Source organism: Mycolicibacterium llatzerense, assembly GCF_000878195.1.
In the GTDB taxonomy this organism is placed as follows: Bacteria; Actinomycetota; Actinomycetes; order Mycobacteriales; family Mycobacteriaceae; genus Mycobacterium; species Mycobacterium llatzerense.
On sequence record NZ_JXST01000016.1, the window covers coordinates 1 to 55995 of the forward strand.

60 protein-coding genes and 1 pseudogene (1 of these 61 only partly in view) are annotated in these 55995 nt (G+C 66.9%); 20 read left to right on the forward strand and 41 right to left on the reverse strand.

The features are described 5' to 3' along the window. Nucleotides 1-240 (reverse strand): YchJ family metal-binding protein (locus TL10_RS32085; RefSeq protein ID WP_423136065.1); only part of this gene is annotated, 240 nt, incomplete at its 3' end. Here TL10_RS32085 and TL10_RS12655 point away from each other — a divergent pair. Continuing rightward, nucleotides 198-1187, forward strand: a complete 990-nt coding sequence (locus TL10_RS12655; protein ID WP_043392928.1) for a diacylglycerol/lipid kinase family protein — start codon at nt 198-200, stop codon at nt 1185-1187. The genes TL10_RS32085 and TL10_RS12655 overlap by 43 nt on opposite strands. A 251-nt stretch (nt 1188-1438) precedes the next feature. Further along, nucleotides 1439-1693, forward strand: coding sequence for a transcriptional regulator WhiB1 (gene whiB1, locus TL10_RS12660; protein WP_043392449.1), 255 nt, complete (start codon nt 1439-1441; stop codon nt 1691-1693). A gap of 186 nt (nt 1694-1879) precedes the next feature. On the opposite strand, the gene TL10_RS12665 is transcribed toward whiB1, so the two are convergent. Together TL10_RS12665 and TL10_RS12670 are read right to left on the reverse strand one after the other, a co-directional pair. Beyond that, the gene (locus tag TL10_RS12665) at nt 1880-3373 is read right to left on the reverse strand and encodes a two-component system sensor histidine kinase PdtaS (RefSeq protein WP_043392447.1); all 1494 of its coding nucleotides are present in this window, start codon (nt 3371-3373) and stop codon (nt 1880-1882) included. A 25-nt stretch (nt 3374-3398) separates the two neighbouring features. Continuing rightward, nucleotides 3399-3614, reverse strand: a complete 216-nt coding sequence (locus TL10_RS12670; RefSeq protein ID WP_043392924.1) for a biotin/lipoyl-binding carrier protein — start codon at nt 3612-3614, stop codon at nt 3399-3401. 137 nt (nt 3615-3751) lie between these two features. On the opposite strand from TL10_RS12670, the gene TL10_RS32090 reads away from it, so the two are divergent. Continuing rightward, nucleotides 3752-3826, forward strand: coding sequence for a 50S ribosomal protein bL37 (locus TL10_RS32090; protein WP_085976028.1), 75 nt, complete (start codon nt 3752-3754; stop codon nt 3824-3826). A 79-nt stretch (nt 3827-3905) separates the two neighbouring features. Here TL10_RS32090 and rsrA read toward each other — a convergent pair whose 3' ends face one another. Both rsrA and TL10_RS12680 read right to left on the reverse strand, forming a co-directional pair. After that, nucleotides 3906-4217: a mycothiol system anti-sigma-R factor gene (gene rsrA / locus TL10_RS12675; protein ID WP_043392444.1), complete on the reverse strand. Its 312-nt coding sequence runs from the start codon at nt 4215-4217 to the stop codon at nt 3906-3908. Then, the gene (locus TL10_RS12680; protein WP_192830225.1) at nt 4217-4873 is read right to left on the reverse strand and encodes a sigma-70 family RNA polymerase sigma factor; all 657 of its coding nucleotides are present in this window, start codon (nt 4871-4873) and stop codon (nt 4217-4219) included. Before TL10_RS12680 ends, rsrA begins: the two co-directional genes overlap by 1 nt. Before the next feature lie 210 nt (nt 4874-5083). Between TL10_RS12680 and TL10_RS12685 the strand changes: the two genes are divergently transcribed. Together TL10_RS12685 and TL10_RS12690 are read left to right on the forward strand one after the other, a co-directional pair. After that, entirely contained in the window at nt 5084-5575 is a 492-nt protein-coding gene (locus TL10_RS12685; protein WP_043392440.1) for an aminoacyl-tRNA deacylase, read from the forward strand. Between the two features lie 23 nt (nt 5576-5598). Next, nucleotides 5599-6447 (forward strand): SDR family oxidoreductase, encoded by an 849-nt coding sequence (locus tag TL10_RS12690; RefSeq protein WP_043392437.1) that lies wholly within the window; start codon nt 5599-5601, stop codon nt 6445-6447. A gap of 24 nt (nt 6448-6471) precedes the next feature. On the opposite strand, the gene TL10_RS12695 is transcribed toward TL10_RS12690, so the two are convergent. From TL10_RS12695 to TL10_RS12705, 3 genes are read right to left on the reverse strand one after another with little or no spacing between them, the layout of a single operon-like run. Then, complete coding sequence (locus TL10_RS12695; RefSeq protein ID WP_043392435.1) at nt 6472-6717, reverse strand: hypothetical protein; 246 nt, start codon at nt 6715-6717, stop codon at nt 6472-6474. Beyond that, a complete protein-coding gene (locus tag TL10_RS12700) occupies nt 6717-7601 on the reverse strand; it encodes an oxygenase MpaB family protein (RefSeq protein ID WP_043985934.1) in 885 nt (294 codons plus the stop codon). The genes TL10_RS12695 and TL10_RS12700 overlap by 1 nt, the downstream gene beginning before the upstream one ends. Next, on the reverse strand, nt 7598-7831 hold the full coding sequence (locus TL10_RS12705; RefSeq protein WP_043392432.1) for a hypothetical protein: 234 nt from the start codon (nt 7829-7831) through the stop codon (nt 7598-7600). The genes TL10_RS12700 and TL10_RS12705 overlap by 4 nt, the downstream gene beginning before the upstream one ends. 66 nt (nt 7832-7897) lie before the next feature. Here TL10_RS12705 and TL10_RS12710 point away from each other — a divergent pair, with 66 nt between their 5' ends. Next, nucleotides 7898-8656, forward strand: coding sequence for a class I SAM-dependent methyltransferase (locus TL10_RS12710; RefSeq protein WP_043392918.1), 759 nt, complete (start codon nt 7898-7900; stop codon nt 8654-8656). A 15-nt stretch (nt 8657-8671) separates the two neighbouring features. Here the strand turns inward: TL10_RS12710 and TL10_RS12715 are convergent, their stop codons facing one another. Together TL10_RS12715 and TL10_RS12720 are read right to left on the reverse strand one after the other, a co-directional pair. Next, on the reverse strand, nt 8672-10141 hold the full coding sequence (locus TL10_RS12715) for a DUF7059 domain-containing protein (RefSeq protein ID WP_043392430.1): 1470 nt from the start codon (nt 10139-10141) through the stop codon (nt 8672-8674). Next, nucleotides 10138-10968 (reverse strand): SOS response-associated peptidase, encoded by an 831-nt coding sequence (locus TL10_RS12720; protein ID WP_043392428.1) that lies wholly within the window; start codon nt 10966-10968, stop codon nt 10138-10140. Before TL10_RS12720 ends, TL10_RS12715 begins: the two co-directional genes overlap by 4 nt. An 18-nt stretch (nt 10969-10986) precedes the next feature. On the opposite strand from TL10_RS12720, the gene aroA reads away from it, so the two are divergent. After that, complete coding sequence (aroA, locus tag TL10_RS12725) at nt 10987-12261, forward strand: 3-phosphoshikimate 1-carboxyvinyltransferase (RefSeq protein WP_043985935.1); 1275 nt, start codon at nt 10987-10989, stop codon at nt 12259-12261. A gap of 1 nt (nt 12262) precedes the next feature. After that, the gene (gene rsgA, locus TL10_RS12730; protein WP_043392423.1) at nt 12263-13243 is read left to right on the forward strand and encodes a ribosome small subunit-dependent GTPase A; all 981 of its coding nucleotides are present in this window, start codon (nt 12263-12265) and stop codon (nt 13241-13243) included. A 1-nt stretch (nt 13244) separates the two neighbouring features. Here the strand turns inward: rsgA and TL10_RS12735 are convergent, their stop codons facing one another. The 6 genes from TL10_RS12735 to TL10_RS12760 all read right to left on the reverse strand — a co-directional run bounded on the left by TL10_RS12735 (nt 13245) and on the right by TL10_RS12760 (nt 19150). Continuing rightward, nucleotides 13245-13655, reverse strand: a complete 411-nt coding sequence (locus TL10_RS12735) for a hypothetical protein (RefSeq protein ID WP_234711442.1) — start codon at nt 13653-13655, stop codon at nt 13245-13247. A 56-nt stretch (nt 13656-13711) separates the two neighbouring features. Further along, entirely contained in the window at nt 13712-14971 is a 1260-nt protein-coding gene (locus tag TL10_RS12740) for a fatty acid desaturase family protein (protein ID WP_043392420.1), read from the reverse strand. Nucleotides 14972-15066: 95 nt separating this feature from the next. After that, the gene (locus TL10_RS12745; protein ID WP_043985977.1) at nt 15067-16209 is read right to left on the reverse strand and encodes a ferredoxin reductase; all 1143 of its coding nucleotides are present in this window, start codon (nt 16207-16209) and stop codon (nt 15067-15069) included. 111 nt (nt 16210-16320) lie between these two features. Next, a complete protein-coding gene (locus TL10_RS12750) occupies nt 16321-16857 on the reverse strand; it encodes a DUF6912 family protein (RefSeq protein WP_192830226.1) in 537 nt (178 codons plus the stop codon). A 6-nt stretch (nt 16858-16863) separates the two neighbouring features. After that, nucleotides 16864-17718: a polyphosphate kinase 2 gene (gene ppk2, locus TL10_RS12755; protein WP_043985937.1), complete on the reverse strand. Its 855-nt coding sequence runs from the start codon at nt 17716-17718 to the stop codon at nt 16864-16866. 19 nt (nt 17719-17737) lie between these two features. Then, complete coding sequence (locus TL10_RS12760; RefSeq protein WP_043392412.1) at nt 17738-19150, reverse strand: WS/DGAT/MGAT family O-acyltransferase; 1413 nt, start codon at nt 19148-19150, stop codon at nt 17738-17740. Between the two features lie 184 nt (nt 19151-19334). Here TL10_RS12760 and TL10_RS12765 point away from each other — a divergent pair, with 184 nt between their 5' ends. Then, entirely contained in the window at nt 19335-19835 is a 501-nt protein-coding gene (locus TL10_RS12765) for an Rv3235 family protein (RefSeq protein WP_043985938.1), read from the forward strand. An 8-nt stretch (nt 19836-19843) separates the two neighbouring features. Here the strand turns inward: TL10_RS12765 and secA are convergent, their stop codons facing one another. The 3 genes from secA to hpf form a co-directional block, all read right to left on the reverse strand. After that, the gene (gene secA / locus TL10_RS12770) at nt 19844-22612 is read right to left on the reverse strand and encodes a preprotein translocase subunit SecA (protein ID WP_043392407.1); all 2769 of its coding nucleotides are present in this window, start codon (nt 22610-22612) and stop codon (nt 19844-19846) included. Between the two features lie 121 nt (nt 22613-22733). Continuing rightward, entirely contained in the window at nt 22734-23060 is a 327-nt protein-coding gene (locus TL10_RS12775) for a DUF2834 domain-containing protein (protein WP_234711443.1), read from the reverse strand. 102 nt (nt 23061-23162) lie between these two features. Then, nucleotides 23163-23798, reverse strand: coding sequence for a ribosome hibernation-promoting factor, HPF/YfiA family (hpf, locus tag TL10_RS12780; RefSeq protein WP_166651322.1), 636 nt, complete (start codon nt 23796-23798; stop codon nt 23163-23165). 451 nt (nt 23799-24249) lie between these two features. Here hpf and TL10_RS29620 point away from each other — a divergent pair, with 451 nt between their 5' ends. Beyond that, on the forward strand, nt 24250-24939 hold the full coding sequence (locus tag TL10_RS29620; protein WP_131630737.1) for a hypothetical protein: 690 nt from the start codon (nt 24250-24252) through the stop codon (nt 24937-24939). Next, a complete protein-coding gene (locus TL10_RS12790) occupies nt 24930-25889 on the forward strand; it encodes a hypothetical protein (RefSeq protein ID WP_043985940.1) in 960 nt (319 codons plus the stop codon). The genes TL10_RS29620 and TL10_RS12790 overlap by 10 nt, the downstream gene beginning before the upstream one ends. 50 nt (nt 25890-25939) lie before the next feature. On the opposite strand, the gene TL10_RS12795 is transcribed toward TL10_RS12790, so the two are convergent. The 6 genes from TL10_RS12795 to TL10_RS12820 form a co-directional block, all read right to left on the reverse strand. Continuing rightward, nucleotides 25940-26569, reverse strand: a complete 630-nt coding sequence (locus tag TL10_RS12795) for a ComF family protein (protein ID WP_043985941.1) — start codon at nt 26567-26569, stop codon at nt 25940-25942. A gap of 35 nt (nt 26570-26604) precedes the next feature. Then, a complete protein-coding gene (lpqB, locus tag TL10_RS12800; protein ID WP_043392397.1) occupies nt 26605-28365 on the reverse strand; it encodes an MtrAB system accessory lipoprotein LpqB in 1761 nt (586 codons plus the stop codon). After that, complete coding sequence (gene mtrB, locus TL10_RS12805) at nt 28362-30014, reverse strand: MtrAB system histidine kinase MtrB (protein ID WP_043985942.1); 1653 nt, start codon at nt 30012-30014, stop codon at nt 28362-28364. Before mtrB ends, lpqB begins: the two co-directional genes overlap by 4 nt. Before the next feature lie 43 nt (nt 30015-30057). Further along, nucleotides 30058-30744 (reverse strand): two-component system response regulator MtrA, encoded by a 687-nt coding sequence (gene mtrA / locus TL10_RS12810; protein ID WP_020102929.1) that lies wholly within the window; start codon nt 30742-30744, stop codon nt 30058-30060. An 87-nt stretch (nt 30745-30831) separates the two neighbouring features. Next, entirely contained in the window at nt 30832-31461 is a 630-nt protein-coding gene (locus TL10_RS12815) for a dTMP kinase (RefSeq protein WP_043985943.1), read from the reverse strand. A 46-nt stretch (nt 31462-31507) separates the two neighbouring features. Beyond that, nucleotides 31508-32557 (reverse strand): hypothetical protein, encoded by a 1050-nt coding sequence (locus TL10_RS12820; protein WP_043985944.1) that lies wholly within the window; start codon nt 32555-32557, stop codon nt 31508-31510. 196 nt (nt 32558-32753) lie between these two features. Here TL10_RS12820 and TL10_RS12825 point away from each other — a divergent pair, with 196 nt between their 5' ends. Continuing rightward, nucleotides 32754-34088: an HNH endonuclease gene (locus TL10_RS12825; protein ID WP_052506404.1), complete on the forward strand. Its 1335-nt coding sequence runs from the start codon at nt 32754-32756 to the stop codon at nt 34086-34088. Between the two features lie 33 nt (nt 34089-34121). Next, nucleotides 34122-34775, forward strand: coding sequence for a TetR/AcrR family transcriptional regulator (locus TL10_RS12830; protein ID WP_043985945.1), 654 nt, complete (start codon nt 34122-34124; stop codon nt 34773-34775). Here TL10_RS12830 and TL10_RS12835 read toward each other — a convergent pair. Beyond that, nucleotides 34738-35148 (reverse strand): hypothetical protein, encoded by a 411-nt coding sequence (locus TL10_RS12835; RefSeq protein WP_043985946.1) that lies wholly within the window; start codon nt 35146-35148, stop codon nt 34738-34740. The two genes, TL10_RS12830 and TL10_RS12835, sit on opposite strands and share 38 nt — an antisense overlap. Further along, nucleotides 35145-36077, reverse strand: a complete 933-nt coding sequence (locus TL10_RS12840) for a carbon-nitrogen hydrolase family protein (protein ID WP_043985947.1) — start codon at nt 36075-36077, stop codon at nt 35145-35147. Before TL10_RS12840 ends, TL10_RS12835 begins: the two co-directional genes overlap by 4 nt. Before the next feature lie 125 nt (nt 36078-36202). Here TL10_RS12840 and TL10_RS12845 point away from each other — a divergent pair, with 125 nt between their 5' ends. Next, on the forward strand, nt 36203-36502 hold the full coding sequence (locus TL10_RS12845; protein WP_043985948.1) for a hypothetical protein: 300 nt from the start codon (nt 36203-36205) through the stop codon (nt 36500-36502). An 11-nt stretch (nt 36503-36513) separates the two neighbouring features. Here the strand turns inward: TL10_RS12845 and TL10_RS12850 are convergent, their stop codons facing one another. The 12 genes from TL10_RS12850 to TL10_RS12900 form a co-directional block, all read right to left on the reverse strand. Further along, nucleotides 36514-38334 carry a CocE/NonD family hydrolase gene (locus tag TL10_RS12850; RefSeq protein ID WP_043985980.1) on the reverse strand — a complete coding sequence of 607 codons (1821 nt, stop codon included), beginning with the start codon at nt 38332-38334 and terminating at the stop codon, nt 36514-36516. Between the two features lie 68 nt (nt 38335-38402). Further along, entirely contained in the window at nt 38403-38924 is a 522-nt protein-coding gene (locus tag TL10_RS12855; protein WP_051954651.1) for a hypothetical protein, read from the reverse strand. 274 nt (nt 38925-39198) lie between these two features. Further along, a complete protein-coding gene (gene ahcY / locus TL10_RS12860; RefSeq protein WP_043392376.1) occupies nt 39199-40659 on the reverse strand; it encodes an adenosylhomocysteinase in 1461 nt (486 codons plus the stop codon). 123 nt (nt 40660-40782) lie between these two features. Continuing rightward, nucleotides 40783-41439, reverse strand: coding sequence for a TetR family transcriptional regulator AlkX (gene alkX / locus TL10_RS12865; protein WP_043985949.1), 657 nt, complete (start codon nt 41437-41439; stop codon nt 40783-40785). Further along, nucleotides 41436-41621, reverse strand: coding sequence for a rubredoxin (locus TL10_RS12870; protein WP_043392374.1), 186 nt, complete (start codon nt 41619-41621; stop codon nt 41436-41438). The genes alkX and TL10_RS12870 overlap by 4 nt, the downstream gene beginning before the upstream one ends. Beyond that, nucleotides 41618-41791 (reverse strand): rubredoxin, encoded by a 174-nt coding sequence (locus TL10_RS30150; protein WP_081936571.1) that lies wholly within the window; start codon nt 41789-41791, stop codon nt 41618-41620. Before TL10_RS30150 ends, TL10_RS12870 begins: the two co-directional genes overlap by 4 nt. A gap of 2 nt (nt 41792-41793) precedes the next feature. After that, on the reverse strand, nt 41794-43071 hold the full coding sequence (locus tag TL10_RS12875; RefSeq protein WP_043985950.1) for an alkane 1-monooxygenase: 1278 nt from the start codon (nt 43069-43071) through the stop codon (nt 41794-41796). 89 nt (nt 43072-43160) lie between these two features. After that, entirely contained in the window at nt 43161-44072 is a 912-nt protein-coding gene (locus tag TL10_RS12880) for a cation diffusion facilitator family transporter (protein WP_043392371.1), read from the reverse strand. A gap of 22 nt (nt 44073-44094) precedes the next feature. Beyond that, the gene (manA, locus tag TL10_RS12885) at nt 44095-45333 is read right to left on the reverse strand and encodes a mannose-6-phosphate isomerase, class I (RefSeq protein WP_043985951.1); all 1239 of its coding nucleotides are present in this window, start codon (nt 45331-45333) and stop codon (nt 44095-44097) included. Nucleotides 45334-45338: 5 nt separating this feature from the next. Then, complete coding sequence (locus TL10_RS12890) at nt 45339-46430, reverse strand: hypothetical protein (protein WP_043392366.1); 1092 nt, start codon at nt 46428-46430, stop codon at nt 45339-45341. After that, nucleotides 46427-47827, reverse strand: a complete 1401-nt coding sequence (locus TL10_RS12895) for a phosphomannomutase/phosphoglucomutase (RefSeq protein WP_043985952.1) — start codon at nt 47825-47827, stop codon at nt 46427-46429. The genes TL10_RS12890 and TL10_RS12895 overlap by 4 nt, the downstream gene beginning before the upstream one ends. A 99-nt stretch (nt 47828-47926) precedes the next feature. Continuing rightward, the gene (locus TL10_RS12900) at nt 47927-50989 is read right to left on the reverse strand and encodes an ATP-binding protein (RefSeq protein ID WP_043985953.1); all 3063 of its coding nucleotides are present in this window, start codon (nt 50987-50989) and stop codon (nt 47927-47929) included. A gap of 126 nt (nt 50990-51115) precedes the next feature. Between TL10_RS12900 and TL10_RS31255 the strand changes: the two genes are divergently transcribed. The 3 genes and pseudogenes from TL10_RS31255 to TL10_RS12910 all read left to right on the forward strand — a co-directional run. Beyond that, nucleotides 51116-51256: a hypothetical protein gene (locus TL10_RS31255; protein WP_157850373.1), complete on the forward strand. Its 141-nt coding sequence runs from the start codon at nt 51116-51118 to the stop codon at nt 51254-51256. Between the two features lie 222 nt (nt 51257-51478). Next, a complete protein-coding gene (locus TL10_RS12905; protein ID WP_043392354.1) occupies nt 51479-51883 on the forward strand; it encodes a hypothetical protein in 405 nt (134 codons plus the stop codon). Between the two features lie 74 nt (nt 51884-51957). Beyond that, a pseudogene (locus tag TL10_RS12910) lies at nt 51958-52506 on the forward strand (RDD family protein); the annotation flags it as partial. Between the two features lie 63 nt (nt 52507-52569). On the opposite strand, the gene TL10_RS12915 reads toward TL10_RS12910, so the two are convergent. Further along, nucleotides 52570-53010, reverse strand: a complete 441-nt coding sequence (locus TL10_RS12915) for a DUF3499 domain-containing protein (protein ID WP_071285842.1) — start codon at nt 53008-53010, stop codon at nt 52570-52572. Nucleotides 53011-53129: 119 nt separating this feature from the next. On the opposite strand from TL10_RS12915, the gene TL10_RS12920 reads away from it, so the two are divergent. After that, a complete protein-coding gene (locus TL10_RS12920; RefSeq protein ID WP_043392897.1) occupies nt 53130-53552 on the forward strand; it encodes a metallopeptidase family protein in 423 nt (140 codons plus the stop codon). A 33-nt stretch (nt 53553-53585) separates the two neighbouring features. On the opposite strand, the gene TL10_RS12925 is transcribed toward TL10_RS12920, so the two are convergent. After that, nucleotides 53586-53849: a WhiB family transcriptional regulator gene (locus TL10_RS12925; RefSeq protein ID WP_192830227.1), complete on the reverse strand. Its 264-nt coding sequence runs from the start codon at nt 53847-53849 to the stop codon at nt 53586-53588. 537 nt (nt 53850-54386) lie between these two features. Between TL10_RS12925 and cofD the strand changes: the two genes are divergently transcribed. Both cofD and TL10_RS12935 read left to right on the forward strand, forming a co-directional pair. Then, nucleotides 54387-55388 (forward strand): 2-phospho-L-lactate transferase, encoded by a 1002-nt coding sequence (cofD, locus tag TL10_RS12930; protein WP_043392347.1) that lies wholly within the window; start codon nt 54387-54389, stop codon nt 55386-55388. 14 nt (nt 55389-55402) lie between these two features. After that, nucleotides 55403-55995, forward strand: partial view of a coenzyme F420-0:L-glutamate ligase gene (locus TL10_RS12935; protein WP_081936595.1) — the 5' end (the start) only. The gene runs 757 nt beyond the window's last position; only the first 593 of its 1350 coding nucleotides appear in the window; the start codon lies at nt 55403-55405; its stop codon lies beyond the right edge, outside the window.

Here is a 55995-nt window from a genome sequence, read left to right on the forward strand (position 1 = left end):
GTACAGCCATCGGCCGTCGCGGTCGCGGGTGAAGCGGCTGCGCTCGTGCAGGATGTGCCGGCCGCCGTCGTGCACGTACTGGGCGCGGAACTGCACCACGCCGGTCGGGTCGTGTTCGCCACCGGCCCGCCGCCCCCGATCCCGGCCGGCGGGTGATCGAGTTGCCGACGGTCGTGGCGCAGATAGGCTCGGGACCCGTGCGTGCCGTGCTGATCGTGAATCCGAACGCGACCTCGACAACCCCGGCAGGCCGGGACCTACTGGCCCATGCGCTGGAAAGCCGCGTCGACCTGACCGTCGCCCATACCGACCACCGGGGCCACGCCATCGAGATCGGGCACCAGGCCGCCGCTGACGGCACCGATGTGGTGATCGTGCACGGCGGCGATGGCACGGTGAACGAGGTGGTCAACGGCATCTTGGGGCATGCCAACGGCGTGCCGGGAGCGTCCAGCACCGCGGTCGGCGTGGTGCCCGGCGGCTCGGCGAACGTCTTCGCCAGGGCCCTCGGCATCAGCCCGGACCCGTTGCAGGCGACCAATCAGCTCGTCGACCTGCTCGACGGGGCGAGCGAAGCGACGGGAAAGGGCGATGGGTACCGCCACGATGTTCCCTGGCGGCGGATCGGGTTGATGGACTGCGGCGACCGCTGGTCGGTGTTCACCGCCGGCTTGGGGCTCGACGGTGAGGTGGTGGCTGCCGTCGAGGCGCAGCGGGCCAAGGGCCGCAAGGTGACCGCGTCGCGGTATATCCGGGTGGCCATCCGCGAGGCTGTCGGCAGCGCCCGGAAACCCCCGCGGTTGACGTTGCACCTACCAGGCCACGAGCCGATCTCCGGCGTGCACTTCGCTTTCGTCTCGAACGCCAGCCCGTGGACCTACGCCAACAGCCGTCCGGTCTGGACCAACCCCACGACGACGTTCGAGACCGGACTGGGCGTCTTCGCAACCACCAGCATGGGCATCGGGGCCAACCTTCGATTGCTGCGACGGATGCTGTCGCGTACACCACAGATCGAGGGGCCGCATCTGATCCGCGACGACGATCTGCCCTGGCTGCGGGTGACAAGTGACACACCTGTCGCGTGCCAGATCGATGGGGATTTCGTTGGCCTGCGCGAAAGTGTGACGTTCACCGCGGTCCCGGAGGCGCTCAACGTGGTCGCGCCCCCAGCAAAAGCCCAGTGACCAGCGATCTTGATTACAGTTTGCCAAATTTAGGGCGCAGGTGGCCCAAGTGTAGTACAACTGGTTTAGGGGCCTGCCAACCCGGGTCCGCAGTGACATTGCCCACGAGTTAACGCGTCGCTATTGACATCTGTCCAGCCTGTGAAAACATCAGATGCAACAGTGCAGAAACATTTCGTGTGCACCAGTTAACAGCCGAAGTGAAAAAAACCTTGCGCACTTTGCTGCGCGCCCAGTGAGGAGTGTTGACCATGGATTGGCGCCACAAGGCGGTCTGTCGGGACGAGGATCCGGAACTGTTCTTCCCCGTGGGAAACAGCGGCCCGGCCATCGCCCAGATCGCTGACGCGAAGCTCGTGTGCAACCGCTGCCCGGTGACCACCGAGTGCCTGAGCTGGGCGCTGGAGTCCGGCCAGGACGCCGGCGTCTGGGGCGGTATGAGCGAAGACGAGCGTCGCGCGCTGAAGCGCCGCAACGCGCGCACCAAGGCTCGCACCGGCGTCTAGCCACCACGGCATTCAAAAATGACCCCGGCGAATCGCCGGGGTCATTTTTTGTGCCGAGCGGCACGGCCGACCGGCCGGCTATCGCACGGAAATCACGCAAGGGCGTGCCACAAGCGGCCACTGAGCGGCGAAATATGTTGTGCGGCTCGGCCACTCAGGCCTAGTACGCGGCTCGGCCGCTCAGTCCTAGTACGCGGCTCGGCCGCGGCGGCCGATCGGCACGCGCAGCACCACATCCGTACCGCCGCCCGGCGCGGCTTCCATCGCCAGCGTGCCGTCCAGCACCGACGACACCTGCGTCTGCACGATCTGCAGCCCCAGCCGGTCCGAGTTCTCGAGAGTGAACCCGTCTGGCAATCCGTGTCCGTCGTCGTGCACCACGACGTCGAGCCAGCGCGCGGACCGGTCGGACTTGATGGTCACGCTGCCCTGCGCGGTGGTCGGATCGAAAGCGTGCTCGATGGCGTTCTGCACCAGCTCGGTGATGACCATGATCAGCGCGTGCGCCCGGTCGGCGTCCAGCACGCCCAGATCGCCCTCCCGGCGCACCCGGATCGGTGCGCCCAGCGACGCCAGGTCGTTCATCATCGGCAGGATGCGGTCGATCACCTCATCGAGGTTGACCTCCTCGTCCACCGACAGCGACAGCGCGTCGTGCACCAGCGCGATCGACGACACCCGGCGCACCGAATCCAGCAGCGCCTCGCGCGCCTCGGCATTGTTCATCCGGCGGGACTGCAGCCGCAGCAGCGCCGCCACCGTCTGCAGGTTGTTCTTAACCCGATGGTGAATCTCGCGGATCGTGGCGTCCTTGGACAGCAGCGCACGGTCCCGGCGCTTGATCTCGGTGACGTCGCGGACCAGAACCGCCGCCCCGACGGCCTGACCCCCCACGGACAGCGGGATGGTCCGCAGCAGCACCGCGGCACCGCCGGCGTCGATCTCCATGCGCATGCTGGAGCCGCCCGCCAGCAGGTCGCGGACGTGGTTCGCCAGCTCCTGCGCGTCGAAGGGATCGGAGATCAGCGGACGGGTGACGCTGATCAGGTTCTGGCCGTCGAGCTCGGTGACCAGCCCCATCCGGTGATACGCCGAGATGGCGTTGGGGCTGGCGAAGGCCACCACCCCGTCGACGTCGAGCCGGATCAAGCCGTCGCCGACGCGGGGGCTGGACCGCGACATCGGCACATCGCCGACGTTCGGGAACGTGCCCTCAGCCAGCATGCGGAGCAGGTCGCGGGCGCAGTCCAGATAGGCCCGCTCGAGCGGCGCCACCTTGCGACGGTCGGCAAGTGCGGTCTGGTGGGTGAGCACCGCCACCACGTCGTTGCCGTAGCGGACCGGCACGGCCTCCAGGTTCAGCCGCGAATCACCTTGTGCCGCAGTGTTTTCCTTGCCACGACCGATGAGCCCGGTCTCGAAGGCCGCCGAGACGGCCGGCATGTCCGCAGCGGAGTTGATGGTCCCGACCGCGTCGGTGAACAGCACCGTCAGCGCGGTGTTGGGCCGGATCTGGGCGACGCACACGAGCGCACCGTCATCGCGACGGACCCACATGAGGTAATCGGCGAACGACAAGTCGGCGAGCAACTGCCATTCTCCGACCACGGCATGCAGGTGGTCGACGGCATTGCCGGGTAGGACAGTGTGCTCGGCGAGCAGATCACCGAGGGTGGACATGGCGTGCTATCCGGTAGGGGGTCACCTAGCCGATGACGGCAATCAGATCGCCGGCCTGGATGACGTCGCCGACGGCCACGTTGACGGAAGTCACCGTGCCGCCAACCTCGGCCAGCACCGGAATCTCCATCTTCATCGACTCGAGGAGCACCACCGTGTCACCCTCACCGATCTGGTCGCCCTCGCGAACCACGACCTCGAGCACACTGGCCACGATTTCAGCGCGAACGTCCTCGGCCATCTTCACCCCACTCGTCTCCGTGTCTTTGCGCAGGCGGTGCCTGCGGCCTCTATTGCACCACAGCACCACGGTTTGCAATTGGGTGGCGTGGCCGTGCGACACTGTAGGGCGAGCAATCGAACCTTTGGAGGACCATCATGGCCAAGCGTGGCCGCAAGAAGCGTGACCGTAAGCACTCGAAGGCTAACCACGGTCGGCGTCCCAACGCCTGACCCGCTGCCTTCCTGACCGCCCGGCTCCGTAACGGAACCGGGCGGTTTTCGTCTGTCCGGAAGCGCCCAGGACGGGCGTTCAGCCGCGAACGATGGTGGTGCGGCTGATCTCGAGCTTGAGCCTGGCACGGAGGCCCTCAGGGGCCTTCTCGCCGCTGCACTTGGTGGCAATCAACGCCTTCACCCGCTCCTCCACGCCGTACTGGCGCAGGCAGGTGGGGCATTCCTCCAAGTGGAACCGCAGCTTGTCGCGCGTCTCCGTGGTGCATTCCCCGTCGAGCAGGGTCCATACCTCGGCGATCACCGCGGCGCATTCGGGATGGTCGGGGTCGATCGGGCCGATCGGCGGCTCGAACGTGTGCCCGTCGGGACGGGTGAACTCCTCGCCCATCAGGACACCTCCTGGGTGTCGAGGCTCTCGCCACGGAGGAATCCTCGGTCCCGGGCGACGCCGCTCAACAGTTCACGCAGCTGCTTGCGACCACGGTGCAGGCGGGACATCACCGTCCCGATCGGGGTATCCATGATTTCGGCGATCTCCTTGTACGGGAAGCCCTCGACGTCGGCGTAGTACACCGCCATCCGGAACTCCTCCGGCAGCGCTTGCAGCGCCGCCTTGATTTCAGTGTCCGGCAGCGCCTCGAGCGCCTCAACCTCGGCCGAACGCAGACCGGTCGACGAGTGCTCGGCGTTGGCCGCCAGCTGCCAGTCGGTGATCTCGTCGGTCGGGTATTCAGCCGGCTGCCGCTGCTTCTTGCGGTAGCTGTTGATGTACGTGTTGGTCATGATCCGGTACAGCCACGCTTTGAGGTTGGTGCCCGCGCGGAACGAATGGAAAGCCGAATAGGCCTTGACCATGGTTTCCTGCACCAAATCCTCGGCGTCCGCGGGATTGCGCGTCATGCGCAGCGCGCCGCCGTAGAGCTGATCAAGCAGCGGAATCGCGTCGCGCTCGAAGCGCGCCGTCAGTTCCGCATCGCTCTCGTGCGCCTGTCCCCCGGACTCATGCTCCGTCACTGCGGAACCCAGTCCGTCGATGTCGGTCATCGTGGTCGAGACCGTCCCTTCTGTCGCGGCGCCACGCAACAGGTCCGGCAACTCGACCGGACGTTCCAGACATGCCGTTGGCACCTGTGTCCCCTTCCGTCCGATCCTAGAGGCTGCGACCGACAAGTTCGCCAGCCATTAATTGACCATGCTGACGGGAGTAACAGCGCTGCACCGTGCACTTGTTCCCGGCCTCTAGGCTTGCCTGCCATGGCGAGCGCGGCAACCCCGGCGATCAAGGCCCTGCAGGCCGCCGGGATCAGCTACGAAATTCGGCAATTCCGGCACGACCCGCGGGCGACGTCGTTCGGCGACGAGGCCGTCAAGGAACTCGCGGCAGCAGGGTTCGCCGCGGCGCAGATTTTCAAGACGCTGGTGCTGGCGATCCCCGGCGGCCTGGCCGTCGCGGTGCTGCCGGTGCCCGACAAGCTCTCCTTCAAGGCCGCGGCGGCGGCGCTCGGCGTGCCGAAGGCGGAGATGGCCGAGCAGGCAGCGGCACAACGCACCACGGGATACGTCGTGGGCGGCATTTCCCCACTGGGACAACGCAAGTCGCTGCCAACGGTCGTCGACGAGTCGGCGCTGGGCTGGGACCGGGTGCTGTGTAGTGCGGGCAAGCGCGGGCTGGACATCGTGTTGGCCCCGACCGACCTGGTGACCGCCACATCAGCGGTGACCGCCGAGATATGTACTCCGCGGTAACTCCGGCGGCATAGGGTGTGCGCATGACACTGTCCGGGAAGACCATGTTCATCTCCGGTGCCAGCCGTGGCATCGGTTTGGCCATCGCGAAGAAGTTCGCGGCCGACGGCGCCAATGTCGCGCTGCTCGCCAAGACCGCCGAGCCCCATCCCAAGCTCGACGGCACCGTCTACACGGCGGCCAAGGAGATCGAAGAGGCCGGCGGCCAGGCGCTGCCGATCGTCGGCGACGTCCGCGACCCCGACTCGGTCACCGCGGCGGTGGCCCAGGCGGTCGAGCAGTTCGGCGCCATCGACATCTGCGTCAACAACGCCTCGGCGATCAACCTCGGCTCCATCGAGGAAGTGCCGATGAAGCGCTTCGACCTCATGAACGGCATCCAGATCCGTGGCACCTACGCCGTCTCGCAAGCCTGTATCCCCCACATGAAGGGCCGCGAGAACCCGCACATCCTGACCCTTTCGCCGCCGATCCGGATGGAATCCGAGTGGCTGAAGCCGACCGCCTACATGATGGCCAAGTACGGAATGACGTTGTGCGCATTGGGCATCGCCGAGGAAATGCGCGAGGCCGGTATCGCCTCGAACACCCTGTGGCCGCGCACCCTGGTCGCCACCGCCGCGGTGCAGAACCTGCTCGGTGGTGACGAGGCGATGGCCAAGGCCCGCCGCCCCGAGGTGTACTCCGACGCCGCCTACGCGATCTTCAACAAGCCCGCCCGCGAATACACCGGGCAGAGCCTGCTGTGCGAGGACGTACTGCTGGAATCCGGCGTCACCGACCTGTCGGTGTACAACTGCACCCCCAACGCCGACCTCGGCGTCGATCTCTGGGTCGATACCCCCAACCCGCCGGGATACACCGGCCCGTAGTCCGATCGGCCGATCTGCCCGGCGCTAATCAGCCGCCGGGCAGATCTCCACACCCGTGACCATCGGTGGCCACGCCACCGTCACCTCCACGAGTGCGGCCAGCGGCGCGACAGCGGGAAACGCCCGGTCCCACTGCTTCTGCACCTGTTCCACCGCATGCGGGTGCATAAACGTCCACGCCATCCCCACCAGCAGGTACGGCAGCGCCAGCCACAGCAGGAATTCGGCCATCGCGCCGACGCTGACCCGGCGGCTGAGCAACCGGCGCATCAGATCAACTCCCCATCGCGGCGAATCTGCCTGCGCACGTAGGCCAACAGCACGTAGCTGCCGGCCTGCCGGATGAACAGCGGCAGGAACCGGTTGACGAAAGCGACCAGCCGGAACAGCGTTTCGAACAGATACTGACGGCCGCCGCCCCACGACATGCCCATCGCGTCCCGGAAGACCGGCGCCAGGAAACCGGCGGTCAGGAACGCCAGCAGGGGCCGAAACGCCAGGGCCAGAACGGGATTGATCATCCGCAACCGCACCAGTTCGGTGAGGTACCGACGGACGGTGTCATCGATGGCCACCTTGGCACAGGCCGCGGTCCAGTAATCGTCGAACTCGGCGCGACCGGCGGGCCACTGGTCGTCGGTGACCTGCAGCGTGGTGCCGAGCGGCGCGGCGGACCGGTAGAACTGCTCGGCAAGTTCGGGTGTCAGCTCGCCGCGCAGCAGTTGATAGACGTCCTCCATGCCGACGAACAGGCATGCGGCGACCCACATCTGCAGATCGCGGTCAAAAGCGTTGTAGCGCACCGGGCTGTCCGGGCCGGACTGCACCTGGCGGTGCGCCGAGTCGACCGCCTTGCGCATGGCCGCCCGGTCCTCGTCAGTACCGAGGACGGCCACCGCGAGGTACTGAAATGTGGTGCGGGCCCGCTTCCACGGATGCTTGAGCAGATTCCCCGAATCGACCTTGCTCTCCACCACCCCGTACCCGACACCCGGCCACGACAGCTGCATGATGACGTTGGCTGCGCTGGCCGCCGCGCCCCAGAAATCGGCGGCATCGGCGATCGTCACCGGATACTCGTCCCACCGTGCGGTGCGGCGCCGAATCTGGATGCGGCAGTCCGCGAGGGCCAATGCCGGCGTTTCGCCGGTCATGGCAGGCACATGCTCGTCAGCAGCAACATCGGCCAGAACACCACGGTTCGCACGAAGACCAGCACGCGGTCCAGGCCGTGCGCCGCCTCGAACGCGCCGGTGTGGGTAACAGCCCACAGCACGCCGAGCACCAGATACGGCGCCGCCAGCATGACGGCGGAGCCCAGCCACTCGGCGATCGTCATCTCGAAACTGAAAACGCCGCCGGCGGGCTCGTCGTTGTCGGTCATGTTGATTTCACCGTAACCCGCATGGCAACAGCCGGAAAGCCGCTTCGGGAGGCCTACAGTGGCCGCATGTCGACCTGGTCAGTCGGACGGTATGAAGCCGTCGCCGAATTCATCGCGCCCATCGCCACGGAGGTCGTCTCCGCGGTGTCGGCCGGGCCCGGCACCGCACTCGTCGACCTGGCCTGCGGGACCGGCAACGCGTCGCTGCACGCCGCCGCCCTCGGCGCCCAGGTCACCGGTGTCGACATCACCCCCGAGCTGCTGGCCATCGCCGCTGCCAAGCCCGGCGGCGACGTGGTCGAGTGGGTGGCCGCCGACGCGTCCGCGACCGGTTTGCCCGACGCCGCTTTCGACACGGCGGTGTCGAACATGGGCATCATCTTCGTCGAGCCGGCCGCCATGGTCGCGGAGCTGGGCCGGCTGCTCAAACCCGGCGGTGCCCTCGGATTTTCGACGTGGGTAAAGGCCGTCGACAATCCGTTCTTCACCCCGGTTATCGAAGTGCTCGGCCAGCCGGAACCAGGCCCGTACTCCCCCGACCAGTGGGGCCTGCCCGAGCTGGTACACCAGCGGCTGGATGCCGACTTCACCGACGTGACCATCGAAAACCGCGTGCTCATTTGGCAATTCGGTTCCGTCGCCGACGCGGTGCGGTTCGTCACCGATGAATCGCCCATGCACGTCACAACCTTGACCTACCTGGACGACGCCACCCGCGCCCGGCTCGTCGACGCATTCGCCGCGGCGTTCACGGCCCACGAATCATCCGACGGGACGGTCGCTTTCGACGCGCCGTACGCGGTGATCACGGCGCAACGCCGGTGAGGGCTGCCGCTGAACTCAGCTGGCCTGGTAGAGGATTCCGCGGCCGATGGCCTCACGGATTTCCGGCATCGCGGCCTCGGCAAGAGCGTCGGCGTCAACACCGTGATGGGCGGCCAGCAGCCCGATGAGCGTGCCCAACGGCACCTCACCGCGACACCCGGCCAGCAGGGCCGTCAGCACTTCGTCCACCCCGAGCACCGCACCCGGACCGCCGGGACGACGGACCGCACAACCGATCTCCTGCCAGCCGTCCGGCCCCGGCAGCGAATGCTGCTCCAGCAGCACCGGCGCGGTGGACAGGCGGGCGGCGAGCAGCTCGTCGTCCGAGGTGTCGCGCAGGTAAGCCCGGCGCGCGAAGAACGCTTCCACCTCAGTGCCGGTGATGGGTTCGTCGGTGATCTCCTCGAGGATCTGTTCGGGCTCCTCGCCGGGGCGCGGCACGCGCAGCGAGATGAGGCCCATACCGATCCCGGTGATGCCTTCGGCGTCGAACCAGTCCAACCAGTCCGCCCCGCGCTGCGCGATCTGTTCCGCAGACTCGCCGGCGTCGGCCAGCCACAACGACACATAGCTGACCGGGTCGGCCAGTTCCCGCTGCACCACCCAGGCGTGCAGCCCCGTGCCGGCCAGCCAGTCCTGCACCCGGGTCCGCCAGTCATCTTCCCGGACAATCCAATTGGCCATGATCTGGGCGGTGCCGCCAGGGTTCAGGTAACTGCCGACGTTCTGGATGATGGTGCGGCACAACCCATCGCCGGCGACGCCCGAATCGCGGTAGATGTAGTCCTGGGCGCCCGCGCCGACCACGAAGGGCGGGTTGGACACGATGAGGTCGAAGCGCTCCCCCGCCACGGGGTCGAAGAGGCTGCCGGGCCGCAGATCCCAGGACATCCCGTTGAGCCCCGCAGTGGCCTGCGCCAGCGCCAGCGCCCGCGGGTTGGTGTCGGTGGCCACGATGTCGGCGCAGTGACCGTTCAGGTGCAGCGCCTGGATACCGCAGCCGGTGCCCAGGTCGAGCGCGCGCTGCACCGGGGTCCGAATCACGGCCCGCGCCAACGACATCGACGCACCCCCGATGCCGAGGACATGCTCATGCTCCACGGGTCCTGCGCGCAGGGCGGCATCCTGGTCGGAGACGACGTAGAAGTCGCGTTCCCCGTCTGAATGCGGACGAATGTCGAGGGCCGCCCGGACGGTGTCCGTCACCTCCAGCACGCCGGCTGCCGCCAGCTCGGCCAGGCTGGTCGAGGGGAACGCGGCCCGCACCTGCTCGGCCGGTTCGTCGGTGCCGAGCAGGAACAGCCGGATCAGCGTGGCCAGCCGGCTGCCGTCCGCGGTGGCACGCAGCGCCGGCCACCACGCACCCCGGCCGAGGGCCGCATTGGCGTCGTCACCGAGCAGTTCGGCCACCCCGTCGGTGGTGTACCCGGCAGAGCGCAGGTCAGCGCCGAGAGCTTCCACGAGCAAGGGATCCAGGGCGGTCAAAACAGCGTTCCTTCGGATTCGGAGTCGGCGGGCTCGATCAGTTCCGGGCCATTGTTGCGAATGCTGTTGACCAACTTCGACACCTCACGAGTGACGATCCGGTCCAGGTCGCCGTGCCCGCGCAGCAGGCCTTCGTCGATGGGCGCGTCGGGGTCCAGCCAGCGGTCCCAGTCGCCGGCGCTGATGGTCAGCGGCATGCGGTCGTGGATGCCGGCCAGCGGCCCGACCGACTCCGTCGTGATGATGGTGCAGCTGACCAGTGGAAGACTGTCGCGGGACGCACCTGCCCCTTCTCCCGTCGCTTCGCTCGCCCCTCTCGGCCGCCACGTCGACCACAATCCCGCCATGAACAACAGCTCGTCGTCGGCAGCGTGCATGTAGAACGGCGTCTTCGTGGCCTTCTTGCCCTCGGCAGCCGGGTTGGGCCGCCATTCGTACCAGCCGTCCATCGGGATGAGGCAGCGCTTCGATTTCGCCGAACCGCGGAACGCCGGTGACGTGGTCAGCGTCTCGGCGCGCGCGTTGATCAACAGCGGTCCCTTGGTGTCGGGCGCACCATCGGCCGTCGTCTTGACCCACGGCGGGATCAGGCCCCAGCGCATCGACCGGACCCGGCGGGTTGGCTCGTCGCCGGGCTCGGAATGCCGCCGCACGACGCTGCTGATGGTCGTGGTGGGCGCGACGTTGTAGTTGGCCGAAGGCAGGGTGCTGCCCTGCTCACCGCCGTCTTTCGCCGGGTCGGACACCTTGGCGGCGCTCTCATCCAGAGCCTGGATTTTCGCCGCCAGCAGCGCCGGGTCGGTGGTGACTGCAAATCGCCCGCACATACCAGGCAGGATAGGGGCATGGAAACCTGGCCCGCACCGTCGGTGACCGGTCCGGTGCAGGCCACTGTCACCGTGCCGGGATCGAAGTCGCAGACCAATCGGGCGCTGATCCTGGCGGCCCTGGCCACCCCGCAGGGCACCTCGACCGTCAGCGGCGCACTGCGCAGCCGCGACACCAACCTGATGATCGGCGCGCTGCAGGCGCTCGGCGTGACGATCGCCGGAGACGGCACCGAGCTGACCGTCGGCGGCGCCATCGCTCCTACTGGGGACGTGCGCATCGACTGCGGGCTGGCCGGCACCGTGCTGCGGTTCGTCCCGCCGGTGGCGGCGCAGGGCACCGGACACGTTGTCTTTGATGGCGACGAGCAGGCCAAGACCCGCCCCATCACCCCGCTACTGGACGCGATGCGCGGTCTCGGCGTCGACATCGACGGCGACGGCATGCCGTTCACCGTCTCCGGCACCGGATCGGTGGCCGGCGGCGAGGTGCGGATCGACGCATCGTCGTCGTCGCAGTTCGTGTCCGGGCTCTTGTTGTCGGGAGCCACTTTCCGCTCGGGACTGACGGTCATCCACACCGGTGAGACGGTGCCGTCGCAGCCGCACATCGAAATGACCATCACGATGCTGCGCGACGCGGGTGTCGAGGTCGACGACAGCGAGCCGAACCGCTGGCATGTGTCGGCCGGCCCGATCGCGGCGCGACACTGGGCCATCGAGCCCGATCTATCGAACTCGGTGCCGTTCCTGGCCGCCGCCGCGGTGACGGGTGGCACGGTGCGGCTGGCCCACTGGCCGACCCAGAGCGTGCAGCCGTCCGGCGACATCCTGGAGCTCCTGGGCAAGCTGAATACCTCTGTCCAGGTTGTCGATTCGCATCTGGAGGTCAGGGGTGCGCAGAGCTACCCGGGCTTCGAGGCCAACCTGAAGGCCGTCGGCGAGCTGGCGCCGTCGATGGCCGCGCTGGCCGCGCTCGCCAGCCCAGGTTCGGTGTCGACGCTCTCGGGCATCGCGCATCTGCGTGGGCACGAGACCGACCGGCTGGCCGCGCTGACCAACGAGATCAACGGACTGGGCGGCCAGTGCCGCGAGACCGACGACGGTCTGGTGATCACGGCCGTGCCACTGCACGAAGGCCTTTGGCGGTCCTACGCCGACCACCGCATGGCCACCGCCGGCGCGATCATCGGGCTGCGCGTGCCCGGTGTGCAGGTGGAGGACATCGGCACCACAGCCAAGACGCTGCCCGACTTCCCGGGTATGTGGGCAGACCTGCTGGCCGGGAAATAGCTTGCGGGAGTACGACGAATCAGATGTCCGGGTGCGCTCGGGCAAAGGTTCACGTCCCCGCACCAAGAACCGGCCGACCCACGCCGACGCCGAAGCGGCCATGGTCGTCACCGTCGACCGCGGCCGCTGGGGCTGTGCGCTCGACGGCAATCCCGACCACATCGTCACCGCGATGCGGGCCCGCGAACTGGGCCGCACGCCGATCGTCGTCGGCGACTCGGTGGGCATCGTCGGCGACCTTTCAGGAAAACCCGACACCCTGGCCCGCATCGTCCGCCGCGACGAACGCCGAACCGTGTTGCGCCGCACCGCCGATGACACCGACCCGACCGAACGTGTGGTCGTCGCCAATGCCGACCAGCTGCTGATGGTGGTCGCGCTGGCCGACCCGCCGCCGCGTGCCGGGCTGGTGCAGCGCGCGCTGATCGCCGCCTACACCGGCGGCCTGCGGCCGATCCTGTGTCTGACGAAGAACGATCTGGCGCCGGCCGAGCCGTTCGCCGCCGAATTCGCCGGCCTCGACCTGACGGTGCTGACCGCCGGGCGCGACGACCCCCTCGATGTGGTGGCACCGCTGCTCGAAGGTCAGGTGACGGTGCTGCTCGGACACTCCGGCGTGGGCAAGTCCACGTTGGTGAATCGCCTTGTGCCGCACGCAGATCGGGCCATCGGTGCGGTGTCGGGCGTCGGCAAGGGCAAGCACACCTCGACGCAGTCGGTGGCGCTGCCGCTGGCCGGGTCCGGCTGGGTCGTCGACACCCCGGGCATCCGGTCCTTCGGCCTCGCGCACATCAAGCCCGACGACGTGCTGCTGGCGTTCTCCGACCTCGCCGAGGCCATCGAGGACTGCCCCCGCGGCTGCGGGCACATGGGCCCGCCCGCCGATCCGGAATGCGCACTGGACGCGCTCACCGGCCCGGCCGTCGACCGCGTCGTCGCCGCCCGGAGCCTGCTCGCGGTACTCAACGAACCGACGTACTAGCTCAGCGGACCACCAGCATGGTGGCCCGGTAATCCGGCAGCGGAATGGTCCCGGGAATCTCGGGATACGGGTCCAGTGAACGCAATTCGACGGTGTACCCGCCGACCGTCTCGGTCAGGTGAGTCTGGCCCGGTGCCGGGTTCGTGTTGAACTCCAGCGTGGTCGGCGGCTGACCGTCGGGCGTGGCGATCACCGCGATGTGGGCCGCGCCCGTCCACACACACGACACCCGCTTGGGACAGCGCGAATCATCAAGCACCCGATCGAATTTCAGCCGCAGTCCGGCGCCGTCGAGCACCGCTTCCTGCCCACCGCCGAGGACGAACTCATGGCCGAGTTGCGCGGATTCGGTGTCGGGCCGCGCCTGTCCTGGCGAGCAGCCGACGGCGATCACCGCCCCGAGCACCACCACGAGGAAACGCGAAAACCCCCAAAACCGGGTGGTTTTGGGGGTTTTCACTCGCGTTGCTAGGCCGCAGCCATGCGCTTGGCCGCACGACGGCTGCGCACGGTGCGGATGGCCGTCTTCAGACCGCGCTTGTTGCCGGTCGCCGGGTCGACGGCGCCGAAGCTCTCGTCGAGCTCGACGAACATCCGCTCGCTGCGGGTCTCCGGCGCATCGTCCGAGGTGTCCTGCAGGAACTTGTCCGGCAACGACAGCTTGGCGATGGTGCGCCAGGTCTTGGCGTACTGCACGAGGAACGGCCCGGTGGTGTAGGGCAGGTCGTACTTCTCGCACAGCGCCCGCACCCGGATCGAGATCTCGGCATACCGGTTGCTCGGCAGATCCGGAAACAGGTGATGCTCGATCTGGTGGCTCAGGTTGCCGCTCATGAAGCGCAACACCGGACCAGAGTTGAAGTTGGCACTGCCCAGCATCTGGCGCAGGTACCACTGGCCGCGCGACTCACCCACCATGTCGGTCTTGGTGAATTTCTCTGCGCCATCCGGGAAATGGCCGCAGAAGATCACCGCGTTCGACCACACGTTGCGGATGACGTTGGCCACCGCGTTGGCCCTGAGCGTCGACTTGAACGTGGCACCCGGCGACAGTGACGTGATCGCGGGGTACGCGACGTAGTCCTTGGTCAGCTGCTGCGCAGCCTTGACGCCGAATTCCCGCACCCGAACCATCGTGGCCTTGCGGTCGTCGCGGCCCTTGAAGATCTTGCCGAGCTCCAGGTGCTGCAGGCCGACGCCCCACTCGAAACCGATCGCCAGCAGTGTGTTGAAGAGCAGATTGCCGTAGAGATTGAACGGCCGCCACTTCGCATCGCGGGTGACCCGGATGACGCCGTAGCCCACATCGTCGTCCATGCCCAAGATGTTTGTGTACTTGTGGTGCATGAAGTTATGGGTGAACCGCCAGTGCTTGGACGCGCCGCTCATGTCCCACTCCCACGTCGAGGAGTGAATCTCGGGATCGTTCATCCAGTCCCACTGGCCGTGCATGACGTTGTGGCCGATCTCCATGTTCTCGACGATCTTGGCCACGCCCAGCGTGCTCGCCCCGGCCCACCAGAACGACCGCTTCGAGCTGCGCAACAACAGCAGGCGCCCGGCTACCTCGAGAGCACGCTGTGCCGCGATGGTGCGGCGGATGTATCGCGCGTCGCGGACGCCGCGGGATTCCTCGATATCTTGGCGGATCGCGTCGAGCTCATTGCCCAAAGCCTCGATATCAGCTTCGGTCAGGTGCACGAATTCCGGTACATCAGTCACTGCCATTGTCGACCTCCTTCCCAAATACCTACGCTAGCGTAACCTACGGCATAGTAGGTTTCTAGCCAGCTAACTCTAGATTTCCCAATTCTGCTGCTGGGTTAAATATCCAACACACAGTCGCCGGCCGCAGCCGAAATGCAGGTCTGCACTCGACTCCCGGGCTCTCGTTCCTCACCCGTGCGCAGATCCCGCGCGTGACCGTCCAGCAAACTCACTACACACGACTGGCAGATGCCCATCCGGCAGCCAAAGGGCATCCGAACGCCGGCCTGTTCACCGGCCTCCATCAGCGACGTCGCCGCATCGGCGACGACGGTCTTGCCGCTGCGCTCGAACGTCACCGAACCGCCGGTGCCGTCGACCGCAGCGCGCGACGCCGCGAAACGCTCCAGGTGCAGCCGCACCCCGAGCCCCGCCGCTTCGAACTCACGCTCGGCGTCGTGGAGCATGGCCTCCGGGCCACACGCCCACGCTTCCCGCGTCCGCCAATCGGCGACCTCGTCGTCGAGCTTGGCCAGGTCCAGGCGCCCGTCGGTACGCGTGGCCCGCACCCGCAGCTGGTAGCTCGGGTGATCCTTGGCCAGCTGCGCCAATTCGTCGGCGAAGATGACGTCGGCCTCGGTCGGGGCCGAGTGCAGGTGGACTATGTCGGTGATCTGGTCCCGGCGCGCCAGGGTGCGCAGCATCGACATCACCGGGGTGATGCCCGAGCCGGCGGTCAGGAACAGCACCTTGCCGGGCGCGGGGTCCGGCATGACGAACTCGCCCTGCGGCGCCGCCAGCCGCACGATGGTCCCGGGCGCCACGCCACCGACCAGGTGGGTCGACAGGAACCCCTCGCGCATGGCCTTCACCGTGATGGTGATGGTGTGGTCGCTGTGCGACTCCACCGGGCTCGAGGTCAGCGAGTACGAACGCCAGCGCCACCGGCCGTCCATGAGCAGGCCGATGCCGATGTACTGGCCCGGGTGGTAGTCGAACGAGAAGCCCCAGCCCGGCTTGATCACCAGGGTCGCCGAATCCTCGGTTTCCTGCCGGACGTCGACGACCTTGCCGCGCAGCTCGCGCGCCGACCACAGCGGATTGACCAGCTTGAGATAGTCGTCCGGCAACAGCGGTGTGGTGATGCGCGCGACGATGGTGCGCAGTGCGTGCCAGCCCGGCCGTTCCTTGGCGCCGGCCACCGTGGGCCGCACCGTATTGACGACATTGGCCGAGATCTTGATGTCGTTCTTGGCCACGTTCACTCCCGCTCAGGTGGTCACCACTGGTCGCGTCCCGACCAGCTCGCCTTAACCTACGGTACCGTAACCTACGCGCAAGTAGCTACCCCCGCCGGCCACAATCGAGGGCTACAGCAGCTCCAACAAGAACGGTAACTCTTGAGCGGCGTACCACGCCAGATCATGATCCTGAGCATCTCCGACAGTGAGCTCGGCGTCCTCGTCACCCAGGTCGGCAGCGTCGACGGCGGCCACCGCAGCAAGCACCGCCGGCTCGGCCGTCGAGTTGTCGACGTACACCGCGATCACGTCGGCCAGCGCGACCGGCCCGGCCAGCCGCACCACCGCGTCGTCCAGATCGGGGCGGAGTACGACACCGTCGACCCCGTCCACTTGGGCCACCAGCACCGCGCGCCGCGGCGGCAACCCGCCTTCCACGCCTTCCCCGCCGGCCTCGCCCACGCCCTCGCCGGCGAGCAGCCGTAGCGATGCCAGCGCCGCTTCCTGCAGCGCGATCTCGCCGAGCTCGTCCTCGTCTCCGTGCGAGTACGCCTCACGCAGGGTCGGCGTCACCGCGAACGCGGTACCGCTGCGGGCCGGCATCGCCCCGTCGGCCACGAGTTGCGAGAGCATGGCCAGGGTCGCCGGAATGTAGACGCGCACCAGGGCACTCTAAAGGGATCTCTCGGGATCGCCCATCAGCTCGGCCACGTGATCTGGCACATAGGTGGTGAGCTCACGCGACGGCCGGACGTACGTGCCCGTCACCACCGGCCGCTCGGGCAGCTCCACCTTCGCGTGGTCGACCGCGGTGTACGGGATCGTGGACAGCAGATGCGCGATCATGTTCAGCCGCGCGTGCTTCTTGATATCCGATTCGACGACGAACCACGGACTCTGCGGGGTGTCGCAATGGACCATCATCTCGTCCTTCGCCCGCGAGTAGTCCTCCCAGCGGTACACCGACTCCAGGTCCATCGGCGACAGCTTCCACTGGCGCACCGGGTCGTTCATGCGAGACCGGAACCGCTTGAGCTGCTCCGCGTCCGACACCGAGAACCAGTACTTGCGCAGCATGATCCCGTCGTCGATCAGCATCTGCTCGAAGATCGGGGTCTGCCGCAGGAACAGCGCGTGTTCCTGCGGGGTGCAGAACCCCATGACCTTCTCCACGCCGGCCCGGTTGTACCAGGACCGGTCGAACAGCACGATCTCGCCTTTGGCCGGCAGGTGCGCTATGTAGCGCTGGTAGTACCACTCGCCCCGTTCCCGGTCACTGGGCGCCGGCAGCGCCGCGACCCGTGCGATGCGGGGACTGAGGTATTCGGTGGCGCGCTTGATGGTGCCGCCCTTGCCCGCGGCGTCGCGGCCCTCGAAGACGATCACGACGCGCGCGCCGGAGGCGCGCACCCACTCCTGCAGCTTCACCAGCTCGGTCTGCAGCCGGAAAATCTCGGCTTCGTAGACGTCATTCGGGATCTTGCGGGCCTTCTTGGCGCGCTTCCGGTCCTTGCCTTCGTTGGCCACCCCTACCCCCTTCGTGGAATCAGCGTGCGGTTTCCCGCAGCTCGTCGAGTGCCTCGCGCAGCAGGCTGGGGAACACGTCGACGTCGCTCATGGCCTCGCGGTCGGCGTTGATGCCGTAGTAGAGGCTGCCGTTGTAGGACGTGATGCCCAGCGCCAGCACCTGATTGTTCAGCAGCGGCGGCACCGCGTAGGTGTCCAGCAGCTTGGTGCCGGCGACGTACATCTGTTTCTGCGCGCCCGGCACGTTGGTGATCAACAGGTTGAACTGGCGCGCCGGGAAGCTCGTCGCGACACGGGTGCCCATGGCGTGCAGCGTCGGCGGCGCGAAACCCGACAGCGTGACGATGGTGCGTGCGTCGACCGGCGTGGTCGTGGTGGCCTGGGTCTCGGTGGCGTGCGCGATCTGGGACAGCCGGACCAGCGCGTTGTTCTCCCCCACCGGCAGGTCCACCAGGAAGGGCGTCACCTCGCTGATCGCCTGCCCGGGGCCTGCGGACTCCAGGTGGTCGGTCTCGGGGTACACCGACATCGGCGCCATGGCCCGCACCGTCAGGCCCGTCGATACCGATTGGCCGCGGGACATCAACCAGTTGCGCAGCGCGCCGGTCACCACCGACAGCACCACGTCGTTGACGTCGCAGTCGAAGCGGGTCCGCAGCTGGCGGTACTCCTCGAGCTCGTGCTTGGCGACGGTGAACCGCCGGTTGCGGGAGACGGTGGCGTTCAGTGGGCTGCTCGGGGCGGTGCCCCGCACCATCGTGCGGGCCATGTCGATGACCCGCCGGCCGGCCTCGACGAACTGTTCGGTGCTGGAGATCATGTCGGCCGCCGCCGACTGCACCGCGGCCAACTGGGCCGTCGGCCGGGTGATCCACTCACCGATTGCGCCCAGCAGCAGCGAGACGTCGCTGGGTTCACGTCCAGGGATCCAGATGTCCTCGCCGAACTCGGGCGGCTTCTGGGTCCGGTCGGCGATGACGTGCCCGATCTCCAGCGCCGTCATGCCGTTGACGAGGGCCTGGTGGGTCTTGGTGTAGATCGCGAGGCGGTTGTCGGAGAGCCCCTCGACCAGGCACATCTCCCATAGCGGCCGGGTCTTGTCCAGGGGCCGCGACCCCAGCCGGGCCACCAGGTCATGGAGCTGGGCATCGCTGCCCGGAGACGGCAGCGCCGAACGCCGGATGTGGTAGGTGATGTCGAAGTCGCGGTCGTCGACCCAGACCGGCCGGGCCAGGCCGAGCGTGACCTCGCGGACCTTCTGCCGGTAGCGCGGGATCTGCGGGAGTCTGGCCTCGACGTTCGCCAGCAGGGTCTCGTAGCTCAGGCCGGCCCGCGGCCGCCGCAGGATGGACAGCGTCCCGACATACATGGGTGTCGAGGAGTCTTCTAGCCCGTAGAACGACGCGTCTGACGCCGACAACCGGGTCACCATGCAGCCCGCTCCTCCTCACACCTCCGGCAGGACTCCGTCACGGTATCCCCGGGGCCTGTCCCGTGCAGCACCGGACTGGCGAATTGGCGTCGAGCGCCAGGTGAAACCGGTGCGATGATTTAGCGGTCTGCAACTCTCCAGCAGATGCGCCGCACGCACCGGACCTATCGCTGGAGAGATTGTCATGACCGCATCGACCCGCATCGACATCGATCCGACGGCGCCGATCGTCGATTACGAGCCGACGCCGATCGAGGCGGGCACGACGGATCGTGCCGTCAACCGGCTGCGTGTGGTGTCGGGTCGAGGACCAGACTGCGCTGCAGCATCCGTCGTCGAATGTCAGCTCGAGGCAGCACCGCCCACAGCCGCACTGGTGTTCGCCGATACCGTGCTGCGCCGGGTCCTGGAGGTCAGCGACCGGCGCCGGCCGATGGCGCAGCTGCGGCCACTGGTCACCGCGACGCTGTTCGACGCCATGTCGTCCTGGCCCCGCCACACCCGGACCGACGGCGTGGCAGTGCTGCGGCGGGTACGGCTACGCACCGCCCGCGAACAGGACGGGCTGGCCACGGCGATCGAAGTGTTCGCCACCTTCAGCCGCGGGCCACGACTGCACGCTGCCGCCGGCCGTATCGAAATCGTCGGCGGGCGTTGGCAATTCGTGGCCCTGCAGCTGGGTTAACCGGTTGGTCAGCGGCGCTTCTGCTTGCGCGCGGCATCCCGACGCTCGCGACGCGAACCCGGACCGGCCGCGTGCCGGCCGCCCTCACGGCGGACCTCGGCGGACCCGTCCTCACCCGGACCGGTGTACGTCATGGCCGGCGCCTTGTTCTCGATTCCCTTGGCGCGCAACGCAGCCGGTGCAGCCTGCTCTTCAGCAGCGCTCTGCTCGGCCTCGGCGGCGAACTGCGCCAACCCCTGCGGCGCGGCGACCGGGGCCACCTGCGGCGATTGCTGTGCCTCGACCTGCACGTTGAACAGGAACCCGACCGACTCTTCTTTCAGCCCGTCGAGCATGCCGGTGAACATGTCGAAGCCCTCGCGCTGGTACTCGACCAGCGGGTCGCGCTGCGCCATGGCACGCAGGCCGATGCCTTCCTTGAGGTAGTCCATCTCGTAGAGGTGCTCACGCCACTTGCGGTCGATGACGTTGAGCAGGACGCTGCGCTCGAGCTGCCGCATGGCACCCGGTCCGGCGATGGCCTCCAGGTCGGCTTCGCGCTTGGCGTAAGCCTTTTCGGCGTCGGCGATCAGGGCGTTGCGCAGCTCTTCCTGGGTCAGCTCGCCCGGCTCGCCGATCGCGTCGGAGTCGACCAGGTCGTGGTGGTCCAGGCCGACCGGGTACAGCGTCTTGAGCGCGTCCCACAGCTTGGCCAGGTCCCAGTCCTCGGCGTAGCCCTCGGCGGTGGCGCCGTCGACGTACGCGGTGATGACGTCGACCAGCATCTGGTGCGCCTCGCCGGAAAGGTCGTCGCCCTCCAGGATCATCTTGCGCTCGCGGTAGATGACCTTGCGCTGCTGGTTCATCACCTCGTCGTACTTGAGGACGTTCTTGCGGACCTCGAAGTTCTGCCCTTCGACCTGGGTCTGCGCGCTCTTGATCGCGCGGGTCACCATCTTGGCCTCGATCGGCACGTCGTCCGGCAGGTTCAGCCGGGTCAGCAGCGCCTCGAGGGTGGCACCGTTGAAGCGGCGCATCAGCTCGTCGGACAGCGACAGGAAGAACCGGGACTCGCCCGGGTCGCCCTGACGGCCGGAGCGGCCGCGCAGCTGGTTGTCGATACGACGGGACTCGTGGCGCTCGGTGCCCAGCACGTACAGGCCACCGACCTCGCGGACCTTCTTGGCCTCTTCCTCGACCAGCTCCTTGACCTTCGGCAGCTCCTCGTGCCAGGCCGCTTCGTACTCTTCGGGGGTCTCGACGGGGTCCAGACCGCGCTTGCGCAGGCGCGCGTCGGTGATGAAGTCGACGTTGCCGCCCAACACGATGTCGGTACCGCGACCGGCCATGTTGGTGGCGACCGTGATGGCCTTCAGCCGGCCGGCCTCGGCGATGATGCTCGCTTCCTGCTCGTGGTACTTGGCGTTGAGCACGTTGTGCGGGATGCGGCGCTTGGTGAACTGCTTGGACAGGTACTCCGACCGCTCCACGCTGGTGGTACCGATCAGGACCGGCTGGCCCTTCTCGTAGCGCTCCTGCACGTCGTCGACGACGGCGATGTACTTGGCCTCTTCAGTCTTGTAGATGAGGTCGGACTGGTCCTGCCGCACCATCTCGCGGTTGGTCGGAATCTGCACCACACCGAGCTTGTAGATCTCGTGCAGCTCGGCGGCCTCGGTCTCGGCGGTACCGGTCATGCCGGACAACTTGTCGTAGAGGCGGAAGTAGTTCTGCAGCGTGATGGTGGCCAGCGTCTGGTTCTCGGCCTTGATCTCGACGTGCTCCTTGGCCTCGATGGCCTGGTGCATGCCTTCGTTGTAGCGGCGACCGACCAGCACGCGGCCGGTGAACTCGTCGACGATGACGACCTCGCCGTCACGGACGATGTAGTCCTTGTCGCGCTGGAACAGTTCCTTGGCCTTGACGGCGTTGTTCAGGTAACTGACCAGCGGCGAGTTGGCGGCCTCGTAGAGGTTGTCGATGCCCAGCTGGTTCTCGACGAACTCGACACCGGCCTCGTGCACACCGATGGTGCGCTTGCGGATGTCGACCTCGTAGTGGACGTCCTTCTCCATGAGCGGCGCGATGCGAGCGAACTCGGTGTACCAGTTCGACGCACCGTCGGCCGGGCCCGAGATGATCAGCGGGGTACGGGCCTCATCGATGAGGATCGAGTCGACCTCGTCGACGATGGCGAAGTTGTGGCCCCGCTGCACCATGTCGTCGGTCGAGTGCGCCATGTTGTCGCGCAGGTAGTCGAAGCCGAACTCGTTGTTGGTGCCGTACGTGATGTCGGCGTTGTACGCGGCGCGGCGCTCCTCCGGCGTCATCTGCGACAGGATCACCCCGACCTCCAGGCCGAGGAAGCGGTGCACGCGGCCCATCCACTCGCTGTCGCGCTTGGCCAGGTAGTCGTTGACGGTGACGACGTGCACGCCCTTGCCGGCGAGCGCGTTGAGGTAGGCCGGCAACACACAGGTCAGGGTCTTGCCCTCACCGGTCTTCATCTCGGCGACGTTGCCGTAGTGCAGCGCGGCGCCGCCCATCACCTGGACGTCGAAGTGGCGCTGGTCCAGCACGCGCCAGGCCGCCTCGCGGGCGACCGCGAAGGCTTCGGGCAGCAGGTCGTCGAGCGACTCGCCGTCGGCGATGCGCTTCTTGAACTCGTCGGTCTTGCCGCGCAGCTCGTCGTCCGACAGCTTCTCGACGTCATCGGACAAGGTGTTGACATAGGCGGCGACCTTTTGCAGGCGCTTGACCATGCGACCTTCACCGATGCGGAGCAACTTCGACAGCACGGCAACAACCCCTGTACCTTCACAGGCTCACACTGCCTTCGACGGGCGCGCGAGCAACTCAATGGACTCTCAGCGACAACCATCGTAGGCGTACGAGGTGCCGGGCCCCGCCGAACGTGGCCTACGAGCGGGCGGAGCCCGACTCACGAGCGCCAAGGGCTCGCTCGCGGGCGATGAGGAAAAGCGGAAACGCCACGCTGATCGCGACGACGAAGCTCAGCGCCACGTATGCCCACACATACCTGACCCCGACCCGACGCGCCTCCACCACCATCAACACGACCGCGGACACCCCGAGCAGCATCAGGTCATTGGTCAACGAACTGGTCGCGTGATTCAGGTATCCCTGCTGGAAGAATTCGAGCAGGTTGCCGCCGGTCTTGAAGTACGCGATGTTGTGCCACCACGTGGCGATCAAAGCGATCAGGGCGATCACACCGTAGGCCACGCACAAATTTCGCCGAGTCCCCGTCATCAAGGGAGTATCACGCAAAACTGCGGTGCCGGCGCCGTATCGGCGCCGACACCGCAGTCTCGGCGGTAGGTCGGACTACTGACCCAGTCGGATCAATCCGTAGTCGTAGGCGTGTCGGCGGTAGACCACCGTCGGCCGATCGCTCTCCTTGTCGTGGAACAGGAAGAAGTCGTGTCCGACCAGCTCCATCTCGTAGAGCGCGTCGTCCACCGTCATCGGGTTCGCCGGGTGCTCCTTGACGCGGACCACCTGACCCGGAACGTGGTCATCGAGGTCGGCGGAGGCGGCCTGGCTCGGCGTTGCGGGCAGGTCCTCGGGCGGGACGATGGACGTCGCCTCCGCGAGCCCTACCGGGGTCTTGTCGCCGTAGTGAATCTTGCGGCGGTCCTTGCTGCGCCTCAGCCGGTTCTCGAGTTTGCCGACGGCCGATTCGAGCGCCGCGTAGAAGCTGTCCGCGCACCCTTCGCCACGTACGACCGGTCCACGGCCACGGGCGGTGATCTCCACGTGCTGGCAGTTCTTGCGCTGGCGTCGGTTCTTCTCGTGGTCGAGTTCGACGTCGAACAGATAGATGGTGCGATCGAAACGCTCCAATCGGGAGAGTTTCTCGGAAACGTAGATGCGGAAATGTTCGGGGACTTCGACGTTACGGCCCTTGACGACAACGTCGGCGTGCGGTTCGGGCGCAGGCTCGGTGTCGTCGGCAAACATGGTCGAGCGGGCAGAATCCACGGATTGGGTTGACATGCTTGGCAACTCGCTTCTCTCTCGCAGTGTGCGTGTGCGCTTCTTGCACACGGTCTGAACTACGCGCCGAGCGGGTCTGCAAGTCGCCGCAGCCCGGCGCGAGGTGTTGAAGTACTCACCTCCTACCGCTGTCAGCGATTTTGGTACCGAGTGAATATGCCGGTACCGCCGTGAGGCTTCACGGGTCGTTGCAGCCGACGGTAGTCCGAGTTCACCTAGTCGTGCCACCGATTTCGCATACCGGTTTTGAGAACTTCATATCGAGTTGATGTAGGTACCCGGCGGACCGTGTCCAGGCGGCCGGAAGTTCAGCCCTGTGCTATTGCCAGCCGCCTGAACCATGAACAAAACGCCCGCGACGGCCGGTCATTCATCTTGCCGGCCCAAGCCTTGAGGGACCGCTACCCTGACCTCTATGTCCGACCCGGACCTAGAACACGCGGTCGCTTATCCGTTCGACATCCCTCGCCACTCGTTTGTGTTCAACCCACAGACCCACACACCGGACCCGTTCGACTACGAAATGATCGAGGACCGTCAGCTGGTGCCGGTCGCGGCCGTCGGCTCAAACGCCTCACCATCTCAGCTCAGTCGCAAGTTTCCGCCGGACGGAGCGGTGACCGAAGCTATTCCGGTCCTCTACACCGAAATCCGGGACTTCGACTCCGTATATGCCGCGAGGGTCTCCAAGTACGGATCGATTCCCGCTACGCCATATCCATCTCCGGGGACGTCGATCCGAGTGCACGTGACGTTCCTGAACGGACGTCAATTGGAGCGGATGAACAGCACCGAATCACTCGGGGTGGGCTACGACCTGGTCGAAATGCCGGATGGTTGTTTCCCCGAGCTACCCGGCCGGCGAGTGCTGACGTACGTCGCACGCTCCGGAGCGCTACTCATCGGTGATCGTCCAGCCGCACTGGCAGACATCCCTGGCAGCAATAGGACCTTCGCGGAAATCAGCGAGCGAACGGCGATCGATGTTGTAGCTGAGATCCTCGGATTCGACGCCGCGGGGCTGGTCCACGCCGTCATCATGGACCGCGAACTGCACGCAGCATTGAATCGGCAATTGGCGCCAAGGGGATCCAGATGGCCGTAGTCGACTTCTCGCCGCAATCGCTTCCTCCCATGACGGTCGGAGCGACGTCGGCCCGCGATCACCAGCGCCTGGGCCAACCGTATGTCGTGGTGATGTCCCCAGAGTTGGCGGGCCGCGCCGCCGGCCATCTACGGCTGACGTATCTGACCCGCAGTTTCGACCCCACACGTCGACTTGGCGTGCTGGCTTATGTCATCGCAGATCGGGGCTGCTCCGGCACCCAGATGCGATGTGACCAAACGATCAGAACCGCACTTGGCATGCCGACCATCTTGCCGGCTGTCAGCCCGGTCATCGAAGGCTTGGCCGTCGAGCCCGTCTACGCTTCGTACCGCAATCGACTACGCAGCCTGACCAGTGTCATCACCGGGCGGCGATACGTCATGCTGCGAGCAGCGCCCCCCAAGCCGGCCGATATCGAGAAGGACCTGTGCCGTATCAGGTCCGATGATCTTGCCGCCATCGGAACAAATCCCGGATCCCTGGTTCTGCTCTTCGCGGCGAAGACCGACAAGAAAGGTCGCCGGGCCCTGTCAGTTGTCGCCGCCAAAGCCCTGGCGCTTGGGTCCGATGAGATCGCCCAACGTCGCGACGACCAGGAACAGACACGAGACCGGCTGTGGGACGCTCGCTATCGTTGCCCCAAGCAGATATTGGGTGTGGTCGGCGACGATCTCTCACCGTTGTGGCTTGACAGTGACGCACGGCAACGGCTTGGCATACAACAACTTTCGCCGATACTCGTCCGGCGAGACACTCGCTCGTCACTCACTCGGCAAAGTCAGGAGTTCGGCGTCGCGCTGTTGACTTCATTCCTCACTCTGCAGGCGATCATCGCGCCACTCACTACTCACTGGAACGCCGGAGTGCGGAGTCTCAGCAGTTTCGCCATTTCACTGTTGGGAGCACTTTCGCTGATCGTGTGGCGTCTGCGCACCGACATCCGCTGAATCCGCTCCGCCGGTCGCCGCAGTCCCAACCGGCGCTGTTTCCAGCCAAGTCAAGCGTGGGCTATCGCGAGCACGGCCGAAACCTGCACTCCGGATGTTTGCAGGACCCGAACCGACTCAGCCGCCGTCGCGCCCGTCGTCACCACATCGTCGAACACAATGGCCTCCCCCGCCACCGGAGTCCGCTGCCGGACCCGGCCGTTGATGTTGCGTTGGCGCTGCGCGCTGGACAGCCCGACGGAGTCGCGGGTGAAGGCGCGCATGGCCAGCGCCGGCTCGACCGCGACACCCGGCAGATCCGCTGCCGCGGCGCGCGCGATCTTCGCGACGGGGTCGCCGCCGCGGCGCCGGGCGGCCAGGCTCCGGGTCGGTGCAGGCACCACCGTCAGCGGCGGCACGATCAGGCCCCAGGCGATCATCGTCCGCAAAGCCGCGGCGACCGCGTCCGCCAGTGGCGCGACGAGATCGGTCCGGCCGTGCTCTTTGAGGCCCACGATGGCTTGCCGCCGCGCGCCGGCGTAACGGCCGAGCGCGAAGACCGGCACCCCCGGGTCCGCGCGCGGCGTGACCACGTGCGGCTCGTCGGGGCGGACGGTCAGTTCCGCCGTGCAGGCGGCACACCAGCGGATCGACGGTGCACCGCAGCCACCGCATTCGACAGGCAGGACCAGGTCGAGCATGAGGTCAGCATGACGCAGGGGTGTGACAGGCCGACTCAGCCAGGAAGCACGGGCAGCGCGCCGGCGACCATCAGCGGCCGGACATCGGTCCACATCAGGTTGTTGTCCGCTGCTGAGCCAGACAGCTGCAGGACCCCGCGCTGGTCGGCGATATACACCGTCGAGGTGTTGGCCGCCACGGTGGACACCGGAACCACCAGATTCCGTGTTGGCCCATCGGAATTCACGCCGTCGAGGTTGACGTACGAGACGGGATGCGCGCCGTCGGTGCGGGTCACCACGATGTCGTCGCCGGTGCGCCAGGACAGCGACAGCGCCGTGTTGCCCAGGCCGTAACCGAGTCGGCGCGGGTAGGTCAGCGCGAGCTGACCACCCTGGCCCTGCTCGACGCTGGCCAGGATCACCTGGCCGTTGATCACCATCGCGGCCCGCGTGGCATCCCGGGACAGCTGCAGCCCGCTGATCGGGCCGGGGAACTTGGTGGCCACGGCCGACGAGTCGACGGGGATACGGGCGGGTTGGCCCGACGCCGCCTCCTGGATCGCCCGCACGACGTTGGTGCCGTCGACCACGATCCAGATCGCGTCATCGAGCGACCAACTGGGACGCGACAGGGTGTGCGCGTCGAGCGCCTGCGCGGCGTCGCCGTTGACCGGGCCCACCCACAGCGACTGCGCCATGTCCGGGGCACCGGGCCGCAACGTCACCACCGAGGCGACCTCCTGCCCGCTGCGCGACAGCGCGGCCGAGGTCTGGCCCGGCAGTTGCCCGAAGGCCCCGCCCACCCGCGGCGCGTTGTCGCCTTCCAGGGACACCAGCGATCCGCCGGCCAGGGCATGCAATCCCGCCGCGGCGCCGGGGTCGGCACCCGGGTCGGTGGCCGCGACGTCGGAGGTGTTCCAGCCTTCGGCGAACCGATCGTCGAGAGCGGCGCCGTCGGCGTTGATCACGTACGGGCCGTTGACCCCGGCCCGGAACAACGTCCAGATAATCTGCGCCGCAAGCAATTGCCGGCTGTGCGGGTCAGTGGTCGACAGGCTCTCCAGGTCGATCCTGGCGCCGCCGTAGCCGCGCCCGACACCGGTCTTGCCACCGTCGGCCCGGGTCACCGGACCACGCAGCCGCAGCGGAGCAGCCATCAGATTCCGGACACTGCTGGCCATCTCGGGCCGCGGCCCGGACAGCAGCTTGGTGACCAGTTCGGTGGCCAACTGGTCAGGGTCGGACACTGCGACGTAGCGCGGGTCCGGTACGACGGTCTTGCCGGTCGGGTCGACGAAGTAGAGCGTGTCCCGCTTGTAGGTGGACTGGAACTGTTGCCAATCCAGGAAAACCCCGTTGGGCAGCTTGTCGATGCGCCAGCCCCGCGGCGTCTTCACGAGATCGATGGGACCGGGGTCGGGCAGCGCGCCCTCCCCCGTCTCGAACACCCCGACATCCGATAGCGAGCCCAGGATGTCGGCGTGCATGGTCACCGAAACCTTGTCCGTGCCACGGGTTTCCACGAACACGACGCGGTCGATCAGCAGGGCGCTACCGGCATCGTCCCAGGAGCGGGATGCCGATTCGGTGAGGAACTGGCGTGCGGCGAGGTGCCGGTTCGCGGGATCGGCGGTGGCCTTGAGGAATTCACGCAGCAGCAGGTCCGGGTCCATGCCCGGCGACGGTGTCGGCAGATTGCGCGGCGCGGGCCGGTCGACGGTGCCCACGGCCTGCGGCGCGGACGAACTGGGCACCCCAGCGCACCCCGTCAACACCAGCAGCAGCACGGCGCAGACCGCCAATGCCCCCTTCACGAGGTCTCCACGGCGGGCAGTTCCCCGGCAGACAGGGCCGTAACCGATTTGGGCCCAGCAGGTTTGAGCGGCAGCGGGCTCGTGGTCACCTTGTGGCCCCGCACCAGCGGCAGCGTGAGCCGGAAGCAGGCGCCGTGGCCGGGTTCGCCCCAGGCCTCCAACCGGCCCTGGTGCAGGCGGGCGTCCTCGATGCTGATGGCCAGGCCGAGGCCGGTGCCACCGGAGCGGCGCACCCGCGAGGGGTCGGACCGCCAGAACCGGCTGAACACCATCTTCTCCTCGCCCGGTCGCAGACCCACGCCGAAATCGCGGACCGTCACTGCCACGGTATCCACGTCGGCCGCCATCTTGATCTGCACTGGCTTCTTCTCGGCATGGTCGATCGCGTTGGCGATGAGGTTGCGCAGGATGCGCTCGACGCGGCGGGGATCCACCTCGGCGATGACGGCCTCGTCCGGAAGATGCACGGCGAGTTTGATATTCGCGTCGTCGGCCAGGTGCCCGACGTTGTCGAGCGCGCTCTGCACGGTGTCGCGCAAGTCGACCGACTCCACCGACAGCTCGGCCACACCGGCGTCGTGCCGGGAGATTTCCAGCAGATCGGCCAGCAGCGTCTCGAAGCGGTCGAGTTCGTTGACCATCAACTCGGTCGAGCGCCGTAGCGCCGGCTCGAGGTCCTCGCTGTGGTCATAGATCAGGTCGGCGGCCATGCGGACCGTGGTGAGTGGCGTCCGCAGTTCGTGACTGACGTCAGAGGTGAAGCGGCGCTGCAGGTTTCCGAACTCTTCGAGCTGGGTGATCTGCTTGTGCAGGCTTTCGGCCATGTCGTTGAACGACACCGCCAGGCGCGCCATGTCGTCCTCGCCGCGCACGGGCATGCGCTCGGTGAGGTGGCCCTCGGCGAACCGCTCGGCGATGCGCGACGCTGACCGCACCGGCAGCACGATCTGCCGGGCCACCAGCAGCGCGATGGCCGCCAGCAGACCCAGCAGCACGATGCCACCGGTGGCCATGGTGCCGCGCACCAGCGCGATCGTGCTCTCTTCGTTGCTCAGCGGAAAGATCAGGTACAGCTCGAGATTGGTGACCTGCGACGACGTCGGGCTACCGACGATCAGCGCGGGACCGGAGAAGCCGTCGGTGTGGACGGTGGCGTACTGGTAGCTGACCTGTCCGGCTTTGACGAAGTCGCGCAAGGAGTTCGGAATTTCCCCCACCGGGCCGGCCGATGTGGCCGCGCGCGGACCGTCACCGGGGACCACCAGAACCGCGTCGAAGGCACCGGCCAGGCGGGAGCCCGAATCGACCTTGCGGTCGATGAGGGTGTTGCGCGCCAACTGCAGGCTGCTGCCCAGCGAGCGCGTCTCCTCGCCGCCGACGATGCCGCCAACTGTGGTTCGGGCGTGCTCGACCTCTTCGGTGCCGGCGCGGACCTTGGCTTCCAGGATGCGGTCGGTGATCTGACTGGTCAGCACAAAACCCAGCACGAGGATGACAGCGAGGGACAACCCCAGAGTCAGGGACACCACGCGCAGTTGCAACGAGCGGCGCCAGGCGTAGCCGACCACCCGGCCGACAGCACCCAACCCACGCACGAAAGCGCCCGAGCCGAAACCGCCACGGATACGCCGTCGGGATCCCCAGATCACCGGCGCCCTACGGTCTCAGGCTCGGGCTTGACGAGCCGACCGATCACGGCGGTCCGGCCTTGTATCCCACTCCTCGAACGGTCAGCACCACCTGCGGGTTCTCCGGGTCCTTCTCGACCTTGGCCCGCAGCCGCTGCACGTGGACGTTCACCAGACGGGTGTCTGCCGGGTGACGGTAGCCCCACACCTGTTCGAGCAGCACGTCACGAGTAAACACCTGGCGCGGCTTCCGCGCGAGGGCGACGAGCAGGTCGAACTCCAGCGGAGTCAGCGAAATCTGCTCACCCTGACGGGTCACCTTGTGGGCCGGCACGTCGATGTCGACGTCGGCGATGGACAGCATCTCTGCCGGCTCGTCGTCGTTGCGGCGCAACCGCGCCCGCACCCGCGCCACGAGCTCCTTCGGCTTGAACGGCTTCATGACGTAGTCGTCGGCGCCGGACTCCAGGCCAAGCACCACGTCGACCGTGTCGGTCTTGGCGGTCAGCATGACGATGGGCACGCCAGAGTCGGCGCGCAGCACACGGCACACGTCGATGCCGTTCATTCCAGGCAGCATGAGGTCCAACAGCACCAGATCAGGGCGCAGCTCGCGGACCGCAGTCAGCGCCTGGCTGCCGTCACCGATGACGGCGGTGTCGAAGCCTTCACCGCGCAGCACGATGGTGAGCATCTCGGCCAGAGATGGGTCGTCGTCGACGACCAGAATGCGTTGCCTCATGGCGTCCATGGTGTCACCAGATCGCGATAAAGCTGTGATCTCCGATGGGTGTTTTGCTTCTTACCTGACAACTTGCTGGTAAACGGCGCAGCCGGGTCAGCCCAGGAGTCGTCCGGCCAGCTCCCCCGGGTCGACGTCGGGGGCGACCAAAGCCCAACGCCCGACCCAGTTTTCGGCCGCCAGCGCGGTGTATACCGCGCCCGTGCGGCCCTGCAGACCCCCGTCGCGCTCGTAGGCATCGCGGGTGCGGGCAGAGTCCTGAGCTTCCCGGCGCGCCGCCCGCTCAGCGGCCAACTCCGTCGGCACATTCAGATAGAGCTGCCAGTCCGGCACCGGCAGCGCCAATCGCTCGAACTCCAGCTGCCGCACCCAGGCGACGACGTCCCCGTCCGCGTCCTGATGCAGCCGGGCCGCGCTGTACGCGGCGTTGGAGGCGACGTACCGATCGAGGATCACAACATCGTGCGCGTCGTTCATCGCTGCGATCTCGGCTTTGGCGCCGGCGCGGTCGAGCGCGAACAGCATCGCCATGGCGTACACCGACTCGGCGAGGTCGCCATGCTGACCATGGAGCGCCTCGGCCGCGATGTCCGCCTCGACGGACCGGCCGTACCGCGGGAACGCCACGGTGGTCACCGACTTGCCGCGGGCTTCGAACTGCGCCCGCAGCCCCTGGGTCAGGGTGTTCTTCCCCGCACCATCGACGCCTTCGATTGCGATCAGCACGGTAGGAGCGTAATTGCCGCCCGGGCGTGTGCCCTGGCGGCCACGCTCACAATCCCAACGGCCGCAGCATCAACTGATCGAGCTCTGGGCCGAGTTCTGAAACGCTGAAGTCCCCTTCGAAATTCACCGCCACCTGCCCGACCTCCAGTTCCGGTGAGGTGCACCAGGCGGTGTCGCCGCCGTTGGTGGTCAGCCACAGCATCTGCGTCGAAGCGATACGGTCCTCGGTGTTCCAATCCGGGATGCCGTCGGGAAAATCGGGAAAGCCCGCCCACGCGGCGAACGTGGACATGTACGACGGCTGCGCCAGCCCGTAGGACTCACCGTCGAGCATGGTGAAACCGGGGTGCACGTCGGCGAGGAACGTGCGCACCGCGGCTGGCAGGGATTCCCAATACGGCGGAGTCGGTCCGGGATTGAACCGCGGATCCCAACCCACCCAGATGAGCGAATCACCGTCGGCGCCTTCGAAGTAATACAGCAGCGCGACGCCATCCTCACGCCAGAAGCTGACGCGCACGTCGCGCAGGCGCGTTCGCAGTGCGTCCGCGAAACCCGGCACCATGGCCAGGAAATCGTCATTCCACCGGGCCAGTGCCAGCTGCACACGCTCGGCAGGATCGCCACACGACGCGATCACCCCGAACGGACCCGCCATGTCCGGGACCGGGGACTCGAACACCGCCACCTCGTCGGCGGCACACAGCTCCGCCAGCTTGCGCGGCCCGGTGACCGTCGACGGCACCCCGTAGTCGAGTTGGTCGAGCGCAGTTGTGTCCCCGGCAGCCGCCGTGGCAACCACGTGGCGCAAATGGGCGCGCACGCCTTCCTCCAGCGCCACCTGGTCGGCCTGATAGCCGGAGTCAACACCACGCAGCCACTGAGCGCTGCGACCGCTCTGCATCCAGTACACGGGACGCGATACCCACTGCATGTTGAACGGCGTGTAGGCCACTCGAGACATCTGCTCGGGGGTCAGCTCGGTGAAGCCGGGGATGTACAGGATTTCGGCGAGCGTGATGATCCGTGCCGCAACCACCGCGGCCTCGAACTTGCCCTTACCGATTGTCGGGGGTACCAACGGCGCTTCATCCACGCCATCCAACGTAAGGGCGAAACCGGAGGGCTTCTGACACGAATTTCTTTGTCGGTGGCAGGCGGTACCGTCATGAACGTGGGCGGAGGCCGGTCGCTGAATGCTGCGTCGATGGCCCGAATCATGTTGCACCACAGGATAATTCACGCGATTTCACGGTTGCGCCGCACCACACAACGCAACTAGTATCGAACAGATGTGCGAGGCCTTGTTCGCCATCGATCCCGACGCCACCGAGGCGGCGTTGGTCGATCAACTCGCCATCGATCCCGACGCCACCGAGGCGGCGTTGGTCGATCAACTCGCCGCGATGAGCCGCGCCACCTCCAGCATCGCGGCAGCCCAGGCCCAAGTGACCGCACTGCTGCAAGCCAAGCGCAAGGCACGCGAAGACGCCGAGCACGTGCCGGCGTCTCAGCGCGGCAAGGGCCTCGCCACCGAAATCGGGCTGGCTCGCCAAGCCTCGCCGTGGCACGGCGCCAGGTACCTGAAGATGTCCCGCATCCTGGTCGACGACATGCCTCACACGATGGCCGCACTGGCCGGCGGAATGCTCACCGAGCACCGGGCCATGATCATCACCGGCCATGCGGAGTGCCTGTCACCCGAGAACCGGCGGGCACTCGACGCCGAACTGTGCGCCGACCCGGCCAAGTTAGAAGGCAAGGGCGACAAGAAGATCCACGCCGACGCCGGGCGCATCGCCTTCCGGCTCGACAGCGACGCCGTCCTGGCCGCAATGAGCCGCCACCAATGCGACCGCACCGTCACTGTGCGTCCCGCGCCCTACGGCATGGCATATGTCACCGCCCTACTCACCGCCGCCGAAGCCTGTGCCGTGCAGCAGGCACTGCAACAGGATGCGGCCGACGCAGCCGCCGAATCGATCGCCAGCGGCGGCGGACTCGGCAGCCGCGGACAGCTGTTGGCCGACGCGTTCTACCGCCGCACCACCGGTCGCGACGTCGGCGCCGCCGTCCCCATCACCATCAATCTGGTGCTGTCCGACGAAAGCCTGCTGGCCCAGGGCACCGAACCCGCGATCCTCGACGGCTACGGCCCCATCCCAGCGGCCGTTGCGCGCCAGATGATCTGGGCCACGGTGGTCGACCCGGATACCGACGCCGCGGTACGCAGGCTGTACGCCAACCCGGCCACCGGCAACCTCGTCGCCATGGAATCACGGGCGCGCGCATTCCCGAAGGGCCTCAAGTGGCTCATCAAACTGCGCGACCAAACCTGCCGCACCCCCTACTGCGACGCCCCCATCCGCCACATCGACCACGTCAACCCACACGCCGCCCATGGCGCCACCAGTGCCCGCAATGGCCAAGGACTCTGCGAAAGGTGCAACTACACCAAGGAACAGCCCGGGTGGCAGACCAGAACCATCTATGACCAATACGGTCGGCACACGACCGAGGTCATCACACCTACCGGCCGGACCTACCGCAGCACCGCGCCACCGACCCCCACCGGTGCCCGGGTACTCACCAGCGACATCCACGTCGTAAGAATCCACGCTGCCTGAATCGGGGGCACACCAGACGGTAGGTTGGCGCGCATGACCGGGGTCGAGGAGTCGCGGGGTTCGCGGAAAAAAGCGCGAACCTATGCCGCGATCCTGGATGCCGCCGAGGTGCTCTTTCGTGAGCGTGGCGTTCGGGCCACCACGATTGACGACGTGGCCGAACAGGCCGATGTCTCGGTCGGGTCCGTCTATGTGCACTTCAAGAACAAGTCAGGCCTGTATTTGGCACTGGTCGAACGGGCCTTGGACTTGAACGAGAAGGCGATGGCTCGAGTTGCCGAGCAGAACATCGCAAGCCCGCTCGAGCGGGTCCTTGCGGCTGGCGAGGCGTATCTCCGGTTCCACCTCGAGGAGCCGGGCGCGTTCCAGATGATTGCGCTGCGCGTCCTCGAGCCGGGCTCGGGCCAGGACGACCCGGAGGTGGAAAGTCGCATTGCCGATCGCGTCGAAGCCCTTGTCGGTGCCGTACATGCCGACCTGGTACTGGCAGCGCAGGCGGGCGAGATCCGCGACGATCTGGACCTCGCCCGCGTGATGCGCTTCGTTTGGGGCGCATGGAACGGCGTCATCGCTTTGGCGTTGCGTCAGGATCGCCTACGCGTTGACGACGCCGAGCTCGAACAGACCCTCAACGTGGGCCTGCAACTCCTCAGTGACGCGCTGCGCGTCGACGGCGCACGGCCGTAACAGCCATCCCGACGAACCCGACGGTCGTCGACACGAACGAAACCCCCGCCGCTGCCTGATACTTCTTGTCTTGAAAGAGCTTTGGCTCGAACGCCAGTGGCAGGAACAGCATCGCGTTGCTCCACGCGCCGGTGGCCAGCGAGCGCTGGACGATCTTCGGGGCGTCGGGGACCGCAAGCCCGAGAGCCACGGTGCAGGTCCCGAGCATGACCAGGTCAAGGTGCCATTGCCGCACGCGCTCGGCACTGACGATGCCCAGGCGCTCGGCCTTTTCTTTGTCGGTCATCGCGAGCGTGTATACCCACCCGGACAGGGCTGCGGCGGCGAGCTCGACGACACCGGAGGTGACGAGCCCGGAGGGACGCGCGCTCACGCGTTGATCTCCTTGCGCCGCGCGGCCTGCGCGCGGTCGTAGAAGCGGCGACCGACCAGGTTCTGGTAGCTCCACGCCGCGGCGGCGATGGTTCCGCGCTGCTGGAGCCAGAACCGGTCGCTGGCATACGTCTCGGTCGTGCGGCCCAACTCGACCTGGGCCATGGCGATGCCTTCACCTTGCTCACGGCTTCGACGGGCGAGGACGCGGCCGGTCTTGTCGACGATCTGAGCGCCGCCCTCGAAGTGGCCTCGATACGTGAACGGGGTTCCGAGGAAGCGGCACTCAACGGTTCCGGCGTGGGCGGCGTGGATGACCGGTGCGCCGACGTGGCGGGCGAAGGTCGCGGGCGCCCGGGTCGCACGAACCTGGTTGCCGGGCTCGAGACGCGTGAGCAGCGGCCAGTTGGCCGGCAGGCTCCACCAGCCCGAACCGCCGACGACCAGGTCGACCTGCCCGCCGAGTCGGGCGACGGTCTGCGAGCGCATGAGTTCCCAACACATGGCCACGCCGACGGAATGCTCACCGGCCTCGAAGCGGCCCGGGTCGGTGCCGCCGGTGTAGAGAGCGCTCTCCCACATCGTGGGGAGGTCCTTGTCATGGCGGCCGACGAGGTCTCCGCCGGGACCGTAGAGGAAGAACGCGTTGCGGGTCTCGCCATCGCTGTCGCGAACAATGACGGAGCCGCCGACATGGATGCCGTGTGACTGCGCAAGGCGCGCAAGGAGTTTGGTCGGCTCGCCGTCGGCCGGTGGCGCATTCTCGGCCAATTCAGGGAGAAAACCGACGCCCGTGGCGAAGAACTCGGGCAGTACCACCCAGCTCGCGCCGTCACCGGCGGCCCGGTTCACGAGACGCTCGCAGTCCTCGAGGTTGTAGTCGATGTCACCGACCTTCGCCTCCGTCTGGACGGCAGCCGCCAGTACCATTTTTGTAGCCTCACTCATAACTGAACGATACTATAAAAATGTTCGGCGGGGCAGCCCCTACACCGCATTGAACGATTTCCGCGCGCCCTACGTGTCAACGGGTATAGGACCGGAAGGACCCTGAGATGCGTACTGCACTAATAACTCTCATTACTCTCGCCGCCACTGCCGCCGTTCTTGCCCCCGCCGCGCCGGCAGCGGCCGAGTCAGCCATCGCCACGATCGGCCAGTTGGAGGCCGAGGGATTCCACGTCAACGTCGACCGGGTCGGCAGCGGGCCGCTCGATCAGTGTGTGGTGACCAGTGTCCGCAACCCGCAGGAGCAGACCAGGCTCATTCGGGTGGACGGTCCCGGCAACCGCGATCAGGTCATCCGCGTGGTGGTCCGCCGGACCATCACCGTGTCACTGGATTGCAGCAAGTAGCGCCCGGAAGCTCAGTGCGCGATGACCGGCAACGTGATCGACGACGGATGCGCCGGGTCGTGCAGGATGGTCTGCGTCGCCACCACGGTCGCCGCGTCGCGCCCGAATGGCGCCCCGGTGTTGGGATTCGGCGCGAACTGCGGGTAGTCGCTGCTGGAAATCTCCACCCGCACCCGGTCCCCCGCGCTGAGTTGGTAACTGGTGGGCCAGATTTGGATGCGGTACTGGTAGGGCTGACCGGGCACGATCGGCGTCGGTGCTGACAGCGAGTCCCGGAACGACGCCCGCAGAATCCCGTTGTTCAGATTGACGGCCGTCCCGTCTGGCTTGACCACCACCAGCTTGGCCGTGAAATCGGTGTCCACCGCAGAGGATTGGGCCCACAGCGTGACGGTGGCCGCCCCGGTGATCTCGGTGGCGTGAGGCACCGGGTCGCCGGTATAGACCAGAACGTCGGAGCGCTGCTCCACGGGTGTCTGATCATAGGGTCCCTGCGGACCGGAACGCGCACCGCAGCACGAGTGCCCGCCCAGGCTCGGAGCCGGGTTCAGCGGGTCGTAGGTGTAGGTGTCGGGCGACTGCGGTCCGGGCAGGACGGACAGCAGCTTCCCCTCGCGGTCGGCGATACCGCCGGCGCCGGACAGGAAGTAGTTGATCCATTGAGTCTGTGGCAGTGGCCAATTGGTGGCCGTCTGCCAGGTGTTGGAGCCCATGGTGAAGTAGTCGACGCGCGGCTTGCCGGCCACGCCATTGTCGACTCCCTTGAGGAAGTGGTCGAACCAGGCCAGCATCAGCTCGTTGATCGGACTGTTGCCCACTGCCCCAATGTCTTTGAGCATCGGGGCAGGTTCGGAATCGGGACGGCCCCAGGCCACGTGGTCCCACGGCCCGATCACCAAGCGCTGGTTCGCACGCGCAACGTCATTGCCGCCGTGGGCGACCATCCCGGCGAAGTTCTCCACTCCCCCGGCCAGGAAGGCGTCGTACCAGCCCTCGAAGTGCAGCACCGGAATTCGCACTGCCGGATACCGGTCGCGGATGCTGAGCTGCTGCCAGAAGGCATCACGCGTGTTGTGCCGGACCCAGTCGAAATACCACGGCGCCACCGCCGGGTTGTGCGGCTGCATCGGCGGAAGGTCTTGTTGCGGGCGGAAATTCAGCCAGCGGGTCGGGTCGGCTGCAGCATCCCGCAACAGCTGCTCCGCCTGGGCGTCCCGGCGGTTCTGCGCGGCCCCGAGGGCGATCGAATCGATGGCCCACGGCTGCACGAACCCCAGCCGGAACTCGCCGCCCTCGTAGGTCCAGCCGTCGTAGTAGTCGGACGCCGTGTTGGCCGGCGCAATGGTCACCAGATGCGGCGGCGCCGTCACCGCCGCAAGCCACTGCGTCGCACCGACATACGACGACCCGTACATGGCGACCTTGCCGTTGGCCCCGGGCAGTCCGGCTGCCCATTCGACGGTGTCGTAGCCGTCGGCCATGTCGTTGGTGAACTCACTGAACACCCCGCCGGAGCTGCCCTGGCCCCGAACATCTTGAATGACAACGAGATAGCAGTGCGAGGCGAACCAGTCCGGCGGCTGGTAGCGCTCCGGCGAGGTCTGCGCCCCCGACTTTCCGTACTGCGTGCGCATGAGCAGCACCGGTACGGGGTCAGCGGTCTTCGGGCGGTATACGTCAGCGCGCAGGACGACGCCGTCGCGCATGGTGGCGCCGACGTCGCGTTGAGTATCGACCGCGCACGGCCCCCGACCCGCGGCAGCAGGAAACAGCGAGCCCGGCGGGCGGTCGGCACCACAGGCGGCCAACAGCACCAGCACCATCGCGAACACCGCACCGCGGATCAAAGCGCGCACGCTTCTACGCTAGTGCCTCGCCGAAATCGGGTGTGCGCAGGCGGTTACGGAAGCCCGCGGCCGCCCGACGTCGTCGTCAGGACCAGGACGTTCTGATCCCGGTCCAGGAACGCCTGGGTCGCCATGGTGGGGCTGGAGAACAGCTTGTTCAGCTCGGGGCCCGACAGGTACGGACCGTCGGGCAGCTCCGACTGCAGAATCTTCTGCACCATCGGTTGCCGGTCGGTGGCAACCGGGTGGTACTCCGCCAACAGCCGGGTGGTCTCCGCAGGCGACAGTTTGACCACCGCGTCGATCCAGTTCACCTTGCCGGCCAGGCTGGGATCACCACTGTTGTTCCAGGTGACCCACACCGCTTCGTCGGGCTTGTGCAGTTGCGGGAACTGCCAGACCAATTGCTGGACGTCGTGCCGGACCATCCCCGGCGGTACCGGCGGGCCCTTGACGGGCTGCGACGTGCCGCCGAAGAAGTCGAGGCTGCCCAGATTCACGCCGTCGCAGCCGGTCAACGCCACCCCAACCAGGGCCAGCAACGCGACGAGCCTTCCCACCGGGTTGTTTCGCATGCCTCGACCTCCCGTCACGAGGGTGCCCTGATGTGCGGAAATTCTAACTCTGAAACCCGCTGATCAGCAGTTCTTCAGCAAACACTGCAGCGCGTCGCCGGAATCGTAATTATCGCGCATTGCAATATAAGCCGCCACCGCAGGCGCACGCCTCAGCTAATCTCACACCCATCCGCCCCAAGGCGATTACGTCACACCTTTCGCGGGCACGCAAAAGCCCCCAATTCCCTTGAGAATTGGGGGCTTTCGCGTTTGCTCGTGCCGCGAAGGCTACTTAGTAGCGGTAGTGCTCCGGCTTGTACGGGCCTTCGACGTCCACGCCGATGTACTCGGCCTGGTCCTTCGACAGCTTGGTCAGCGTGCCGCCGAGAGCCTCGACGTGGATGCGCGCGACCTTCTCGTCGAGGTGCTTGGCGAGGCGGTAGACCTCGTTGTCGTACTCGTCGTTCTTGGTCCACAGCTCGATCTGGGCGATGACCTGGTTGGAGAACGAGTTCGACATCACGAACGACGGGTGGCCGGTCGCGTTGCCCAGGTTCAGCAGACGCCCCTCGGACAGCACGATGATCGACTTGCCGGTCTCACCGAAGGTCCACAGGTCGACCTGCGGCTTGATGTTCAGCTTGGTGGCGCCGGACTTCTCGAGCGCTGCCATGTCGATCTCGTTGTCGAAGTGGCCGATGTTGCCCAGGATGGCCTGGTTCTTCATGGCCTTCATGTGATCGAGCAGGATGATGTCGTAGTTGCCCGTCGCGGTGATGACGATGTCGGCCTGGGCGATGCCCTGCTCGACGGTGACGACGTCGAAGCCGTCCATCAGCGCCTGCAGCGCGTTGATCGGGTCGATCTCGGTGACCGCAACGCGCGCGCCCTGTCCGGCCATCGACTCCGCACAGCCCTTGCCGACGTCGCCGTAGCCACAGATCAGCACCTTCTTGCCACCGATCAGCACGTCGGTGCCGCGGTTGATGCCGTCGATCAGCGAGTGGCGGGTGCCGTACTTGTTGTCGAACTTGCTCTTGGTGACCGAGTCGTTGACGTTGATGGCCGGGAAGACCAGCTCACCCGCGGCGGCGAACTGGTACAGGCGCAGCACGCCGGTGGTGGTCTCCTCGGTGACACCCTTGACCGACTCGGCGATCTTGGTCCACTTGGTCTTGTCGTTCTCGAAGCCGTTGCGCACCAGCTCGAGGAAGACCTTCCACTCGGCCGAGTCGTCTTCTTCGGCGGGCGGCACGACGCCGGCCTTCTCGTACTGCGCACCGCGCAGCACCAGCATGGTGGCGTCGCCGCCGTCGTCCAGGATCATGTTGCAGGGCTCGCCGTCCCAGGTGAGCATCTGCTCGGCGCACCACCAGTACTCCTCCAGCGTCTCGCCCTTCCAGGCGAAGACCGGGGTGCCCTTGGGCTCCTCGGGAGTGCCGTGCGGGCCGACGACGATCGCCGCGGCGGCATGGTCCTGGGTGGAGAAGATGTTGCACGACGCCCAGCGGACCTCTGCGCCGAGCGCGGTCAGCGTCTCGATGAGCACCGCGGTCTGCACGGTCATGTGCAGCGAGCCGGAGATGCGTGCACCCTTGAGCGGCTGCACGTCGTGGTACTCGCGACGCAGCGCCATCAAGCCGGGCATCTCGTGCTCGGCGAGGCGAATCTCCTTGCGGCCGAACTCGGCTTCGGACAGGTCGGCGACCTTGTAGTCGATGCCGTTACGGACGTCTGCCTTCAATTCCGTCATGGATTAGAGCCCCATTCATTCGTCAGTTGCCTGTGCGTGCGCCAAAGCGCACCGGAGTGACCCCATGGCCTGCGGGCTCGCGGGACAGGCACCAAGAAAACTGCTCGCATGGCGCGCTGACGGCTACGGAGTATCCGTACTACCGTAACGGTCGGCGAACGGCGTCATGAGCCGGGCCAGGTCAGCGGCCACATCGTGGTCCGCTTCCGGCGGCATTGACACGTAACTGATCGCCAGCCGGACGATCGCCCGAGCTAGCACCCCGGCGTCTTCGTCGGAGGTCCGCACCCAGCTGCTGCGGAAGATCTCGGTCAGGCGCACAGAACAATGCGAAATGATCGGCGCGCTGTCGGTGGTGATGATCTGCAGCAGATCCGGCTTGGCGACGCCGGTCAGCAACGAGATGACCAGCGGGTCGGACGCCGACTCGGTGAAGAACATCCGGAAGCCCTGCAGGAACGCCGCGTGGATGTCACCGACGTTGGCGTAGATGGAGTGCTCGACGGCGTCGACCAGGCGATCGGCGAGGCGCATCGCGTAGCCCTCGGCCAGGCCCTGGCGCGAGCCGAATTCGTTGTAGATGGTCTGCCGACTGATGCCGGCGGCGCGGGCGACGTCGGAGAGCGTGATGGACGACCAGTCCTTGGCCAGCAACAGCTCTCGCATGCCGTCCAGGATCGAGTGCCGCAGCAGGACCCGCGAGGCCTCGGCGTACGGCACACGAGGTGCCGCGGGGCGCGGCACCTCGGGTCCGTCGGGTACTGCGGCGGCGGCGGTCACGACGCCACGACCTCCACCATGTCGAAATCGGCCTTGGCAGCGCCGCAGTCCGGGCAGCTCCAGTCGTCGGGGATGTCGGCCCAGCGGGTGCCGGGCGCGATGCCGTCCTCCGGCCAGCCCTTCTCCTCGTCGTACTCGAAGCCGCACTGCAGGCAGACGAACTTCTTGAACGGCTCACTCATTGGTTCACTCCCACCTGTTCGAAATCGACCTTCTCGCGGACCGCACAGTCGGGGCAGCACCACTCGTCGGGGACATCATCCCACGCCGTGCCGGCCGGAAACCCTTCACGCGGAGCCCCTTTGGCCTCGTCATAGACATAACCACAGCCCGGGCAAGCGTATGACCTCATACTCAGGCCACCCCGTACTTGGCCATCACCTTGTTCCGCACCCGCGGGTGGACGTTGACCTTGGTGATGTCGCCGTCGTAGTGCTCGATGACCCGGTGGTCCATCATCCGGCGCCACAGCGGCGGGATGTAGGTCAGGCCGATCAGGGTGGCGTAGCCACTGGGCAGGTTCGGGGCGCCGTCGATGCTGCGCAGCGTCTGGTAGCGACGCGTCGGGTTGGCGTGGTGGTCACTGTGCCGCTGCAGGTGGTACAGGAACAGGTTGGTGACGATGTGGTCGGAGTTCCAGCTGTGCACCGGCGCGCAGCGCTCGTAGCGTCCGCTCTCGGTCTTCTGCCGCAGCAGGCCGTAGTGCTCCAGGTAGTTGACCGACTCCAGCAGGCTGAATCCGTAGATGCCCTGGATCAGGACGAACGGGATGAGCGCGGGCCCGAACACCGCGATCAGGACGCCGAAGAACACCAGCGACATGAGCCACGCGTTGAGGACGTCGTTCTTGAGGTAGGTGCGGGGGTCCCACGGGCTGCGTCCGAGGCGACGGATGCGCTGGGCCTCCAGCTCGACCGAGGACTTCAGGGCACCCCACACGGTGCGCGGCAGGAACTCCCAGAAGGTCTCACCGAAGCGGGCCGACGCGGGGTCTTCCGGGGTGGCGACGCGGACGTGGTGACCGCGGTTGTGCTCGATGTAGAAGTGGCCGTAGAACGTCTGAGCCAGGGTGATCTTGGCCAGCCAGCGCTCGAGGTTCTCCTTCTTGTGCCCCATCTCGTGCGCGGTGTTGATACCGACGCCACCCAGCACGCCGACCGACAGTGCGACGCCGAGCTTGGCCCACCAGGCCAGCCCGCCCTCGAAGCCGAGCCAGCTCAGGTCCTTGGCGGTGAACAGGTACGCGCCCATGATGACGCTGGCGTACTGGAACGGGATGTAGACGTAGGTGCAGTAGCGGTAGTACTTGTCGTTCGCCAGCTGGTCCATCATCTCGTCGGGCGGGTTCTCCCCGTCGGGCCCGAACTTCAGGTCGAGGATCGGCAGCAGCACATAGAGCAGGCCGGGGCCGATCCACAGCGGCACCTGCGCCAACGCGTGCCATCCCGCCTGGTTCAGTGCCCAGATCAGCGGGAGCATCACGAACAGCGCCGTGGGCGCGATCAGGCCCATGAGCCACAGATGACGCTTGCGATCACGCCATTGCTCAACGTTGACGTCGGATACCTCGACTGACACGGGTCCACCTCCATTGGTTTGCCGACAACTTGTGATCTTGACTATAGATCGCATTTTGTCGCCGGTCTAGACATTGGAGGCGATTTTGTAAAACGACTTGTGGCAGCCGTCACCGCTGCAGGTGGCTGCGGATTTTGTCGGCGTCAGCCGCGATACAGGTCGGGCTCGATGTAGATGATGCGGGCATTGGGGACCGCTGCGCGGATCGCGACCTCGGCGGCGTCGATCGTCGTGGCGACCGTCTCCAGGTCGGTCGTCGGGGCCAGCGCGACCTTCACACCGACGAGCATCTCCTCCGGCCCCAGGTACTGGGTCCGAAGGTGGATGACGCGGTCGATGTGCGCCGTCTGCTCCAGCGCGCTGCGGATGCTGCCGGTCTCGTCGACGGTCGCGCCTTCACCGATCAGCAGGCTCTTCATCTCGACCATCAGCACCACCGCGATGATGCCGAGCAGCACACCGATGGCCGCGGTGCCGATGCCGTCCCACACCGGGTCACCCGTCAGCATCGACAGGCCCACACCGCCCAGGGCCAGCACCAGACCGATCAGCGCGCCGGTGTCCTCCAGCAGAACCACCGGCAGCTCCGGGTTACGCGAGGTCCGGATGAACCGCCACCAGCTGCCGGTTCCCTTGAGCGGACGCGATTCCTTCACCGCGGTGTAGAAGCTGAAACCCTCGAGCCCGATCGCGACGACCAGGATGGCCACGGCGACGATCGGCGAGGACAGCGGCTCCGGGTGACTGATCTTGTGATAGCCCTCGTACAGCGCGAACATGGCGCCGAGGCTGAACAGCACCAGCGCCACCACGAACGAATAGAAGTAGCGGCTGCGGCCGTAGCCGAACGGATGCAGATGGTCGGCATCCTTGCGCGCCTGCCGCTGCCCCCACAGCAGCAGCCCCTGGTTGGACGTGTCCGCCAGCGAGTGCACCGACTCCGCGAGCATCGACGAACTGCCCGTGATCAGAAAGCCGACGAACTTCGCCGCCGCGATCCCGGCATTGGCCAACAGCGCCGCGACAATCGCGCGCGCACTCCCCGAGGCCGACATGACCTGCCCTTTCGTAGGTTTTTTAGATCCCTACCGTCGCACGGAACACCGTCGACGGCTCTTCGGCCACCAGCCGCACGGGTCCCTCCCCGGCGGCGATCCAGGCGGCGGCCCCCTGGTTCAGCGTCAGCTCGCCACCTGCGGAATGCACCTGCACCCGGCCCTGCGTGCCCAGCAGAATCTGCGGGCCGGCGTGCTCCTTGGGCACCTCGACCGCACTGCCCACCCGGTCGTCGCCGATCCGCAGGATCGACACCGCGAACTCCGGTGCGGGCGTGTCGAACACTTCCTCGACGCCGGCGGTTGAGCCATGTTCGGCCGGCCGCGGGCGGATCGGCCGACCATCGGTCGGGGTGAAGTCGAGTACGCGAAGAAGTTCCGGCACATCCACGTGCTTGGGAGTCAGGCCACCGCGTAACACGTTGTCGGAGTTGGCCATGACCTCGAACCCCAGGCCGTGCAGATAAGCGTGCAGATTGCCGGCGGGCAGATAGATGCCCTCCCCCTCGACCAGGCTGATGCGGTTGAGCAGCATGGCGGCCAGCACGCCGGCATCGCCCGGGTACCGCTCGCCGAGTTCGAGCACCGTCTTGGCCTCGGCCGCGAATTCCGTTGCGCCCGAGCGGATATAGTTCACCGCGCCGTCGAGCACGGCCGGCACCAGCACGTCGAGATCGGGCTGCGGCAAGGTGATCCAGGTGGTGAACACGGCCCGCAGCCCGGCCCCGTCCGACTGGCCGGCCAGCAGGTTGATGTACGGATCGAGGTCCGACACCGCCAGCGCCCGCATCAACTCGACGGTGCGGGCCACCGGCCGGAATCCCGCGAGCGCCTCGAACGGGCCAAGGGCCACGATCAACTCGGGTTTGTGGCTGCGGTCCCGGTAGTTGCGATTGCGCGCGTTGACGGCAATGCCTTGGCGCTCTTCACGATTGAAGCCCTCGGCGGCCTGCTCGGCACTGGGGTGCGCCTGCAGCGACAGCGGTTCGTCGGCGGCCAGCACCTTCGCCAGGAACGGCAGCATCTCACCGAACCGAGCCAGGACCTCAGACCCCAGCTCAGCGCCGGGATCGGCCCGGATGACATCGAGCAGCGACACCTCGCCGTCGGCGGTCTCCAGCCGCGCCGGGTCCCCCGGGTTCGCACCCAACCACAGTTCAGCCTCGGGATGCGCTGTGGGACTGGGCCTTCCGGCGAAATCGGCCAAGGCGGTACGCGACCCCCAGGCGTAGTTCCTGACCGCGCCTCGTAGCAGATGCACTATGTCTAACCTCGAACCAGTTTCAGGTACACGGCCGTCATCTCCAGCCGTACCGCCAGCATCGCGATCTGTTGTTCCAAGCGGCTGCCCGGCACCTGCAGCCCCGCATCGGGCACGTCGTCGGCGCTGAGCACGTCGACGTCACCACCGAGGGCGTCCATCCGGGCGATCACGCCGGGGCGTTCCTCATCGGCACACAGCACCACGGTGCGGACCCGGGCCGGCACGGGCCCGTCGATCTCTGGATCGTGGAAAAGCGAGTCCGCGTAAGACATTTCGACCGTCTGCCGGCCGAGCCCGCCGTGCAACGCGACCAGGGCGTCGGCGCCGCCGGTCGCGGTCACCAGTTGATGGGCCACCCGCAGCAGCACCGTCGCGGCATGGCGGACCAACGCCAGCATGGCCGCGCCCTCCCCGGCCAGCACCACCTGCCGGCCGGACATCCGCTCGGCCAGGTTCTTGGCCGGGTTGGTGAAAATCTCGCGGGCCGCGCTGTTGCGCAGGGCCTCGGCGTCCAACTCGTCGGCCAGGGCATCCAGATCGATGCGCAGTGCCGGGTCGACGACCATCATGGTCGCGAGCCCCGCCGCCAGGTACCGGGTGAGGCCGAAGTCGTCGGGCACCGACAGCCGCGGCGGCAGCACCACCGCACGGCCGGCGGCGGCGTCGCGCAACGGACCGTCGTTGGGCGCCACCACGATCACGCGGGCACCGCGGCGCACACCGGTCGCGACCGCGGTCACCAGCGCCGGGTCGGCCGGGTCGTCGCCCGCCACGATCACGACGTCCAGTGCGCCGATCCACGGCGGCACATCCGGGGTGACCACCAGCGGGATCGACGACGTCGCCCCCAGTGCCGCGGCCAGCACGGCCCCGGCCGCGCCGGGTGCTCCGGACGCACCGCGCCCGCACACCCAGGTGACGGTGCGCGGACGTTGGTCGGAGCGCAGCTCGTCGAGTTCGCCTTCAGTGAGTGCCGCGGCGACCGCGCGGGTCTGCGCGCCGGCCATCGACGCCGCCCGCAGCAGTCCGTCGCGGTCGGCCGCGATCAGGCCGTCGACATCGTCGAGGTCCAGGGTCGCCGGGGCGGCACTCATGGCGTCGACTCGCCGGTGCGCCCGCTGACCGCCTTGATCTGTGCCGCGATGTGCTCGACGATCTGGTCGACCTCCGCGCCGGTGCGGGATTCGACGTTGAGCCGCAGCAGCGGTTCGGTGTTGGAGGTGCGCAGGTTGAACCAGCGCCCGTCGCCGAGGTCGACGGTCACGCCGTCGAGTTCGTCGGTCGACACGATCTGGCTGCCGTACGAGGAGATGACCGCCTGGACGCACGCCGGTGCGTCGGCGACGGTGAAGTTGATCTCGCCGGACGCCTCGTACCGCTGGTACTTGGCCATCAGCTCCGACAGCGGACGGTCCTGCTCCCCGAGCGCGGCCAGCACGTGCAGTGCGGCGAGCATGCCCGAGTCCGCCCCCCAGAAATCGCGGAAGTAGTAGTGCGCCGAATGCTCGCCGCCGAAGATCGCGTTGCTCTCGGCCATCAGTGCCTTGATGTACGAGTGGCCGACGCGCGAGCGCACTGCCTTACCGCCGCGCTCGGCGATCAGTTCGGGCACCGCACGCGAGGTGATGAGGTTGTGGATGACGGTCGCGCCGGCCTCCCGGGCCAGCTCGCGATCGGCGACGAGTGCCGTCACAGCCGACGGCGACACCGGGTCGCCCTTCTCGTCGACGACGAAGCAGCGGTCGGCATCACCGTCGAAGGCCAGACCGATGTCGGCGCCGTTGTCGATGACATGCTTCTGCAGGTCCACCAGGTTGGCCGGATCCAGCGGGTTGGCCTCGTGGTTGGGGAACGTGCCGTCGAGTTCGAAGTACAACGGCAGCAAGGCGATCGACGCGACGGTACCCAGCACCTCCGGAGTGGTGTGCCCACCCATGCCGTTTCCGGCGTCGACCGAGACCCGCAGCGGACGCAGCCCCGAGACGTCGACCAGCGAACGCAGGAAGGTGCCGTACTCGGCGAGCACGTCGCGATCCTCAACCGTGCCGGCGGCGCCGTCGTGACCGGGCACGCCGCCGATGACCTCATCGCTGATGTCCGTCAGACCGGTGTCCTTGCCGACGGGCTTCGCCCCGGCGCGGCACAGCTTGATGCCGTTGTAGGCCGCCGGGTTGTGGCTGGCCGTGAACATGGCGCCCGGGCAGTCGAGCAGACCCGAGGCGAAGTAGAGCTGATCGGTCGACGCCAGCCCGATCCGGACCACGTCCAAACCCTGCGCGGTGACCCCGCTGGCGAACGCCGCGGCCAATGACGGTGAGCTGGGCCGCATGTCGTAACCGACCGCCACGCGGGTGGCGCCCTCGGCGCGCATCAGCCGAGCGAACGCACCGCCGACGTCGGCGACAAACGACTCGTCGATCTCCTCGCCGACCAGCCCGCGTACGTCATATGCCTTGATAACGCGCTGTACAGAGGCAGCAGGCCGAGACATAGCCCTCCCGATCTCATCGTTTGCAGACCACTGCATACCGAGGGCCTGTGACAGTCAGCCTATCGGCACACCCATGGGCTCGCGGGTGGTCGGTGGCGTTCAGCCAACATTGTTCGACGGCGAACCAGCGATGCCCGGCTCGGCGGCCGCGATCGCAGCGGTACGACGGTCGAGGAACTCGTCCCACACGTGTTCGCCCGTCATCGCGACGAGGTTGCGCGCCCGCTCGATGAGTGCCGCCGCGGCATCGCGCCGGCCGACACGAAGCTCGATATCGGACAGGAGAGCGAGAAAGTACGCGTGCATGACGCACGTACCGTCGGACCGAAGCGTGTCGAACGCATCGAACCCTTCCTGCGAATCGACGACGCGGCCTTCCATGGCCTCCGCCCAGACGTTGACGATTCTGGCGGCGGCGCCCCATTGCTGACCACCGGCCGCCGCGAACTCCTGTTCAACCGCCGCCGCTGCCGCTGCGGTGCCGCGCAGCTCGCCCATGATGGCCGCCGCTTCGACCAGCGTGAGTTTGGCGCCGAGGACGTTGAACACGTCGCCCCGACTACTCGCCAATTGCAGCGCCCGCGTCCCGTAGCGCCGTGACGCGTCGGCGTTGCCACGCAGCGCTTCCCCCAGAGACATCCAGGTGTAGACCCGCGGATGGAAGAAATGCATTGGGTCGGTGACGGTTTCAGGCGCGGGAAAGGTATTCATCATGTGCAGACCGACTTCGATCTGCAGATCCGTCTCGCCGCGCAGGCCCGCCACCACGACCGTGGCGAAGTCACTGGCGACACCGCAGTCCACGTCGCCCGAGTTGCCGTACTGCTCCCGCAGACCCTGGGCGATGACGTCGGCCTCGTCGATGCGCCCGTGAGCACACAGCATCGAGGCCTGCACCGCGACAGCTCCGTAGAAGCTGCGGCCCTTGATGTGGGCCCCGATCTCGAAGGCCCGCTGTACTGCCTCGGTGGCCGAGGCGCTCCCCTGACCGTCGAGAATCCCGCGGGCACCGGCGAGATGGAGCCACAGTGCCGCTTGACGTTCGAGCAGTTCAGGCTTGGCCGGCAGCCTGCGGCACAGGTGCAGGGCGCGCTCGGTGAGGGTGGCGACGTCCGCATACGCGGAACGGTGCAGCGCGCGCTGAATGGTCGTCTCGTGCACATCAACCGCGGTCACGGGGTTGATGTGGGTACCGGCCTGCCAGGCGTGATCGGCGGCGGCGATGACGATTTCGTACGGGTCGGATTCGAGCCCAGACGCTCGCGCACTCGCCGCCGCCGCATGCAGCTCGGCCTGGTGTTCCGATGACAACGTGGCCAGTACCGCATCACGGGTGAGCCCGTGGCTGAACCGGTATGTCCCCGGCAGGTCAGCCGTCTCGTCGACCACGCCGTCGGCAAGGGCCGGACGCAATCGCGTCTCGACCGTCGAGGTGGACAGGTTGACCATCGCGGCGACCTCCGCGAGGTCGAACCCAGGTCCCAGCACCGCCGCCGCGGCCAGAATCTGCCGACACGGCCGGCCGAGCTCGTCAAGCCGCCGGCGCAGCACGTCGACGACGGTCTCGGGCAGGCTGGGGACCGCAGTCGAACCGGCATCGAGCGTCCGCGCGATTTCCTTGATGTAGAAGGGATTACCGCGCGCGTACTGCGATACGTAGTCCGCAACCTCCGGCGCTGCCGCCGTACCCGTCACGAGGTTGATGAGTTCACCGGTCGCCTGTGCGTCGATGCCGCCCAAGTGGATCGTGACGCTGTCGGTGCGGCCGGCCAGCCGCTCCAGCGCAGCACGATTGACCGGCCGCGCCACACCGTGGTACCGCCAGTTCACCATGACCTGCAGGCGAAGTCGTGGCAATTGCGCGGCCAACACCACCAGGGCGTCCAGTGTCGCCGCGTCGGCACCTTGCGCATCGTCGATGACCACGAGGACCGGACGCAGCGCCGAGAGTGCTTCCAGCGCAAGGACAATTCCTTCGGCGAGCGCGAATCCCGCCGCCGGCACCGAGGCACCGACAGCCGGGGTGGCCGAATTCCATTCGGGCACCAAGGCATCCACCACACCAGCGGCCGCGCGCTTGATCGCGCCACGGCCGTCGTCACCGAACTCGTTGCCCAACTGCCGTAGCACCTGTATCCACGCCCAGTTTTGCGGCAGGTTGATACCGGAGGGATGCCCTGCCCAGGCCACCGCGATACCGGCCGCCCGGGCAGTCTTCGTGACCGCACGGGCGAAGGATGTCTTGCCGATACCGCTCTCACCGGCAACGAGGACCATGCCCCCGACACCGTCGCGCACCCGCGACACCGTTTCCGTCGCAAGGCTCAATTCCCGATCACGGCCAAGTAATGCGGACGGGGCCGGACGGATGCGGGCAGCCAATTGCCCGTCGAGCTCGGTCGTCCCGGTCGTGATCTGATCGAAGGTGGCCTGCAGGTCAGCTCCGGGCTGGCCGCCGACCTCACGCTTGAGCACCTCACACGCCCGGTCGAAGGCGCGCACCGCGTCGGATGTCCGGCCGGCACGGTGCAGAGCGAGCATCAGATGAGCCCACAACGGCTCGTGCAATGGATTCTGCGCCAACGCCGCCCGAATCTCGGGGATCAATTCAGCTCCGCCGCCGAGCTGCAATGCCGCCCGCAACCGCAGCTCCGTCGCCGCTGACCGCAGCCCCGCGAACCGCTGCACCTCTGGTGCCGCGAATTCGGAGTAGGCGAAATCGCCGAACGGATCACCTCGCCACAGCACCAACGATTCTCCGAGCATGCCCACGGCGCCGCCGGCATCGCCGTCATCGAGCGCCGTCCGCGCGGCGCAGACCAACGATTCGAACCGGTGCAAATCCACCGAATCGCCGTGGAACAGATTCAGGCGGTATCCCCGCGGGCGCGTTTCCAGTCGTACCGGGTCTGCATCGGCCACGTCACGGTCGTCATCGCCAAGCACTCGCCGCAGATTCGAGACGTATGCGCGCAACGATGCCAGAGCCTTGGGCGGCGCATCGTCTTCCCACACATGCTGAATCAGTTGGTCCGTACTGACGACGGAGCCGTGATTGGCGAGCAGCACCGCCAGGACACATCGCTGCTTCACCCCGCCGAGAGGCACGCTCCTGCCCCCGCGGCGGACCTCCACGGCACCGGACAGCACGTAGTCGACCATGCTCCCCTGACCTTGATTAGCAAACGTACTGTTCGGCCAGACGATACTCATGCGAGGTCAGTCACGCTTGCGATACCGAAACCGCTTCGGCGCAGCGCACTTTCCGCTCCGCGGTACGCTCGCTGCGTGGCCCTGGCGGGTTCGGCATTCATCGTGGCGCCGGCGGCCGTCGCCGCCGGCCTGAGATACCTCTCCACGGTCCGAAAGATGCGCTCCTTCAACATGACTCACGGTGCGGCGGTCTCAGCCGCGAAGTCGTCCCACTGACCGCCTCGCTGGGTCGTGAAGGGTGTTGGGGAAGGCACCGCAGCTATCAGCCGAAGGTGACGTACACCTACGTGTAGACGGCGTCGCGGTCATGGTCGTCTCACTCGCTGTACTCGTCGGCTGACGTGCCTGCCGGCGGTCTTGCACGGTCCGCGCCGTCCAAACTCTTTCCAAACTCCGATTGTTAGTTTGCCTCATCGTCGCAGCTAGGAGGAGGTCTGGATGTACGGAAAGCTCATGTTCACCACAGCGATCGTCGCCGTGGCGATCACCGGGTGCTCTACCACGAAGCAGGTGACCGTCGGTTCATCGAAAAGCGCGTCCAGCTCGGCCGCGATGAGTTCCGCATCATCGGCGAGCTCGGCGGAAAGCAGTGCTCCCGCCGCGAAACTGGATGCCAGTTCCTGCGTCGAGATCACCCAGGCAAATCTCGACCTGGCGACCGCCTCGAACGCCGACGCGGCTCGTACCGCCGGCAACGCCTTCGAGAAATACGACCTTCCCGCCGAGGTCAAGGATGCCGTCGAGCACTTCGTCTCCACCAGCGGAGCACAGTTCGACGACCCCAAGTACGACAAGTTCAACAACGCCATCGAAGGGTGGATCAAACAGGTGTGCCCGCTGTAGATCGGCACATCGCTTGTGCGCCGCCACCGTATTCGGAATACCCCAGAGAAAGGTAATCATCGATGACCGAACAACCGCTGCCTCCGCCGGGCAACTACCCGCCGCCGTCCGCCGGTTACCAGCCGCCGCCGTCCGCGGGTGCGCCGTCGGACAGTCCGTACACACCCTGGCTCACCCGGGTTCTGGCGTTCCTCATCGACTACATCCCCTACGCGATCATCGTCGGAATCGGTTACGGCATCGAGGCCATGACCCAGGAGACGATCTGCGCGAATGATTCCTCCGAGTACAACCTGGGACAGTTCTGCGTCACCGGGAACTCCACGATGGGCGTGGCCGCCTTCCTTGCCTCGGTGGCCGTGGGGTTGGTGTACCTGGTCTGGAACTACGGCTTCAAGCAGGGCACGACGGGGTCGAGCATCGGCAAGTCGATCATGAAATTCAAGGTGGTCAGCGAGCAGACCGGCCAGCCCATCGGCGTGGGCATGTCGATCGTGCGCCAGCTGGCCCATTTTCTGGACGCCGTCATCTGCTACATCGGGTTCCTGTTCCCGCTTTTCGACGCCAAGCGACAGACCATCGCCGACAAGGTGATGAAGACGGTGTGTCTGCCGCTCTCCTGAGGCGCACCAGACACACAATCGCCGGGTGAAGGCTCCAGCCTTCGCCCGGCGATTGTCGTGTGATCAGTCGGCAGGATCGGGCAGGACCCGCAGGTGGCCGCGGCGTCGTCCATTGGGCTGCCCGCCGTGCTGCGTGCGCGGGGCGGGCGGTGCCATGACCGCGCCACCCTGCGCTCCGGCGTGGCTGCCGGGGGGCGGATCGCTGAAACCTGTTGGGATGCCGCCGCGAGACGGCGAGTCGCGACCTTCGCGCACCGCGTCGGCGAGCGCGACGAGGTCGTCATCGTCCGAAGGCGTGGGCAGCGGACCCGCATGGCGGACCAACTCCCACCCGCGGGGCGCGGTGATGCGGCTGGCGTGCGACACACATAGGTCCCACGAATGCGGCTCCGACACGGTGGCCAACGGACCTACGACTGCCGTGGAATCCGAATAGACAAATGTCAGCGTCGCCACGGCGTAGTGCGGGCAACCTGGCCGGCAGCAGCGACGAGGAACATTCACTCGGCGAGATTATCGCGCCGCCGACGCGCCCACTGCCGGACACGCGCGTCGCGGGTACGTCGATCTCCAACCGTTACTATCGGCCGATGGCCCACTCGCGTGTGCGCCGCCGTCGCGGCATGCGCGGCCCGCTACTCCCCCCGACCGTTCCCGGATGGCGCAGTCGCGCCGAACGATTCGACATGGCGGTGCTGGAGGCCTACGAACCCATCGAGCGCCGCTGGAGCAGCCGGGTGTCCGGGCTCGATGTCGCAGTCGATGAGATTCCGCGGATCTCCCCCAAGGACCCCGATGCCATCCAGTGGCCGCCCGAGGTGATCGCCGACGGGCCGGTGGCGCTGGCGCGGCTCATCCCGGCCGGGGTGGATGTTCGGGGGAATTCGACACGGGCGCGAATTGTGTTGTTCCGCAAGCCCATTGAGCGGAGGGCGAAGGACTCCGTTGACCTCGCCGACCTGTTGCACGAGATTCTCGTGGCGCAGGTAGCCACGTATCTCGGCGTTGAACCATCGGTGATCGACCCGACCATGCTGGACGACTGACAGGCCGGTCGACCTACCCGCTAGCGCGGTGTGTCAGATGACGCCGCGCTTGATCCGCCGGCGCTCGCGCTCCGACAGACCACCCCAGATGCCGAAGCGCTCGTCATGCGCCAGGGCGTACTCGAGGCACGCGTCGCGCACCTCGCAGCCCAGGCAGATGCGCTTGGCTTCCCGGGTCGAGCCACCCTTCTCAGGGAAGAACGCCTCAGGGTCAGTTTGCGCGCACAGGGCACGCTCCTGCCACTGGTCCTCCGTGAGCTCGGACTCGTTGTCGATGTGTTCGGGCACCAGACTCAGCTGCGGCCGTCCGGCGACGACGTGCTGGACAGGTCCGGTGTTCGTGTGCGGTGCGGTCCCAACAGAGCCGAGCATCCGCCCATCGAATTGAACGACATGATCGAAATCAGCGTGTTCGTAAGACATTTGCCGCCTCCTCCCCTGCTTTACGTAGTTTTCAAAACGGAGTCCAACTACTTGCCCTGCGTGCCGTCAGTGGCGATCAAAATTCGAACATACGGTCGAATCTCAGTCTGCTGCACCGGAACCGGTAAACAAACCGGGAATGACACTGGTGTGATTACACACGGGTTAGCTGCCATGGTCAAGCGGATGAAGCGCATTTCCTACCATCTTGTGACCTGTTTACGGCGCGTCGTTATCGCGGCGTGTCGCGATAGTGACCAATAACACGCTGCCGCACAACGCACTTGGTAATTGCGATAGCCGATACGCCTGTTACTCAAGTGAATACTGAGGTTTAAAGTTTGCTGCGCGCCAAATTGCCTTTCCGGGCGCGTCATTCCACCCGGCCGTCATCGCCTAGGGTGAGTCGACGTGAAGGTGACGGTTCTGGTCGGTGGCGTCGGCGGCGCTCGTTTTCTGCTCGGCGTCCAGAAACTTCTGGGGTTGGGTCAATTCGCCGAACCCGGCACAAACTCCTCGGCCCCCTCGCCGCACGAGCTGACCGCGATCGTCAACGTCGGTGACGACGCCTGGATGTACGGCGTCCGCATCTGCCCCGACCTCGACACGTGCATGTACACCCTCGGCGGCGGCATCGACCCCGAACGCGGCTGGGGCCACCGCGACGAGACCTGGCACGCCAAGGAAGAGCTCGCCGCGTACGGCGTGCAGCCGGACTGGTTCGGGCTCGGCGACCGCGACCTGGCCACCCACCTGGTACGCAGCCAGATGCTGCGAGCCGGCTATCCGCTGTCCCAGGTGACCGAGGCCTTGTGCGACCGCTGGCAGCCCGGCGCCCGGCTGCTGCCGGCCAGCGACGACCGCAGCGAAACCCACGTGGTGGTAACCGATCCCGAAACCGGCAACCAGCGCGCCATCCACTTCCAGGAGTGGTGGGTTCGCTACCGCGCCCAGATCCCCACCCACAGCTTCGCGTTCATCGGCACCGAGAAGGCCACCGCCGCACCGGGAGTCGCCGACGCCATCGCCGGCGCCGACGTGGTGCTGCTGGCCCCCTCGAATCCGGTCGTCAGCATCGGGTCGATCCTCGCCGTGCCCGGCCTGCGCCGCGCGCTGCGGTCCACGCCCGCACAGGTGATCGGGTACTCCCCGATCGTGGCCGGAAAACCGTTGCGCGGGATGGCCGATGACTGCCTCAAGGTGATCGGCGTCGACAGCACCTCGGAAGCCGTGGGCACGCACTACGGCGCCCGCGGTACGACCGGCATCCTCGACGGCTGGCTGATCGACGAGGGCGACCACGCCGAGATCGAAGGTGTCAATGTCAAAGCCGTGCCGCTGTTGATGACCGACCCGGCGGCCACGGCCGAAATGGTCCGGGCCGGACTGCAACTCGCCGGAATCCAGCTGTGACCGAACGTGCCGAAGTGAGTGAACACGGCGCCGCGGCCGCCATCGAAATCCTGCCCGTGCCAGGGCTGCCCGAATTCCGCCCGGGTGACGACGTGGCCGCCGTCATCGCCGCCGCCGCCCCCTGGCTGCGCGACGACGACGTGCTGGTCGTCACCAGCAAGGTGCTCTCCAAGTCCGAGGGCCGCATCGTGGCCGCGCCGACCGACCCCGACGAGCGGGACGCCCTGCGGCGCAGGCTGATCAATGACGAGGCCGTGCGCGTGCTGGCCCGCAAGGGCCGCACCCTGATCACCGAGAACGCCATCGGCTTGGTCCAGGCCGCCGCCGGTGTCGACGGTTCCAATGTGAGCACAACCGAATTGGCCCTGCTGCCGGTCGACCCCGACGGCAGCGCGGCCCGGCTGCGCACCGGCCTGGCCGAGCGGCTCGGCGTCACCGTCGCCGTCGTCGTCACCGACACCATGGGCCGGGCCTGGCGCAACGGTCAGATCGATGCCGCCATCGGCGCGGCGGGACTGGCTGTGCTGCACGGCTATTCCGGTGTCCAGGACACCCATGGCAACGAATTGCTGGTGACGGAGGTCGCCATCGCGGACGAGATCGCGGC

Excerpts from the sequence above, each read along its gene's own strand:
- whiB1 (WP_043392449.1), top strand. The coding sequence starts at position 1,439 with ATGGATTGGCGCCACAAGGCGGTCTGTCGGGACGAGGATCCGGAACTG.
- TL10_RS12665 (WP_043392447.1), bottom strand. The coding sequence starts at position 3,373 with ATGTCCACCCTCGGTGATCTGCTCGCCGAGCACACTGTCCTACCCGGC.
- TL10_RS12670 (WP_043392924.1), bottom strand. The coding sequence starts at position 3,614 with ATGGCCGAGGACGTTCGCGCTGAAATCGTGGCCAGTGTGCTCGAGGTC.
- rsrA (WP_043392444.1), bottom strand. The coding sequence starts at position 4,217 with ATGGGCGAGGAGTTCACCCGTCCCGACGGGCACACGTTCGAGCCGCCG.
- TL10_RS12680 (WP_192830225.1), bottom strand. The coding sequence starts at position 4,873 with ATGACCGACATCGACGGACTGGGTTCCGCAGTGACGGAGCATGAGTCC.
- TL10_RS12685 (WP_043392440.1), top strand. The coding sequence starts at position 5,084 with ATGGCGAGCGCGGCAACCCCGGCGATCAAGGCCCTGCAGGCCGCCGGG.
- TL10_RS12690 (WP_043392437.1), top strand. The coding sequence starts at position 5,599 with ATGACACTGTCCGGGAAGACCATGTTCATCTCCGGTGCCAGCCGTGGC.
- TL10_RS12695 (WP_043392435.1), bottom strand. The coding sequence starts at position 6,717 with ATGCGCCGGTTGCTCAGCCGCCGGGTCAGCGTCGGCGCGATGGCCGAA.
- TL10_RS12700 (WP_043985934.1), bottom strand. The coding sequence starts at position 7,601 with ATGACCGGCGAAACGCCGGCATTGGCCCTCGCGGACTGCCGCATCCAG.
- TL10_RS12705 (WP_043392432.1), bottom strand. The coding sequence starts at position 7,831 with ATGACCGACAACGACGAGCCCGCCGGCGGCGTTTTCAGTTTCGAGATG.
- TL10_RS12710 (WP_043392918.1), top strand. The coding sequence starts at position 7,898 with ATGTCGACCTGGTCAGTCGGACGGTATGAAGCCGTCGCCGAATTCATC.
- TL10_RS12720 (WP_043392428.1), bottom strand. The coding sequence starts at position 10,968 with ATGTGCGGGCGATTTGCAGTCACCACCGACCCGGCGCTGCTGGCGGCG.
- aroA (WP_043985935.1), top strand. The coding sequence starts at position 10,987 with ATGGAAACCTGGCCCGCACCGTCGGTGACCGGTCCGGTGCAGGCCACT.
- TL10_RS12740 (WP_043392420.1), bottom strand. The coding sequence starts at position 14,971 with ATGGCAGTGACTGATGTACCGGAATTCGTGCACCTGACCGAAGCTGAT.
- TL10_RS12760 (WP_043392412.1), bottom strand. The coding sequence starts at position 19,150 with ATGGTGACCCGGTTGTCGGCGTCAGACGCGTCGTTCTACGGGCTAGAA.
- TL10_RS12765 (WP_043985938.1), top strand. The coding sequence starts at position 19,335 with ATGACCGCATCGACCCGCATCGACATCGATCCGACGGCGCCGATCGTC.
- hpf (WP_166651322.1), bottom strand. The coding sequence starts at position 23,798 with ATGTTTGCCGACGACACCGAGCCTGCGCCCGAACCGCACGCCGACGTT.
- TL10_RS29620 (WP_131630737.1), top strand. The coding sequence starts at position 24,250 with ATGTCCGACCCGGACCTAGAACACGCGGTCGCTTATCCGTTCGACATC.
- TL10_RS12790 (WP_043985940.1), top strand. The coding sequence starts at position 24,930 with ATGGCCGTAGTCGACTTCTCGCCGCAATCGCTTCCTCCCATGACGGTC.
- TL10_RS12795 (WP_043985941.1), bottom strand. The coding sequence starts at position 26,569 with ATGCTCGACCTGGTCCTGCCTGTCGAATGCGGTGGCTGCGGTGCACCG.
- mtrA (WP_020102929.1), bottom strand. The coding sequence starts at position 30,744 with ATGGACGCCATGAGGCAACGCATTCTGGTCGTCGACGACGACCCATCT.
- TL10_RS12825 (WP_052506404.1), top strand. The coding sequence starts at position 32,754 with ATGTGCGAGGCCTTGTTCGCCATCGATCCCGACGCCACCGAGGCGGCG.
- TL10_RS12830 (WP_043985945.1), top strand. The coding sequence starts at position 34,122 with ATGACCGGGGTCGAGGAGTCGCGGGGTTCGCGGAAAAAAGCGCGAACC.
- TL10_RS12840 (WP_043985947.1), bottom strand. The coding sequence starts at position 36,077 with ATGGTACTGGCGGCTGCCGTCCAGACGGAGGCGAAGGTCGGTGACATC.
- TL10_RS12845 (WP_043985948.1), top strand. The coding sequence starts at position 36,203 with ATGCGTACTGCACTAATAACTCTCATTACTCTCGCCGCCACTGCCGCC.
- TL10_RS12855 (WP_051954651.1), bottom strand. The coding sequence starts at position 38,924 with ATGCGAAACAACCCGGTGGGAAGGCTCGTCGCGTTGCTGGCCCTGGTT.
- ahcY (WP_043392376.1), bottom strand. The coding sequence starts at position 40,659 with ATGACGGAATTGAAGGCAGACGTCCGTAACGGCATCGACTACAAGGTC.
- TL10_RS12870 (WP_043392374.1), bottom strand. The coding sequence starts at position 41,621 with ATGAGTGAGCCGTTCAAGAAGTTCGTCTGCCTGCAGTGCGGCTTCGAG.
- TL10_RS30150 (WP_081936571.1), bottom strand. The coding sequence starts at position 41,791 with ATGAGGTCATACGCTTGCCCGGGCTGTGGTTATGTCTATGACGAGGCC.
- TL10_RS12875 (WP_043985950.1), bottom strand. The coding sequence starts at position 43,071 with ATGCGATCTATAGTCAAGATCACAAGTTGTCGGCAAACCAATGGAGGT.
- TL10_RS12880 (WP_043392371.1), bottom strand. The coding sequence starts at position 44,072 with ATGTCGGCCTCGGGGAGTGCGCGCGCGATTGTCGCGGCGCTGTTGGCC.
- TL10_RS12890 (WP_043392366.1), bottom strand. The coding sequence starts at position 46,430 with ATGAGTGCCGCCCCGGCGACCCTGGACCTCGACGATGTCGACGGCCTG.
- TL10_RS12895 (WP_043985952.1), bottom strand. The coding sequence starts at position 47,827 with ATGTCTCGGCCTGCTGCCTCTGTACAGCGCGTTATCAAGGCATATGAC.
- TL10_RS12900 (WP_043985953.1), bottom strand. The coding sequence starts at position 50,989 with ATGGTCGACTACGTGCTGTCCGGTGCCGTGGAGGTCCGCCGCGGGGGC.
- TL10_RS12905 (WP_043392354.1), top strand. The coding sequence starts at position 51,479 with ATGTACGGAAAGCTCATGTTCACCACAGCGATCGTCGCCGTGGCGATC.
- TL10_RS12920 (WP_043392897.1), top strand. The coding sequence starts at position 53,130 with ATGCGCGGCCCGCTACTCCCCCCGACCGTTCCCGGATGGCGCAGTCGC.